58 protein-coding genes (2 of these 58 cut by a window edge) are annotated in these 55,846 nt (G+C 60.8%); 24 read left to right on the top strand and 34 right to left on the bottom strand.

Translation table 11 applies throughout. From position 1 onward, the window contains the following. On the top strand, positions 1-394 hold the 3' portion of the coding sequence (locus CAF90_RS19005) for a DUF4198 domain-containing protein (protein WP_085608082.1). It extends 326 nt beyond the left edge of the window; only the last 394 of its 720 coding nucleotides appear in the window; its start codon lies beyond the left edge, outside the window; it ends in the stop codon at positions 392-394. A gap of 48 nt (positions 395-442) precedes the next feature. Here CAF90_RS19005 and hisC read toward each other — a convergent pair whose 3' ends face one another. The 10 genes from hisC to CAF90_RS18955 form a co-directional block, all read right to left on the bottom strand. Beyond that, positions 443-1,495, bottom strand: a complete 1,053-nt coding sequence (gene hisC / locus CAF90_RS19000; RefSeq protein ID WP_085608081.1) for a histidinol-phosphate transaminase — start codon at positions 1,493-1,495, stop codon at positions 443-445. Between the two features lie 2 nt (positions 1,496-1,497). Continuing rightward, a complete protein-coding gene (gene hisD / locus CAF90_RS18995; protein ID WP_085608080.1) occupies positions 1,498-2,823 on the bottom strand; it encodes a histidinol dehydrogenase in 1,326 nt (441 codons plus the stop codon). A gap of 375 nt (positions 2,824-3,198) precedes the next feature. Continuing rightward, entirely contained in the window at positions 3,199-3,834 is a 636-nt protein-coding gene (gene hisG / locus CAF90_RS18990) for an ATP phosphoribosyltransferase (protein ID WP_007953554.1), read from the bottom strand. Positions 3,835-3,961: 127 nt separating this feature from the next. Further along, positions 3,962-5,227, bottom strand: coding sequence for a UDP-N-acetylglucosamine 1-carboxyvinyltransferase (gene murA, locus CAF90_RS18985; protein ID WP_007953555.1), 1,266 nt, complete (start codon positions 5,225-5,227; stop codon positions 3,962-3,964). A 22-nt stretch (positions 5,228-5,249) separates the two neighbouring features. Beyond that, complete coding sequence (locus tag CAF90_RS18980; protein WP_039769303.1) at positions 5,250-5,489, bottom strand: BolA family protein; 240 nt, start codon at positions 5,487-5,489, stop codon at positions 5,250-5,252. Between the two features lie 115 nt (positions 5,490-5,604). Continuing rightward, positions 5,605-5,910, bottom strand: a complete 306-nt coding sequence (locus CAF90_RS18975) for a lipid asymmetry maintenance protein MlaB (protein WP_007953557.1) — start codon at positions 5,908-5,910, stop codon at positions 5,605-5,607. Then, on the bottom strand, positions 5,907-6,557 hold the full coding sequence (locus CAF90_RS18970; protein ID WP_085608079.1) for a phospholipid-binding protein MlaC: 651 nt from the start codon (positions 6,555-6,557) through the stop codon (positions 5,907-5,909). The genes CAF90_RS18975 and CAF90_RS18970 overlap by 4 nt, the downstream gene beginning before the upstream one ends. Before the next feature lie 11 nt (positions 6,558-6,568). Further along, the gene (mlaD, locus tag CAF90_RS18965) at positions 6,569-7,036 is read right to left on the bottom strand and encodes an outer membrane lipid asymmetry maintenance protein MlaD (RefSeq protein WP_007953559.1); all 468 of its coding nucleotides are present in this window, start codon (positions 7,034-7,036) and stop codon (positions 6,569-6,571) included. Continuing rightward, positions 7,036-7,833, bottom strand: a complete 798-nt coding sequence (gene mlaE / locus CAF90_RS18960) for a lipid asymmetry maintenance ABC transporter permease subunit MlaE (protein WP_007953561.1) — start codon at positions 7,831-7,833, stop codon at positions 7,036-7,038. The genes mlaD and mlaE overlap by 1 nt, the downstream gene beginning before the upstream one ends. Next, the gene (locus tag CAF90_RS18955; protein WP_007953564.1) at positions 7,833-8,645 is read right to left on the bottom strand and encodes an ATP-binding cassette domain-containing protein; all 813 of its coding nucleotides are present in this window, start codon (positions 8,643-8,645) and stop codon (positions 7,833-7,835) included. The genes mlaE and CAF90_RS18955 overlap by 1 nt, the downstream gene beginning before the upstream one ends. A 276-nt stretch (positions 8,646-8,921) precedes the next feature. Here CAF90_RS18955 and CAF90_RS18950 point away from each other — a divergent pair, with 276 nt between their 5' ends. The 10 genes from CAF90_RS18950 to CAF90_RS18905 all read left to right on the top strand — a co-directional run bounded on the left by CAF90_RS18950 (position 8,922) and on the right by CAF90_RS18905 (position 15,948). Next, the gene (locus CAF90_RS18950; protein WP_007953565.1) at positions 8,922-9,896 is read left to right on the top strand and encodes a KpsF/GutQ family sugar-phosphate isomerase; all 975 of its coding nucleotides are present in this window, start codon (positions 8,922-8,924) and stop codon (positions 9,894-9,896) included. Beyond that, positions 9,897-10,421 carry an HAD family hydrolase gene (locus CAF90_RS18945; RefSeq protein WP_007953567.1) on the top strand — a complete coding sequence of 175 codons (525 nt, stop codon included), beginning with the start codon at positions 9,897-9,899 and terminating at the stop codon, positions 10,419-10,421. An 8-nt stretch (positions 10,422-10,429) separates the two neighbouring features. Further along, the gene (gene lptC, locus CAF90_RS18940) at positions 10,430-11,002 is read left to right on the top strand and encodes an LPS export ABC transporter periplasmic protein LptC (protein ID WP_007953568.1); all 573 of its coding nucleotides are present in this window, start codon (positions 10,430-10,432) and stop codon (positions 11,000-11,002) included. Further along, a complete protein-coding gene (gene lptA, locus CAF90_RS18935) occupies positions 10,989-11,534 on the top strand; it encodes a lipopolysaccharide transport periplasmic protein LptA (protein WP_007953570.1) in 546 nt (181 codons plus the stop codon). The genes lptC and lptA overlap by 14 nt, the downstream gene beginning before the upstream one ends. Next, on the top strand, positions 11,534-12,259 hold the full coding sequence (lptB, locus tag CAF90_RS18930) for an LPS export ABC transporter ATP-binding protein (protein ID WP_007953572.1): 726 nt from the start codon (positions 11,534-11,536) through the stop codon (positions 12,257-12,259). Before lptA ends, lptB begins: the two co-directional genes overlap by 1 nt. Before the next feature lie 186 nt (positions 12,260-12,445). Beyond that, a complete protein-coding gene (locus tag CAF90_RS18925; RefSeq protein ID WP_011332472.1) occupies positions 12,446-13,939 on the top strand; it encodes an RNA polymerase factor sigma-54 in 1,494 nt (497 codons plus the stop codon). A gap of 73 nt (positions 13,940-14,012) precedes the next feature. After that, positions 14,013-14,321: a ribosome hibernation-promoting factor, HPF/YfiA family gene (gene hpf / locus CAF90_RS18920; RefSeq protein WP_007953578.1), complete on the top strand. Its 309-nt coding sequence runs from the start codon at positions 14,013-14,015 to the stop codon at positions 14,319-14,321. Between the two features lie 11 nt (positions 14,322-14,332). After that, positions 14,333-14,797: a PTS IIA-like nitrogen regulatory protein PtsN gene (gene ptsN / locus CAF90_RS18915; RefSeq protein ID WP_007953580.1), complete on the top strand. Its 465-nt coding sequence runs from the start codon at positions 14,333-14,335 to the stop codon at positions 14,795-14,797. A gap of 2 nt (positions 14,798-14,799) precedes the next feature. Then, positions 14,800-15,657, top strand: coding sequence for an RNase adapter RapZ (gene rapZ, locus CAF90_RS18910; RefSeq protein ID WP_007953582.1), 858 nt, complete (start codon positions 14,800-14,802; stop codon positions 15,655-15,657). A 15-nt stretch (positions 15,658-15,672) separates the two neighbouring features. Further along, positions 15,673-15,948 (top strand): HPr family phosphocarrier protein, encoded by a 276-nt coding sequence (locus tag CAF90_RS18905; protein WP_007953585.1) that lies wholly within the window; start codon positions 15,673-15,675, stop codon positions 15,946-15,948. Positions 15,949-15,987: 39 nt separating this feature from the next. Here the strand turns inward: CAF90_RS18905 and CAF90_RS18900 are convergent, their stop codons facing one another. From CAF90_RS18900 to pmbA, 6 genes are all read right to left on the bottom strand, one after another. Next, positions 15,988-16,881, bottom strand: coding sequence for a ZIP family metal transporter (locus CAF90_RS18900; RefSeq protein ID WP_085608078.1), 894 nt, complete (start codon positions 16,879-16,881; stop codon positions 15,988-15,990). Between the two features lie 30 nt (positions 16,882-16,911). Further along, entirely contained in the window at positions 16,912-17,523 is a 612-nt protein-coding gene (locus tag CAF90_RS18895) for a superoxide dismutase (RefSeq protein WP_085608077.1), read from the bottom strand. Between the two features lies 1 nt (position 17,524). Further along, positions 17,525-17,965 (bottom strand): hypothetical protein, encoded by a 441-nt coding sequence (locus CAF90_RS18890; protein ID WP_007953590.1) that lies wholly within the window; start codon positions 17,963-17,965, stop codon positions 17,525-17,527. Between the two features lie 27 nt (positions 17,966-17,992). After that, the gene (locus CAF90_RS18885; RefSeq protein WP_007953592.1) at positions 17,993-19,369 is read right to left on the bottom strand and encodes a lyase family protein; all 1,377 of its coding nucleotides are present in this window, start codon (positions 19,367-19,369) and stop codon (positions 17,993-17,995) included. Further along, positions 19,350-19,757, bottom strand: coding sequence for a FagA protein (locus CAF90_RS18880; RefSeq protein WP_085608076.1), 408 nt, complete (start codon positions 19,755-19,757; stop codon positions 19,350-19,352). The genes CAF90_RS18885 and CAF90_RS18880 overlap by 20 nt, the downstream gene beginning before the upstream one ends. Positions 19,758-19,919: 162 nt before the next feature. Further along, positions 19,920-21,266, bottom strand: a complete 1,347-nt coding sequence (pmbA, locus tag CAF90_RS18875; protein WP_039769277.1) for a metalloprotease PmbA — start codon at positions 21,264-21,266, stop codon at positions 19,920-19,922. 108 nt (positions 21,267-21,374) lie between these two features. On the opposite strand from pmbA, the gene yjgA reads away from it, so the two are divergent. Beyond that, positions 21,375-21,899 carry a ribosome biogenesis factor YjgA gene (gene yjgA / locus CAF90_RS18870; RefSeq protein WP_007953598.1) on the top strand — a complete coding sequence of 175 codons (525 nt, stop codon included), beginning with the start codon at positions 21,375-21,377 and terminating at the stop codon, positions 21,897-21,899. Positions 21,900-21,950: 51 nt separating this feature from the next. On the opposite strand, the gene tldD is transcribed toward yjgA, so the two are convergent. The 8 genes from tldD to mreB form a co-directional block, all read right to left on the bottom strand. After that, positions 21,951-23,393, bottom strand: coding sequence for a metalloprotease TldD (gene tldD / locus CAF90_RS18865; RefSeq protein WP_007953601.1), 1,443 nt, complete (start codon positions 23,391-23,393; stop codon positions 21,951-21,953). Positions 23,394-23,398: 5 nt separating this feature from the next. Next, on the bottom strand, positions 23,399-24,259 hold the full coding sequence (locus CAF90_RS18860; protein WP_007953603.1) for a carbon-nitrogen hydrolase family protein: 861 nt from the start codon (positions 24,257-24,259) through the stop codon (positions 23,399-23,401). Positions 24,260-24,317: 58 nt separating this feature from the next. Beyond that, complete coding sequence (locus tag CAF90_RS18855) at positions 24,318-28,121, bottom strand: YhdP family protein (protein ID WP_085608075.1); 3,804 nt, start codon at positions 28,119-28,121, stop codon at positions 24,318-24,320. A 75-nt stretch (positions 28,122-28,196) separates the two neighbouring features. After that, positions 28,197-29,654 carry a ribonuclease G gene (gene rng / locus CAF90_RS18850; RefSeq protein ID WP_007953605.1) on the bottom strand — a complete coding sequence of 486 codons (1,458 nt, stop codon included), beginning with the start codon at positions 29,652-29,654 and terminating at the stop codon, positions 28,197-28,199. A gap of 57 nt (positions 29,655-29,711) precedes the next feature. Next, positions 29,712-30,308, bottom strand: a complete 597-nt coding sequence (locus CAF90_RS18845; RefSeq protein WP_085608074.1) for a nucleoside triphosphate pyrophosphatase — start codon at positions 30,306-30,308, stop codon at positions 29,712-29,714. Between the two features lie 202 nt (positions 30,309-30,510). Further along, positions 30,511-31,002: a rod shape-determining protein MreD gene (mreD, locus tag CAF90_RS18840; protein WP_007953608.1), complete on the bottom strand. Its 492-nt coding sequence runs from the start codon at positions 31,000-31,002 to the stop codon at positions 30,511-30,513. Then, the gene (gene mreC, locus CAF90_RS18835; RefSeq protein WP_085608073.1) at positions 31,002-32,126 is read right to left on the bottom strand and encodes a rod shape-determining protein MreC; all 1,125 of its coding nucleotides are present in this window, start codon (positions 32,124-32,126) and stop codon (positions 31,002-31,004) included. Before mreC ends, mreD begins: the two co-directional genes overlap by 1 nt. A 140-nt stretch (positions 32,127-32,266) precedes the next feature. Continuing rightward, positions 32,267-33,304 (bottom strand): rod shape-determining protein MreB, encoded by a 1,038-nt coding sequence (gene mreB, locus CAF90_RS18830; protein ID WP_002555108.1) that lies wholly within the window; start codon positions 33,302-33,304, stop codon positions 32,267-32,269. Between the two features lie 211 nt (positions 33,305-33,515). Here mreB and gatC point away from each other — a divergent pair, with 211 nt between their 5' ends. The 6 genes from gatC (at position 33,516) to CAF90_RS18800 (ending at position 38,736) form a co-directional block, all read left to right on the top strand. Next, positions 33,516-33,803, top strand: coding sequence for an Asp-tRNA(Asn)/Glu-tRNA(Gln) amidotransferase subunit GatC (gene gatC, locus CAF90_RS18825; protein ID WP_007953612.1), 288 nt, complete (start codon positions 33,516-33,518; stop codon positions 33,801-33,803). Between the two features lie 16 nt (positions 33,804-33,819). Then, complete coding sequence (gatA, locus tag CAF90_RS18820) at positions 33,820-35,271, top strand: Asp-tRNA(Asn)/Glu-tRNA(Gln) amidotransferase subunit GatA (protein WP_085608072.1); 1,452 nt, start codon at positions 33,820-33,822, stop codon at positions 35,269-35,271. A gap of 10 nt (positions 35,272-35,281) precedes the next feature. Next, positions 35,282-36,727 (top strand): Asp-tRNA(Asn)/Glu-tRNA(Gln) amidotransferase subunit GatB, encoded by a 1,446-nt coding sequence (gene gatB, locus CAF90_RS18815; RefSeq protein WP_085608071.1) that lies wholly within the window; start codon positions 35,282-35,284, stop codon positions 36,725-36,727. A gap of 149 nt (positions 36,728-36,876) precedes the next feature. Continuing rightward, positions 36,877-37,251 carry a septal ring lytic transglycosylase RlpA family protein gene (locus CAF90_RS18810; protein ID WP_039769262.1) on the top strand — a complete coding sequence of 125 codons (375 nt, stop codon included), beginning with the start codon at positions 36,877-36,879 and terminating at the stop codon, positions 37,249-37,251. A 46-nt stretch (positions 37,252-37,297) separates the two neighbouring features. Next, positions 37,298-38,359 (top strand): calcium/sodium antiporter, encoded by a 1,062-nt coding sequence (locus tag CAF90_RS18805; RefSeq protein ID WP_085608070.1) that lies wholly within the window; start codon positions 37,298-37,300, stop codon positions 38,357-38,359. After that, positions 38,356-38,736 (top strand): carboxymuconolactone decarboxylase family protein, encoded by a 381-nt coding sequence (locus tag CAF90_RS18800; protein ID WP_007953619.1) that lies wholly within the window; start codon positions 38,356-38,358, stop codon positions 38,734-38,736. The genes CAF90_RS18805 and CAF90_RS18800 overlap by 4 nt, the downstream gene beginning before the upstream one ends. A gap of 9 nt (positions 38,737-38,745) precedes the next feature. Here the strand turns inward: CAF90_RS18800 and CAF90_RS18795 are convergent, their stop codons facing one another. The 5 genes from CAF90_RS18795 to kdgD all read right to left on the bottom strand — a co-directional run bounded on the left by CAF90_RS18795 (position 38,746) and on the right by kdgD (position 45,308). Next, entirely contained in the window at positions 38,746-39,687 is a 942-nt protein-coding gene (locus tag CAF90_RS18795; protein ID WP_007953620.1) for an AEC family transporter, read from the bottom strand. A 179-nt stretch (positions 39,688-39,866) separates the two neighbouring features. Continuing rightward, complete coding sequence (garD, locus tag CAF90_RS18790) at positions 39,867-41,420, bottom strand: galactarate dehydratase (protein ID WP_085608069.1); 1,554 nt, start codon at positions 41,418-41,420, stop codon at positions 39,867-39,869. A gap of 11 nt (positions 41,421-41,431) precedes the next feature. Next, complete coding sequence (locus CAF90_RS18785) at positions 41,432-42,796, bottom strand: MFS transporter (RefSeq protein WP_085608178.1); 1,365 nt, start codon at positions 42,794-42,796, stop codon at positions 41,432-41,434. Positions 42,797-42,895: 99 nt separating this feature from the next. Next, a complete protein-coding gene (locus tag CAF90_RS18780; RefSeq protein WP_007953623.1) occupies positions 42,896-44,335 on the bottom strand; it encodes an aldehyde dehydrogenase family protein in 1,440 nt (479 codons plus the stop codon). Between the two features lie 61 nt (positions 44,336-44,396). After that, the gene (kdgD, locus tag CAF90_RS18775) at positions 44,397-45,308 is read right to left on the bottom strand and encodes a 5-dehydro-4-deoxyglucarate dehydratase (RefSeq protein WP_007953624.1); all 912 of its coding nucleotides are present in this window, start codon (positions 45,306-45,308) and stop codon (positions 44,397-44,399) included. Positions 45,309-45,544: 236 nt separating this feature from the next. On the opposite strand from kdgD, the gene CAF90_RS18770 reads away from it, so the two are divergent. The 4 genes from CAF90_RS18770 (at position 45,545) to CAF90_RS18755 (ending at position 48,031) form a co-directional block, all read left to right on the top strand. Beyond that, positions 45,545-46,843, top strand: a complete 1,299-nt coding sequence (locus CAF90_RS18770) for a phospholipase (protein ID WP_085608068.1) — start codon at positions 45,545-45,547, stop codon at positions 46,841-46,843. 11 nt (positions 46,844-46,854) lie between these two features. Next, positions 46,855-47,046: a hypothetical protein gene (locus CAF90_RS18765; RefSeq protein ID WP_085608067.1), complete on the top strand. Its 192-nt coding sequence runs from the start codon at positions 46,855-46,857 to the stop codon at positions 47,044-47,046. A gap of 102 nt (positions 47,047-47,148) precedes the next feature. Then, the gene (locus tag CAF90_RS18760) at positions 47,149-47,523 is read left to right on the top strand and encodes a hypothetical protein (protein WP_085608066.1); all 375 of its coding nucleotides are present in this window, start codon (positions 47,149-47,151) and stop codon (positions 47,521-47,523) included. Positions 47,524-47,659: 136 nt separating this feature from the next. Beyond that, on the top strand, positions 47,660-48,031 hold the full coding sequence (locus tag CAF90_RS18755) for a hypothetical protein (RefSeq protein ID WP_085608065.1): 372 nt from the start codon (positions 47,660-47,662) through the stop codon (positions 48,029-48,031). A gap of 22 nt (positions 48,032-48,053) precedes the next feature. On the opposite strand, the gene CAF90_RS18750 is transcribed toward CAF90_RS18755, so the two are convergent. From CAF90_RS18750 to CAF90_RS18735, 4 genes are all read right to left on the bottom strand, one after another. Beyond that, positions 48,054-48,800 (bottom strand): FadR/GntR family transcriptional regulator, encoded by a 747-nt coding sequence (locus tag CAF90_RS18750; protein ID WP_085608064.1) that lies wholly within the window; start codon positions 48,798-48,800, stop codon positions 48,054-48,056. Positions 48,801-48,905: 105 nt separating this feature from the next. Continuing rightward, complete coding sequence (locus CAF90_RS18745; RefSeq protein ID WP_007953641.1) at positions 48,906-50,633, bottom strand: ABC transporter ATP-binding protein/permease; 1,728 nt, start codon at positions 50,631-50,633, stop codon at positions 48,906-48,908. A gap of 96 nt (positions 50,634-50,729) precedes the next feature. Continuing rightward, positions 50,730-51,290, bottom strand: coding sequence for a response regulator transcription factor (locus tag CAF90_RS18740; protein ID WP_003221630.1), 561 nt, complete (start codon positions 51,288-51,290; stop codon positions 50,730-50,732). Then, entirely contained in the window at positions 51,283-52,545 is a 1,263-nt protein-coding gene (locus tag CAF90_RS18735; protein ID WP_085608063.1) for an ATP-binding protein, read from the bottom strand. Before CAF90_RS18735 ends, CAF90_RS18740 begins: the two co-directional genes overlap by 8 nt. A 226-nt stretch (positions 52,546-52,771) precedes the next feature. On the opposite strand from CAF90_RS18735, the gene CAF90_RS18730 reads away from it, so the two are divergent. Further along, on the top strand, positions 52,772-53,488 hold the full coding sequence (locus CAF90_RS18730) for an SIMPL domain-containing protein (protein WP_085608062.1): 717 nt from the start codon (positions 52,772-52,774) through the stop codon (positions 53,486-53,488). 187 nt (positions 53,489-53,675) lie between these two features. On the opposite strand, the gene CAF90_RS18725 is transcribed toward CAF90_RS18730, so the two are convergent. Next, entirely contained in the window at positions 53,676-54,035 is a 360-nt protein-coding gene (locus CAF90_RS18725; protein WP_085608061.1) for a DUF6124 family protein, read from the bottom strand. 869 nt (positions 54,036-54,904) lie between these two features. On the opposite strand from CAF90_RS18725, the gene CAF90_RS18720 reads away from it, so the two are divergent. Further along, a protein-coding gene (locus CAF90_RS18720; protein ID WP_085608060.1) for an ABC transporter substrate-binding protein crosses the window boundary here: on the top strand, positions 54,905-55,846 show its 5' portion. The gene runs 660 nt beyond the window's last position; only the first 942 of its 1,602 coding nucleotides appear in the window; the start codon lies at positions 54,905-54,907; the stop codon falls past the right edge of the window.

The following is a 55,846-nucleotide window of genomic DNA, read 5'->3' as shown; positions in this document are numbered from 1 at the left end:
AGTCCCGGGCGCCATCGAGTCGACCGAGACCCTCAAGTACAGCCTGGCGATTTATCAGCCGGGAGCGAAGCTGCCCAAACTGGATCAGATCAAATTGCTGATTCTGCCGGAGGTCGATCCGCTGACCGTCGGGCCGGGGAAATCATTGCCGGTGCGGGTGTTGCTGGATGGCAAACCGGCAGCGGGCGTGAAGTTGATCGGTGACTACCGCAGCGCGCCGAATACCTTGAGCACTGAAACCGACAAGGAAGGCCGCGCGCAGGTGCTGGTGCGTAATGAGGGATTGAATGTGATTGCGGCGCAGGTGGAAGTGCCGGTGAAGGACAGTTCAGAAGTGAGCAGCAGAGGGTTGTTCAGTTCGTTGACGTTCCTGGGCGAACCGCATCACGAATAAACCAACGCTGATCCCTGCGGGACGAAACCCACAGGGATCAGTGTCGTTTCAGAGTTCGCCCAGACCGTCGATCAACGCCTGATTCTGCTCCGGCGTGCCGATCGAGATCCGCAGGAACTGGGCAATCCGCTCCTGCTTGAAGTGGCGCACGATCACGCCCTGTTCACGCAGTTTGGCTGCCAGCCCTGCCGCATCGTGTTGCGGATGCCGGGCGAAAATGAAGTTCGCGGCCGACGGCAGCACTTCAAAGCACTTGGCCTGCAACTGCGCAACCACCCATTCGCGACTCTCGATCACCAGTGCGCAGGTCTTGTCGAAGTACTCGCGATCTTCGAACGCCGCCGCCGCGCCGACATTCGCCATGCGATCGATCGGGTAGGAGTTGAAGCTGTTCTTGATCCGCTCCAGCGCCTCGACCAGGTCCGGGTGGCCGACCGCCAGACCGACCCGCAGGCCCGCCAGCGAACGGGACTTGGACAGAGTCTGGGTGACCAGCAGGTTCGGATAACGGTCCACCAGGCTGATCGCGGTCTCGCCGCCGAAGTCGATGTAGGCCTCGTCGACCACCACCACCGAATCCGGGCTGGCCTTGAGGATCTGCTCGACCGCTTCCAGTGCCAGCAGGCAACCGGTCGGTGCGTTCGGGTTGGGGAAGATGATCCCGCCGTTCGGCTTGGCGTAGTCCGCCGGGTTGATCTGGAACTGCGCATCCAGCGGCACCGCATCGAAATCGATGCCGTAGAGGCCGCAGTAGACCGGATAAAAGCTGTAGCTGATGTCCGGGAACAGGATCGGCTGATCGTGTTGCAGCAGACCGTGGAAGATGTGCGCCAGCACTTCGTCCGAACCGTTGCCGAGGAACACCTGATTGCTTTGTACGCCGTAATACTTGGCGACGGCGCTTTTCAGCAGGTCGCTGTTCGGGTCCGGGTACAGACGCAGGTTGTCGTTGAGTTCGGTCTGCATCGCCGCCAAAGCTTTCGGCGACGGGCCGTACGGGTTTTCGTTGGTGTTGAGTTTGACCAGACGGGTCAGCTTCGGCTGCTCGCCCGGCACATACGGCACCAGATCCTTGACGAACGGGCTCCAGAATTTACTCATGTTCAGTTCCCCTTCACGTCGTCTTTGATACGGTATTCGGCGCTGCGCGCGTGGGCGCTCAGCGATTCGCCACGGGCCAGGATCGACGCGGTCTTGCCCAGCTCGGAAGCACCGGCCTCGGAGCAGAAGATGATCGACGAACGTTTCTGGAAGTCATACACGCCCAGCGGCGAAGAGAAACGCGCGGTGCCGGAGGTCGGCAACACGTGGTTCGGACCTGCGCAGTAGTCGCCCAGCGCTTCGGAGGTGTGGCGGCCCATGAAGATCGCGCCGGCGTGGCGGATCTGCGGCAGCCAGGCCTGCGGGTCGGCGACCGACAGCTCAAGGTGCTCCGGCGCGATGCGGTTGGCGACTTCGATGGCCTGGGCCATGTCGCGCACGTGGATCAGTGCACCACGGCCATTAATCGAGGTTTCGATGATGGTCGCGCGATCCATGGTCGGCAGCAGTTTGTCGATGCTGGCGGCGACCTTGTCGAGGAACTCGGCGTCCGGGCTGACCAGAATCGCCTGGGCGTCTTCGTCGTGTTCGGCCTGGGAGAACAGGTCCATGGCGATCCAGTCCGGATCGGTCTGGCCGTCGCACACCACGAGGATTTCCGACGGGCCGGCGATCATGTCGATGCCGACCTGACCGAATACGTGACGTTTGGCAGTGGCGACATAGATGTTGCCCGGGCCGACGACCTTGTCCACCTGCGGCACGCTTTCGGTGCCATAGGCCAATGCGGCAACGGCTTGCGCACCACCGATGGTGAAAACGCGGTCGACGCCGGCGATGCACGCCGCCGCCAGCACCAGCTCGTTGACTTCACCGCGCGGGGTCGGCACCACCATGACCACTTCGGTCACGCCGGCGACCTTGGCCGGAATCGCGTTCATCAACACCGACGACGGGTACGACGCCTTGCCGCCCGGCACGTACAGACCGGCGCGATCCAGTGGCGTGACTTTCTGGCCCAGCACCGTGCCGTCGGCTTCGGTGTAGTTCCAGGAGTCCTGCTTCTGTTTCTCGTGATAGCTGCGCACGCGGGCGGCGGCTTTTTCCAGCGCTTCGCGTTGCGGGACAGTGATGCGGGTCAGGGCCAGTTCCAGACGCTCGCGCGGCAGGATCAGGTCCGCCATCGAAGCGACTTCCAGGCCATCGAATTTCTGGGTGAACTCGACCAGCGCCGCGTCACCGTGCTCGCGCACAGCCTTGATGATGTCCAGCACCCGCTGATTGACCGAGTCGTCAGACACACTTTCCCAGCTCAGCAGATGATCCAGATGATGCGCGAAATCCGGGTCAGCAGCGTTGAGTCGGCGAATTGCAGTCGGTGCGGTCATAGCGAGAGCCTCATAGGAATGGCAAAAACTCAGGCGCCCGAAGGTGCGCTGACGTTTAATAATGATCGCGTTGGTGCTGTGGTCGTACCAGGCAAGGCGCGGGACGAAGGTAAGGGTTGTTTCCTTACCGAGTCCCGCAACGCAGCATGGTGCGGGCACAGTGCCAACCCGTAGGGCCTTGCTTCAAAAGGCTGGCCACTACGCGATTTATACTTCTGAGAAATTTTTCTGCTGCTGTTAGGTTGCCTTTTGGAGTAAGGCGCGGTCGTTATTAAACGTCAGCGCACCTTCCCCGACCAGTCGTTTCCGCTTGGGCACCTGAGATTCTGGCTATGAGGCGGATAGACGGGCGCGACTTAACGTCGCGCAGGTACATCAGCCGCGGTGTCGAGACTCCACTGCCTTGCGCAGGGTGTCGATCAACGCCTGGATTCGGGCGTGTTGCATTTTCATCGAAGCTTTATTGACCACCAGACGCGAGCTGATCGTGGCGATCAGTTCCTGAGGCTCCAGGCCGTTGGCGCGCAGGGTGTTGCCGGTGTCGACCACGTCGATGATCTTGTCGGCCAAGCCGATCAGTGGCGCCAGCTCCATCGAGCCATACAGCTTGATGATGTCGACCTGACGGCCCTGCTCGGCGTAGTAACGCTTGGCAACGTTGACGAATTTGGTGGCGACGCGCAGGCGGCCCTTGGGCTCGACCGCGCCGACCTTGCCGGCGGTCATCAGCTTGCACTGGGCAATCTGCAGATCCAGCGGCTCGTACAGGCCTTGCCCTGTGTATTCCATCAGCACGTCTTTACCGGCAACGCCGAGGTCGGCCGCGCCATGCTCGACATAGGTCGGCACGTCGGTGGCACGCACGATCAGCAGGCGAACGTCTTCCTGGGTCGTGGGGATGATCAGCTTGCGGCTCTTGTCCGGATTCTCGGTCGGCACGATGCCTGCTTCGGCGAGAAGCGGCAGGGTGTCGTCAAGGATGCGGCCCTTGGACAGTGCGATGGTCAACATGGGAAACGTCAGTCCTTATCAAGGTACTCATGTCCGGTCGCAATCGGCGCCGGACATACATCGAGGGCGTTGCCACCCCCGATCAAAACGAATTCAACGGACACTTCCCTGTGTCCAGATGCAGCGATCAGCCCGGAACGCGACGGATCTTGGCGCCCAGCATCTGCAGTTTTTCCTCGATGCACTCGTAACCACGGTCGATGTGGTAGATGCGGTCGATCAGGGTATCGCCCTGTGCCACCAGCGCCGAAATCACCAGACTCGCCGAAGCACGCAGGTCGGTCGCCATCACTGGCGCGCCCTTGAGTGTTTCGATGCCGGTCACGATGGCGGTGTTGCCTTCGACCTGGATGTGCGCGCCCATGCGGTGCAGTTCGTACACGTGCATGAAGCGGTTTTCGAAGATCGTCTCGATGACCGCGCCAGTGCCTTCGGCAATGGCGTTGAGCGAGATGAACTGCGCCTGCATGTCGGTCGGGAACGCCGGGTACGGCGCAGTGCGAACGTTGACCGCTTTCGGGCGCTTGCCGTGCATGTTCAGCTCGATCCAGTCCTCACCACAGGTGATTTCTGCGCCGGCTTCACGGAGTTTTTCCAGAACGGCTTCGAGGATGGTCGGATCGGTGTCCTTGACCTTCACGCGGCCACCGGTGACCGCAGCGGCCACCAGGTAGGTGCCGGTTTCGATGCGGTCAGGCATGACTTTGTAGAAAGCCGAACCCAGACGCTCGACGCCATCGATGGTAATGGTGTCGGTGCCGGCACCGGACACCTTGGCGCCCATGGCGTTGAGGAAGTTCGCCAGGTCGACCACTTCAGGTTCACGGGCGGCGTTCTGCAACACGCTGCGACCCTTGGCCAGAGCGGCAGCCATCATGATGTTCTCGGTACCGGTCACGCTGACGGTATCGAAGAAGAAGTGCGCGCCGCGCAGGCCGCCTTCAGGCGCCTTGGCCTTGATGTAGCCGCCTTCGACGTCGATGACCGCGCCCATCGCTTCCAGGCCACGGATGTGCAGGTCGACCGGACGCGAACCGATGGCGCAACCGCCAGGCAGTGCGACTTCGGCTTCACCGAAACGCGCAACCATCGGGCCCAGCACCAGGATCGAGGCACGCATGGTTTTCACCAGTTCGTACGGAGCGATCAGGGTCTTGATGGTGCGCGGGTCGATTTCGACGCTGAGCTTCTCGTCGATCACAGGCTCGATGCCCATGCGACCGAACAGCTCGATCATGGTGGTAATGTCGTGCAGGTGCGGCAGGTTGCCAACGGTAACCGGGCCATCGCACAGCAGGGTGGCGGCCAGGATCGGCAGGGCGGAGTTCTTCGCCCCGGAGATGCGGATCTCGCCATCAAGACGAGCGCCACCGGTAATAATCAATTTATCCATAAGAATCTCGACGCCCTAGGGCTCAGGTGCGCTCGGCCCAGGCCGCGCTGCTGAAAAATTTCATAGTGACCGCGTGGATGCTGCCATCGGCGATCCAAGGGTTCAAATGGGCATAGATGCTTTGCTGACGCTTGACCGGGCTCAACGCCGCCAGTTCATCACTAATCACGTTCAGCTGAAAGTTGCAGCCTTCGCCTTCAACTTCCACCAGCGTTCCTGGCAGCTTTCCTTCAAGGAAGCTCTTCACTTCTACGGCCTGCATGCTCAACCTCAATCGGCGCCCTGTGCGCACGGGTCGGACATCATACAAAAAAGCCCCGCGCCTGCGAACCCCGCTGCGCAGGACTCTGACGGGGGGCTTCTCTATAGATGCGGGTTCAGGGTTGCGCCAACAGCTCGGTCAGTTCGCTGACCTGAGCAATTTCGCGCATGTCTTCGGGCATCCCGCGGATGCTGACCGCCTTGCCGGCGGCCTTTGCATCGCGAATGAAGCACAGCAGCAACGACAGACCGACGCTGCTGGACTTCTCCACCGCCGAGCAATCGATCACCAATGCCGGGGCATTGCACGACTTGATCAGCGCCCGCCCCTGCTCGCGCAGATCAGGTCCGGTGCGGTAATCCAGCACGCCACTGAGCTGCAGCTCACTGGCTTCGTCCAGACGAATGGCCGACTCGGTCATTGGGCAGGCTTCTCGTTCTGCTCGGCCGACTGCTTGGCCTTGGCCACTTCACCGGCCCAGCCATTGATGGTCTTGTCCAGGTCGTTGCCATTGCGCTGCATGGCGTCGGCGAACTGGTCACGGAACAGCTTGCCGATGTTGATGCCGTTGATGATCACGTTACGCAGTTTCCACTCGCCGTTGATCTTCTCCAGGGTGTACGACACCGGATAGATCGCGCCGTTGTTGCCCTTGACGGTCATGCCGACGCTGGTGCGGTCGCCCGACTCATCCTTGGGAGCATCAACGGTGATGCCCTGGTTGTTGTACTCGAGCAGCGCGTTGCCGTAGAACTGGAACAGGCCGCGCTTGAAGTTTTCCTCGAAGGTCTTCATCTGCGCCGGGGTTGCCTTGCGCGAATACTTGACCGTCATGATGCTCTTGGAAATGCCCTCGGCATCCACGACCGGCCCGACGATGGTGTTCAACGCGGTGTAGAAGTCCTGCGGATCCTGCTTGTACTTCTCTTTATTGGCCGACAGATCGGCGAGCATCCGGTTTGTGGTGTCCTGAACCAGATCGTGCGCCGATTGTGCCGCCACGGCGTTAGCCACCAGCGGCAGTGCCGCAAGCAACACCAACAGGCCACGTCGCAAGGTAGAGATCATTCAAAAGCTCCTCATTTGGCGTCTTTGCTAACGGTATTGAGCAGGAATTTACCGATCAGGTCTTCCAGTACCAGAGACGACTGTGTGTCGTGGATGGTTCCACCATCCTTCAGGCGGGTGTCTTCCCCGCCCACGCTGATACCGATGTATTTCTCGCCCAGCAGACCCGCTGTCAGGATAGATGCTGTGGAGTCGGTCGGCAGGTTGTCGACGCTTTTATCCACTTGCAGGGTCACCCGACCGGTGAAGCTGTCGCGGTCCAGATCGATCGCGGTGACCTTGCCGATGGTCACACCCGCCATGGTCACTTTGGCTCTGACCGTCAAACCGGCGATATTGTCGAAATAGGCGTAAAGCTTGTAGGTATCGGTGGTCGAAGTCGGAGACAGGCCACTGACCCGCAGGGCGAGCAGCAACAAGGCCAGGATCCCTGCCAGCAGGAACAGGCCGACACCGATTTCCAGGGTGCGGTTTTGCATCAGAAATCTCCAAACATCAAAGCGGTCAGAATAAAGTCCAGGCCGAGTACTGCCAGCGAGGCGTAAACCACGGTCTTGGTGGTGGCACGGCTGATCCCCTCGGAAGTGGGTTCGCAGTCATAGCCTTGAAATACGGCGATCCAGGTGACGACAAAAGCGAATACTGCACTTTTGATGATGCCGTTGAGCACATCGTCACCGAAGCTCACGCTGTTCTGCATGTTCGACCAGTAGGAACCTTCGTAGACGCCCAGCCAGTCGACGGCGACCCACGAACCGCCCCAGATGCCGACCACGCTGAAGATCATCGCCAGCACTGGCAGGGAAATGAAGCCGGCCCACAGACGCGGGGCAATGATGTACTTGAGCGGGTCGACCCCGATCATTTCCAGGCTGGACAACTGTTCGGTGGATTTCATGTTGCCGATTTCCGCCGTCAGCGCCGAACCTGCACGCCCGGCGAACAGCAGCGCAGTCACCACCGGCCCCAGCTCACGCAACAGGGTCAGTGCCACCATCTGGCCGACAGCCTGCTCCGAGCCATAGCTCGAAAGGATGTTGAAGCCCTGCAGCGCCAGCACCATGCCGATGAAGATCCCGGACACCACGATGATCACCAGCGACATCACGCCGACGGAATGCAGCTGCTTGACCAGCAGGCCGAAACCGCCGCCGATGCCACCACGCCCGAGCAAGGCATGAAACAGGAACAGGGTCGAACGCCCGAACACTGCGACGCTGTCGATTCCGGCGAGACCGAAACGACGCACACGCTCCATTAATGTAATTCTGCGCATCAGCGGCGCTTCCCCAGAAGATCGGCGCGGTAATCCGGCGCTGGAAAGTGATACGGCACCGGGCCGTCGGGTTCACCGGTCATGAACTGGCGGATACGCGGATCGTCCGAGCTCATCAGTTCGTCCGGCGTGCCCTGCCCCAATACCTGGCCATCACCGACCACATAGATGTAGTCGGCGATGCTCGCGGTTTCGGCGAGGTCGTGGGAGACCACGATGCTGGTAATCCCCAGGGCATCGTTGAGCAGACGGATCAGGCGAACCAGAACGCCCATGGCGATCGGATCCTGGCCGACGAACGGTTCGTCGTACATGAGGATCTGCGGATCGAGGGCAATGGCCCGGGCCAGTGCGACACGGCGTTTCATGCCGCCGGACAGCTCGTCGGGCATCAGTTCGATCGCACCGCGCAGCCCCACCGCCTGCAATTTGAGCAGCACGATGTCGCGGATCATCTCGTCCGGCAGGTCGGTATGAACGCGCAGCGGAAAGGCGACGTTCTCGAACACATCGAGATCGGTGAACAGCGCACCGCTCTGAAACAGTACGCCCATGTGCTTGCGCGCATCGAACAGATCGCTGCGCGACAGCTTCGGCAGGTTCTGGCCGTTGACCCAGACCTCGCCCTTGGATGGCCGCAACTGGGCGCCCATCAGGCGCAACAGCGTGGTCTTGCCACACCCGGAAGGCCCCATGATGCCGGTGACCTTGCCGCGCGGGATGCGGATATCGACGTTATTGAAAATGCTCCGCGCACCGCGCTTGAAGGAGACTCCCTTCAGCTCGACCGCGTAGGCGTTATCGGCACTCATCTAAACTCCTTGCGATGCAGCCTCTCACTCGGACGCCTGGCTTCCTGGAAGAAAGCCCCTACATCCCGGGCAGGCCGAACTGGCGGCGAACTATATCACTGCAAAGGGCAAGCGCCCAAGGCCTGCACCGGCCCGCATTCGGCGAGTTGAAGGGCTTGAAGCCTTATTTACAGAGTTTTGGTAACGAGGAATGACAAAGCACGACGAACTTGCGTGAGGCTTTTCAACATAACCGCTATAATCGCCGCCTTTTCATCGGGCTATACGATTTCTGACATGAGCCAAACCAGCGACCTGATTCAATCGGCACAACGCACCATCCGCCTCGAAGTGGAAGCCGTACAAGGCTTGTTGCCCCATATCGACGCCGATTTCGTACGCGCTTGCGAGATGATTCTGGCCAGCAAGGGCCGTGTTGTCGTAGTCGGCATGGGCAAGTCCGGGCACATCGGCAACAAGATTGCCGCGACCCTGGCCAGCACCGGCACCCCGGCGTTTTTCGTGCATCCGGCCGAGGCCAGCCACGGCGACATGGGCATGATCACCCGTGACGACGTGATTCTGGCCCTGTCGAACTCCGGCTCCACCAACGAAATCGTCACCCTGCTGCCACTGATCAAACGCCTGGGCATCCAGCTGATCAGCGTCACCGGCAACCCGCAATCGCCGCTGGCCAAGGCCGCCGAGGTCAACCTGAACGTTCACGTCGAGCACGAAGCCTGCCCGCTGAACCTGGCACCGACCTCTTCGACCACCGCCGCGCTGGTCATGGGCGATGCCTTGGCCGTGGCGCTGCTGGAAGCGCGCGGTTTCACCGCCGAAGACTTCGCCTTTTCCCACCCGGGCGGCGCACTGGGCCGACGCCTGCTGCTGAAAGTGGAAAATGTCATGCACGCCGGCCAGGAACTGCCGCAAGTACAGCGCGGCACCCTGCTCAAGGACGCGTTGATGGAGATGACCCGCAAGGGTCTGGGCATGACCGTCATTCTTGAAGCGGACGGCAAACTGGCCGGAATCTTCACTGACGGCGACCTGCGCCGCACCCTGGATCGCAGCATCGATATCCACAGCGCCACCATCGACCAGGTGATGACCGTGCACGGCAAGACCGCCCGCGCCGAAATGCTCGCTGCCGAAGCCCTGAAAATCATGGAAGACCACCGAATCAACGCACTGGTTGTCGTGGATGAAGAAGATCGCCCGGTCGGCGCCTTCAACCTCTCCGACCTGCTGCGCGCAGGAGTGATGTAAATGAGCAACGATCTGCTGCAACGCGGCAAAGCCATCAAACTGGCGGTTTTCGACGTCGACGGCGTCCTCACCGACGGGCGCCTGTACTTCCTTGAAGACGGCAGCGAGTTCAAGACTTTCAATACACTCGACGGTCAGGGCATCAAGATGCTGATGAACGCCGGCGTCCAGACCGCCATCATCAGCGGTCGCAAGACCCCGGTGGTCGAGCGTCGGGCAAAAAACCTGGGCATCCCGCACCTGTTTCAGGGTCGCGAAGACAAACTCGTCGTTCTCGACGGTCTTCTGGAGCAACTGGGCCTAAGCTATGAACAAGTGGCCTATCTCGGCGACGACCTGCCGGATCTGCCGGTGATCCGTCGCGTGGGGCTGGGCATGGCCGTAGCCAACGCCGCCGCTTTTGTACGCGAGCACGCTCACGGCGTGACCCAGGCCCGTGGCGGCGAAGGTGCCGCCCGCGAATTCTGCGAACTGATCCTGCGCGCCCAAGGCAGCCTCGACGCCGCCAACAACGCGTACCTGTGAGTCCAACCATGTTTAGCAAAAAGTTTCGCAACATCCTGCTGTTCGGTTGCATCGCAGCGATTTTCGGTGCGGTCGGCTACTGGAACATCAGCCCGGAACGCTTCCTCGACAAGCCGCCGGTTTCGGCAGAGGAAAGCCCGATCGACTGGTATGCGACCAATACCCACACGATCCAGTACCTCGAAGACGGCAAAGTGCAATACGAAATGACGTCCGACAAGGCTGAGCACGTCAAGGCGACCGACATTACACTGGTCACCAAACCCGATCTGAACATGTTCCGTGGCACCGATTTCCCATGGCACGTGACCAGCGAGCGCGGTGAAGTGAACTCCGGTGGCACCGAGGTCGAGCTGATCGACTCGGTACGCGTCAAGCGCACCGACGAAAAGAACCGCGACACCCTGATCACCTCCACTCGCATGACGGTGTTCCCGCAGCAGCAATATGCGCAGACCCAGCAACCCGTTAGAATCGACGGCGCTGGCGGTGTATCGACTGGCGTAGGAATGAAAGCGTATTTGAAGGAAAGCAGGATACACCTGCTATCGAACGTAAGAGGACAGTATGAGGCTCGTTAAAACCCTCCCTATTTTGCTCAGTCTGGGCGCAGCACTGGGAAGCGTGAGCGCCTGGGCTCTGCCGAACGATCAAGAGCAGCCAATCCGCATTCAGGCCGACGATGCCCAGCTGGACGACAAGAACGGCGTTGCCACCTACAAAGGCGACGTGATCATCACCCAGGGTTCGATGATCGTCAAAGGCAACACCGTGACCATGACCCGTGCGCCTAACGGCGACATCGACGTCGTGACTTCGGTGGGCAACCTCGCCTACTTCGAACAGTTGCAGACTGCTGGCGACACCAAACCTGTTCAGGGCTGGGGCGTGACCATTCAGTATCACGCCGCGCAAAACCGCGTTGTATTGATCGACAAGGCAAAAGTCGTCGACAAGGACAACAACACCACTCAGGGCGAGAAAATCGTCTATGACACGGTGAAGAAACTGGCCAGCGCCGGTCGAGCCACTGGCAGCAAGGTCACCGAAGCGCGTCCGCGCATCGACATGGTGATCCAGCCGAAGAAGAAAACCGACGAGAAAACCCAGTAATGGCAACTCTGAAAGCTCAGCACCTGGCCAAGGCCTATAAAAGCCGCCAGGTCGTGCGCGACGTCAGCCTGTCGATCGACAGCGGTCAGATCGTTGGCCTGCTCGGCCCGAACGGCGCCGGCAAGACCACCTGCTTCTACATGATCGTTGGCCTGGTCCAGGCCGATCAGGGTCGCGTACTGATCGACGACCTGGACGTCAGCCACCAGCCGATGCACGGTCGCGCCAAGGCCGGTATCGGCTATCTGCCGCAAGAAGCGTCGATCTTCCGCAAACTGTCGGTGGCCGACAACATCATGGCCATCCTCGAGACTCGTCAGGAGCTCGACAAGGCCGGCCGTCGCAAGGAGCTGGAAAGCCTGCTGCAGGAATTCCACATCAGCCACATCCGCGACAACCTCGGCATGAGCCTGTCCGGTGGTGAGCGCCGCCGCGTGGAAATCGCCCGCGCACTGGCCACGGCACCGAAGTTCATCCTGCTCGACGAACCGTTCGCCGGTGTCGACCCGATCTCCGTGGGCGACATCAAGCAGATCATCCATCACCTCAAGGCCAAGGGCATCGGCGTTCTTATCACCGACCACAACGTCCGTGAGACGCTGGATATCTGCGAAACCGCCTACATCGTCAACGACGGCCAGTTGATCGCCGAAGGCGACTCCGCGACCATCCTCGCCAACGATCTGGTGAAGGAAGTCTATCTGGGTCACGAGTTCCGCCTGTAAGCACGACGGCATTCGGCCAGCCGTCCGGGTGCTGTAACGTTGAAGCGCCTTTTTATACGCTTTTATTGTTACAGCGCTCTAGGCAAACACGACAGTTTCAGGCATATAATTTGCTTAAGTTTGGCGCTCCGGCGCCCTGTAGTGGATGGCGCATAGCGCCGGCGAATAAGGTGTTAAGCCCCTGCCATGAAACCATCGCTAGTCTTGAGAATGGGCCAGCAGCTGACGATGACACCGCAGCTGCAACAGGCCATCCGCCTGCTCCAATTGTCGACCCTGGATCTGCAACAGGAAATCCAGGAGGCTCTGGAATCCAATCCGATGCTCGAACGCCAGGAAGACGGCGACGACTTCGACAACTCCGATCCCATGGCCGACAACGCCGAACAGAAGCCCAACACCGAGATCCAGGAACCCTCCTATCAGGAGACCGCGCCGACAGTCGATAACCTCGAAGACGGCGAATGGAACGAGCGAATCCCCAACGAACTGCCCGTCGACACCGCCTGGGAAGACGTCTATCAGACCAGCGCCAGCAGCCTGCCGAGCAGCGACGATGACGAGTGGGACTTCACCACCCGCACCTCCGCCGGCGAGAGCCTGCAAAGCCACCTGCTGTGGCAGTTGAACCTGGCACCGATGTCCGACACCGATCGCCTGATCGCCGTCACCCTGATCGATTGCATCAACAATCAGGGCTACCTCGACGAAACCCTCGAAGAAATCCTCGACGCCTTTGATCCGGAGCTCGACATCGAGCTGGACGAGATCGAAGCCGTCCTTCACCGCATTCAGCAATTCGAACCGGCCGGCATCGGCGCACGCAACCTGGGCGAATGCCTGCTGCTGCAATTGCGCCAGCTGTCGGCCAAGACCCCTTGGCTGGCGGAAGCCAAGCGTCTGGTCACCGATTACATTGACCTGCTCGGCAGCCGCGACTACAGCCAGCTGATGCGCCGCATGAAGCTCAAGGAAGACGAGCTGCGCCAGGTCATCGAACTGGTGCAGAGCCTCAACCCGCGCCCCGGCTCGCAGATCGAATCCACCGAAGCCGAGTACGTGGTGCCTGACGTCATCGTGCGCAAGGACAACGAGCGCTGGCTGGTCGAGCTGAATCAGGAGTCGGTGCCACGCCTGCGAGTCAACGCCCAGTACGCCGGTTTCGTGCGCCGCGCCGACACCAGTGCCGACAACACCTTCATGCGCAATCAGTTGCAGGAAGCCCGCTGGTTCATCAAGAGCCTGCAGAGCCGCAACGAAACCCTGATGAAAGTGGCCACCCAGATCGTCGAGCACCAGCGCGGCTTTCTGGAGTACGGCGACGAAGCCATGAAGCCGCTGGTGCTGCATGACATCGCTGAAGCCGTGGGCATGCACGAGTCGACGATTTCCCGCGTGACCACGCAAAAATTCATGCATACCCCACGGGGCATATATGAACTGAAATACTTTTTCTCCAGCCATGTGAGCACCTCCGAAGGCGGTGAATGCTCGTCCACGGCGATCCGCGCGATCATCAAGAAACTGGTTGCCGCGGAAAATCAGAAAAAGCCGTTGAGTGACAGCAAGATCGCTGGTTTACTGGAGGCACAAGGCATTCAGGTGGCTCGCCGCACCGTCGCCAAGTACCGCGAATCCCTCGGGATCGCGCCTTCGAGCGAACGCAAGCGGTTGATGTAAGCCACGTTACAGCGTTCCAGTGGCAGGCTCTTCGGCCTGCCGCTTTATGCACTGGCAACGAAGGAGAAGCTGTATGCAAGTCAACATCAGTGGACACCAACTGGAAGTTACCCAACCTCTCCGTGAGTACGTTGAGCAAAAGCTCAAGAGGCTTGAGGGACATTTCGACAAGATCACCAACGTGCAAGTCACGATGTGCGTCGAAAAGCTGAAGCAGAAAATCGAAGCCACGCTGCATATTCCCGGCAACGAGGTCGTCGCAAACGCGGAACATACCGATATGTACGCTGCGATCGACGCGCTGACCGACAAGCTTGATAAACAACTCAAAAAGCATAAGGAAAAGACCCAGAGCCTGCTTCAGGGCGCTACCGGTCGATAACCCCCACCCCCATGATCCGACTTGAAAGTATCCTGACCCCCGGCCGTTCCCTGGTGAACGTGCCGGGCGGCAGTAAAAAGAAAGCCCTCGAACAAATTGCCAACCTGATCGCCCGGGAAGTCCCGGATCTGGAGATGCAAGATGTCTTCGAGGCATTGATTGCCCGTGAAAAACTGGGTTCCACCGGTTTTGGCAACGGCATCGCCATTCCTCACTGCCGCCTCAAGGGCTGCGAAGCGCCGATCAGTGCGCTGATGCACCTTGATGCTCCTATCGATTTCGACGCTATCGACGGCGCGCCTGTGGACCTGCTGTTCGTCCTGCTGGTGCCGGAAGCCGCCACCGATGCGCACCTGGAACTGTTACGCCAGATCGCCAGCATGCTCGACCGCAAGGACGTGCGCGACAGACTGCGCAGCGCGCCAAGCAACGAAGCGTTGTACCAGGTTGTACTGGAAGAACAGAACAGGCCGTAACCATGCGCTTGATCATTGTCAGTGGCCGTTCCGGCTCGGGTAAAAGTACCGCCCTGGATGTCCTTGAGGACAACGGCTACTACTGCATTGACAACCTGCCGGCCGGCTTGCTGCCAGATCTCGCCGAGCGCGCGCTGGTCCACACCGAAATGCTCCAGCCGCTGGTTGCCGTCTCGATCGATGCGCGCAACCTGCCGAGCCACCTGTCGCGGTTTCCCGAGCTGCTTGAGGAAGTCCGCAGCCGGCATATCCAGTGCGATGTCCTGTACCTGGATGCCGATGACGAAACATTGCTCAAGCGTTTTTCGGAAACCCGTCGTCGTCACCCGCTCAGCAATGCCAACCGTTCTCTGGCCGAAGCCATCAACGATGAAACCGCTCTGCTGGGCCCGATCGCCGATCTGGCCGATCTGAAGGTCAACACCACCAACCTCAATCTCTATCAGCTGCGCGACACCATCAAACTGCGTCTATTGAACCAGCCGGAGCCGGGCACGGCGTTTCTGGTGGAGTCGTTCGGTTTCAAACGCGGCATGCCGGTGGATGCGGATCTGGTGTTCGATGTACGCTGCCTGCCGAACCCGTACTGGAAACCGGAGCTGCGCGCGCAATCCGGGCTCGATCAGCCGGTCGCCGAATATCTGGCGGCGCAGCCGGAGGTCGAGGAAATGTACCAGGACATTTACGCGTATCTGTACAAATGGTTGCCACGCTTTGCGGCGAGCAACCGCGCTTACGTCACCATTGCCATCGGCTGCACCGGCGGGCATCACCGTTCCGTTTACCTGACCGAACGTCTTGGCCAGGCGCTGCAGAAGACCCTGAAGAACGTCCAGGTTCGCCACCGCGACCTCAGCTAAAGGATTCACACCGCGATGCCTGCTCGTGAAATCGAAATCATCAACAAGCTGGGCCTGCATGCCCGCGCATCGGCAAAATTCGTCGGAGTGGCGGGCCAGTTTCCCGATTGCACGATCAGAGTGGGCCGCACCCCGGAAACCACGGTTGACGGTAAAAGCATCATGGCGATGATGATGCTCGCAGCCGGCAAGGGCACCAAGATCCACCTGAGTACCGATGGCCACCAGGAACAGGAAGCCATGGACGCGCTGGTGACCCTGATCAACAACTACTTCGACGAAGGTGGTTGAAAACGCTTGAAGCGAGGGAGCATGCTCCCTCCTCCCGGTTCATCCCAACGCGGTATCCATCACCATCATCAGACAGAAGCCGATCAGCAATCCCAGGCTTGCCAGCTTCTCGTGACCATTGCGTCGCGACTCCGGAATGACCTCGTGAGTCACCACCAGCAGCATAGCGCCTGCCGCCAACGCCAATCCCAAAGGCAGCAACAACTCGGCAAGACTGACCAGCCAAGCGCATAGCAGCGCGAACACCGGCTCGACCAGACCTGACGCGGCACCAATCAAAAACGCCTTGACCCGCGACATCCCGGCACCGGCCAGTACCAGTGCAATCACCAGCCCTTCCGGCACATCCTGCAAGGCAATGCCCATCGCCAGACTGTCTGCGTCCGGCATCCCACCACCCGCCGAGACGCCGACCGCCATGCCTTCCGGGATGTTATGGGCAATGATGGCGAACACGAACAACCAGATCCGTGGCGGAATCACCGGATGCTCGACAGTGCCGATGAGCATTTCCGGCGAGGCACCCGACACCCGGCGATCAACCAGATACAGGCCGAACGCCCCGAGCATGATGCCGAAACAGATCAGGCCACTGGCGCCCCATGGGCTCAGGCCCAGACTTTCGGCAGCGGCAATCCCGGGCACGATCAGCGAAAACGCGGTCGCGGCCAGCATCACTCCGGCACCAAAACCCAGCAGCGTATCGCCCAGTGCCTGAGGCATGTTGCGGATCACCAGCACCGGCACCGCTCCGAGCGCGGTGCCGAGGGCGCAGATCGCGCCGCCCTGCAATGCCCGCGACAATCTCGGCTCCAGATTCAGCCATTCCAGTCCGTGGGCGACCAGCAAGGTCATGCCCGCCAACAGCAGCAGCGATCCAATTGCGTAACGAAACATACGCCCACTTCCGATCGCCAGTGTTTCAGTGCCCATAGTCAGCCTTGGATTGTTTTTATAGGAGACTTAAACCAGCGCGGCCTGATAGCGCGCAGCGACTTCTGGCCAGTTGATCACGTTGTAGAACGCGCTGATGTATTCCGGCCGACGGTTCTGATAGCGCAGATAGTAGGCGTGCTCCCACACGTCGAGGCCGAGAATCGGCGTGTTGCCGTTCATCAGTGGGCTATCCTGGTTACCGCTGCTTTCCACCACCAGTTTCTTTTCCGGGGTGACGCTGAGCCAGGCCCAGCCACTGCCGAAGCGGGTCAGTGCGGCTTTGGTGAAGGCCTCTTTGAAGCTGTCGAGGCCACCCAGTTGCTCATCGATCGCCTTGGCCAGCGCGCCGTCCGGCTTACCGCCACCGCCGGGCACCATCACTTCCCAGAACAGCGAATGGTTGGCGTGACCGCCGCCCTGATTGATCACCGCCGCGCGGAGTTTTTCCGGCAGTTGCTGGACACTGGCAACCAGTTTCTCCACCGGCCATTCCGCGAACTCGGTGCCCTCGACCGCAGCGTTCAGGTTATTGATGTAGCTCTGATGATGCTTGGTGTAGTGGATCTCCATGGTTTGCGCATCAATGTGCGGCTCCAGTGCGTCATAGGCGTAAGGCAAGGCTGGCAGGGTAAAAGCCATTTCAATGGACTCCATGGTGATGTGGGGCAGGCGCGCGGCGCGCATTGCCGGTATCCGGGTGCAGCAAACGCTGGGTGCGCGGGTATTCGCCGTGTTCGCTGATGAAATTGAGCAGCTCGACGTAGGTTTTGCTGCTCTGGCGAAGAGCTGCTTCACGCAGCGCCGGGCGCAGGCGCTCGTCCTGCATGGTCTGCAACAGGCGCTGGTGGATCGCGCACAGATATTCGGCGCTCTCCTCCGGCTGATTCAGGCGCAGATGCAGGTCGGCCAGGTTGTGATGAGAAATGACGCAGGCCGCCACCGCTTCGTCGGCATCGGCCCAGCGCTCGAACAACACCTGCGCCAGGGCCAATGCTTGCAGGTAGGCCTCGCGGGCATCGATCAGCTCGCCCAGCATGAAGCAGCGATTGGCCCGTTCGATCGTGCGTTTCCAGTGCTCCATGGTGAACCTCCAAAGCGGTTGCGGTGCTTACACGCCGCCGGCGGTGAGCTTCTCGGGATTGAGCAACTCTTCCAGCTGGCTGCGCGACAGGTCGGTGTGTTCCAGCGCGACGTCGATCACCGGACGGCCCTGTTTGTAGGCCTGCTTGGCGATTTCGGCGGCTTTCTGGTAACCGATGATCGGGTTGAGCGCAGTGACCAGAATCGGGTTGCGCGACAGCGCTTCCTTGAGGCGCGACTCGTTGACCTTGAAGCTGGCAATCGCCTTGTCACCCAGAAGACGGCTGGAGTTGGCCAGCAACTCGATGCTGCTCAACAGGTTCTGGGCGATGATCGGCAGCATTACGTTCAGTTCGAAATTGCCCGACTGCCCGGCGATGGTGATCACCGAGTCATTGCCGATCACTTGCGCGGCGACCATGGCGGTGGCTTCCGGAATCACCGGATTGACCTTGCCCGGCATGATCGACGAGCCCGGTTGCAGGCCTTCCAGTTCGATTTCACCGAGACCGGCAAGCGGGCCGGAGTTCATCCAGCGCAGGTCGTTGGCGATTTTCATCAGCGAAACGGCAGTGGCCTTGAGCTGCCCCGACACGGCTACAGCAGTGTCTTGTGAGCCGATCAGGGCGAACAGATCCTTGCCCGGTGTGAACTGGACGTTGGTCAACTGGCTCAATTGGCGGCTGAAACGCGCAGCGAATTCCGGATGCGCATTGATCCCGGTGCCGACCGCCGTGCCGCCCTGGGCCAGGGATTGCAGGCTTGGCAGCAAATCCTGCAGGTGACCGATATTGGCCTTGAGCTGCTGCGCCCAACCGTTGAGCACCTGGCTCATGCGCACCGGCATGGCGTCCATCAAGTGGGTGCGGCCGGTCTTGACGTGGTGATGGACTTGCTCGGACTTGCGTTCGATCACTTGCACCAGATGCAGCAGCGCTGGCAGCAGTTGTTCATGCAAGGCCAGCGCGGCGCTGACGTGGATGGTGGTCGGAATGATGTCGTTGCTGCTCTGCCCGCAGTTGACATGGTCGTTGGCGTTCACCGGCTCTTCGAGCAGACGGCTGGCCAGGGTGGCGATCACTTCGTTGGCGTTCATGTTGGAGCTGGTGCCGGAGCCGGTCTGGAATATATCCACCGGAAAATGCTGCATGAAGTCGCCTTCCAGCAGACCTTGGGCGGCATCGCTGATGGCTTTGCCTTGCGCGGCGCTGAGCTGGTTGAGTTCGACGTTGGCGCGGGCGGCGGCCGCTTTCGCCAGAATCAGGGCGCGGATGAACTGGGTCGGCATCGGTTTGCCGCTGATCGGGAAGTTATCCACTGCGCGCTGGGTCTGCGCGCCGTAGAGAGCGTCCACCGGCACCTGCAGTTCGCCCATGCTGTCGCGCTCAATACGTGTCTTGGTCATCGGTAAATCCTTGGACTAATTCAATGAGAGGAATCGAGGGTTGCAACTCGCAGGTGGCGAGCTGCCAGGTGTAGCTTTGCCAGCGTTTGAGCCGGCATTTGCACAACGACAGGCGCTCCATTTCACGCAGCGGGCGCCAGGCCTGATCGAGGCAGAGGCTGCGCCAGTGCCACGGCAACGCGATGTCGGTGGCCGTGTCGAGCAGCAGACGGAAAGAGGTTTCGGCGACCGTCCAGGGCGAGGTCGCCGTGCAGCAGGCCAGGTATCGACCTTCGGCCAGGTAGTGTTCGATCAGGCGCGGTTCGTCGGGATCCATCGCGCAACGGATCTGGCGACTCATCCAGCGCCAGCTTTCGAGATACGGCTGCTCGTGCAAGGCAGAACTCATGATCCTGGGCTCATCCGATAATGAGATTTATTATTAGATGATAATGAGAACCAAAACAAGAGCGGCTTTTTTGCTGCCTTCACCAACCCGAAAAATTTGCGAACACAAAAAAAGGCGCGCCACCCAATCGGGTGGCGCGCCTTTTTTGTAACTGCCTGCGGCTTAGCTGCCCGCGACCGTCATCTTCTCGATCAACACCGAACCGGTGCGAATGTTGCTGCGAAGCTCCAGATCGTTACCCACCGCGACGATCTGCTTGAACATGTCACGCATGTTGCCGGCGATGGTCACTTCCTGCACCGCGAACTGGATTTCACCGTTCTCGACCCAAAAACCCGCCGCACCGCGCGAGTAATCACCGGTCACCATGTTCAGGCCATGGCCCATCAACTCGGTGACCAACAGGCCACGCCCCATACGCCGCAGCAAGGCAGCCTGGTCTTCATCGCCATGGGTGACGAACAGGTTATGCACGCCGCCCGCGTTAGCGGTGCTCGGCATGCCGAGTTTGCGACCGGAATAAGTGCCAAGGATGTAAGAGACCAACTCGCCTTTCTCGACGAACGGTTTGGCATAGGTCGCCAAGCCGTCACCATCGTAGGAAGCACTGCCCATGGCACGCATCAGGTGCGGACGCTCGTCGATGGTCAGCCATTCCGGGAACAGCTTCTGCCCCAGGGTGCCTTCGAGGAACGACGATTTGCGATAGAGACTGCCGCCGGAAATCGCCGACAGGAAACTACCGAACAACCCACCCGCCAGTTCCGCCGAAAACAAAACCGGCACTTCGCAGGTCGGCACCGGACGCGCACCCAGACGGCTCGCCGCCCGCTGTGCCGCACGCTGACCAATGCTCACCGGATCCGCCAGCAAGCTGCCCTGACGGTTCACGTCATACCAGTAATCGCGCTGCATCTGGCCATCGGCTTCTGCAATCATCACGCAGCTCAGGCTGTGTCGGGTCGAAGCGTAACCACCGATGAAACCGTGGCTGTTGCCGTACACGCGGCAGCCCTGATGGGTGCTCAACGTGGTGCCATCGGCATTCTTGATGCGCGCATCGGCGTCGAACGCGGCGGCTTCGCAGAGGAGTGCCTTCTCGATGGCCTGTTCCGGAGTGATGTCCCATTGGTGGAACAGGTCGAAATCCTGAATATCCCGGGCCATCAGCGCGGCATCGGCCAACCCCGAGGCTTCGTCTTCGGAGGTGTGCTTGGCAATCGCCAGCGCCGCAGCGACGGTTTCGCGAATCGCATCCGGCCCGGTGGCGGACGTACTGGCCGAACCCTTGCGCTGGCCGACGTACAACGTGATGCCAAAACCTTGATCGCGGTTGAACTCGACCGTTTCGACTTCACGTTGACGCACCGACGTCGACAGGCCCTGCTCCAGCGACACCGCTACTTCGCAGGCACTGGCACCCTGACGCTTGGCTTCGGCGATGATCTGCTCGACCTGTTCCTGCAGTGCCGGCAATGCCTGTGGGCCGACGCTTTCAACTGCACTCATGCTCATCTCCACTCAAATTCTGCTTTCGGCTGGGGCCTTCGAGCGACCGGGCCGGACAAGCGGCCCCCGACTGGTTATCATGGCGGCGTTTCTTTGCGGACTGCCACCATGGTTGATTCTTACGACGACTCCCTCGATACGGGAGAAAAAAGCAAATCCCAGGTCAAACGCGAGCTACATGCTCTGGTTGACCTTGGCGAGCGCCTTACAACGCTCAAGCCCGACTTGCAGGCAAAACTGCCATTGACCGACGCTTTGCGCCGGGCCCTGGCCGATGCGCCCAAGCACACCGCGAACATCGCGCGTAAACGGCATTTGCAGTTCATCGGCAAACTGATGCGCGATCAGGACACTGACGCGATTCTCACCTTGCTCGATCAACTCGATGCCTCTACCCGTCAGTACAACGAGCGTTTCCACAACCTCGAACGCTGGCGTGACCGCCTGATCGCCGGTGACGATGCCGTGCTGGAGAAATTCGTCGTCGATTACCCGGACGCCGACCGCCAGCAACTGCGTTCCCTGATCCGTCAGGCCCAGCACGAGGTTGCGCAAAACAAACCTCCTGCCTCAAGCCGCAAGATCTTCAAGTACATCCGTGAGCTGGACGAGACTCAACGCGGTCTGCGTTGATATTCGCCACCGGGTGGCCGCACCGCGCGCCACCCGAAGCTCCATCCCTTCTTACGCGCCCGTGCCACCCACGGTGATCGCATCGATTTTCAGGGTCGGCTGACCGACACCCACCGGCACCGACTGCCCGTCCTTGCCGCAAGTCCCCACACCGCTGTCCAGCGCCAGGTCGTTACCGACCATCGACACCCGGCTCATCGCTTCCGGACCGTTGCCGATCAACGTTGCGCCTTTGACCGGCGCAGTGATCTTGCCGTCTTCGATCAGATAAGCCTCGCTGGTGGAGAACACGAACTTGCCGCTGGTGATGTCGACCTGACCGCCGCCGAGGTTGGCGCAGTAGATGCCCTTTTTCACCGAGGCGATGATTTCCGCCGGATCGCTCTGGCCGCCGAGCATGTAAGTGTTGGTCATCCGAGGCATCGGCAAGTGTGCGTAGGATTCGCGACGACCGTTGCCTGTGCGGGCCACGCCCATCAGCCGCGCATTGAGCTTGTCCTGCATGTAACCCTTGAGCACGCCGTTTTCGATCAGCGTAGTGCACTCGGTCGGGGTGCCTTCGTCGTCGACGCTCAGGGAACCGCGACGACCGCTCAGGGTGCCGTCATCGACGATAGTGCAAAGCTTGGATGCAACCATTTCGCCCATGCGACCGCTGTAGGCGGAACTGCCCTTGCGATTGAAATCGCCTTCCAGACCGTGGCCGACCGCTTCGTGCAGCAGCACGCCGGACCAGCCCGAACCCAGAACAACCGGCAAGGTGCCGGCCGGTGCCGGAATCGCTTCCAGATTCACCAGCGCCTGACGCAGCGCTTCACGGGCATAACCCATGGCGCGGTCTTCAGCGAGGAAATAACGGTAGTCGGTACGCCCGCCGCCGCCATGGCCACCACGCTCGCGACGGCCGTTCTGCTCGACGATTACGCTGACGTTGAAGCGCACCAGCGGACGCACATCGGCAGCCAGGCCACCGTCGGTCGAAGCTACCAGAATCCGTTCCCAGACCCCGGCCATGCTTACGCTGACCTGTTGGATACGCGGATCGAGGGCGCGGGTCGCAACGTCGATGCGCTTGAGCAGTTCGACTTTTTCAGCGCGGCTCAGGACTTCCAGCGGGTTATCCGGCGCGTACAACTGGGCAACGTCCTGGGTACTGAACGCCTGCACCGTGCCGTTCTGCCCGGCGCGGGAAATCGAACGGGCCGCACGGGCCGCTGCGCCGAGGGCTTCGAGGGTGATCGCGTTGCTGTAGGCGAAACCGGTTTTCTCACCGGACTGCGCCCGCACGCCGACACCCTGGTCGAGGTTGAAACTGCCTTCCTTGACGATGCCGTCTTCCAGCGACCAGGACTCGGAAATCTGCCCCTGGAAATACAGGTCGGCCGCATCTATGCCTGGACCCGCCAGATCACCGAGCACGCCCTGCAGGCTCTCGATCGTCACGCCGCCGGGCGCCAACAGGTGATCACTGACTGAGGACAACAACTCGCTCATAGGTTTTACGCCTTAAATTCGTGTTCTGAAGCAGGTCGCTGTGCGCCCTGCGAAAAAAACCGCCGATGACCCGTCACCGGCATTCGCGCCCGGATGGACGCTTGTTCATTGCTGTCGCGTTCGGCCAGCAACACGGCTTCGCCTTGTTCCTGCTGCGCCAGCACGCGGCCCCACGGGTCGACAATCGCCCCGTGGCCAAAGGTTTCACGCGGCCCCGGATGCGTCCCGCCCTGGGCTGCCGCCAGCACGTAACACTGGGTTTCAATGGCCCGCGCGCGGATCAGTACATCCCAGTGCGCCGCCCCCGTCACTGCGGTGAAGGCCGACGGTGCGGTAATCAGTTCAGCCCCGGCTGCGCGCAATTCGCTGTACAGCTCCGGGAAGCGCAGGTCGTAACACACTGTCAGGCCCAATCGCCCCACAGGCGTGTCTGCGACCACCACGCCGCTGCCATAAGCATAGTCATCGGATTCGCGGTAACGGCCGCGATTGTCTGCTACGTCGACATCGAACAGGTGCAACTTGTCATAGCGTGCAACGATTTCGCCCTGATCGTTCACCAGCAACGAGCAGGCATGGGACTTCGCCTCGGGCTGCCCCACCGGCGGTAACGGCAAGGTGCCGGCCACAATCCATAACCTGAGGTCGCGGGCGGTCTGTTTCAACCACGGCAGGATCGGGCCTTCGCCGAGCGCTTCGGCGCGGCCGATATCGGCGATGTCGCGACGGCCCATGGCGGCGAAGTTTTCCGGCAGCACGGCCAGCTTCGCACCGGCGCTGGCTGCTTGTTCGAGCAAACGTCGGGCATCGCGCAGATTGGCCAGCACATCGCTCTGGCTGACCATTTGAATCACCGCTAAAGACATGGCGCACTCCGCAAGAGGTATGCGGCCATGCTACTCCATCGGTTCAGGGGCTGGCTGTTCAAAAAGGCTTGTCGAAGGTGATTTTCGGCTCTTTCCATGGGCCTTTGACGGTGTATTTGACGCTGGCGAACCGCGCCACGCGATCGCCGATCAGCTTGTCGATCAGGAACAATGCACCGCCGACTGCCGGCGCGCCGACAATCAGCGCGGCAATTGGCAGGTTGTTGGTCACCGGCAAAGTCACCAGCAATTTGGCATCCACCTTGTCGCCCACCAGATCCAGCGTGCCGTCCAGTTCCAGGTTGCTCGAAGGACCGGTCAACTTGATCGGTTCTTTCGTCACATAAACGCCGTTGGTCGCCTCCAGCAATCCCTTGACCCGGTCATAGCTGAGGCCCTTGCCGAACAGGTCGGAGAAGTCGAGGCGCAAACGCCGGCCAATCGAGTTGAAGTTGAGCAGACCAAACACGCGCAATGCCTGAGCGCCGCCCTCCACTTCAACAAATTGGCCTTTGTTGAGGGACGCATCGAGGGTGCCGGAGAAGCGCTTGGTCGCCAGCCACGCCGGCGAGCCCGGCCAGCGGCCGTCGACATCCATGTGGAATTCTTCGCTGGTGACGCTCGGTGCAAAACCCCAGCCCTTGAGCACATCGGCGAGGTTCTTGCCGCCGATCCGCCCCTTGTACCAACTGGTCGTGGCACCGGGTGTGCCTTCCCAGCCGCCGCTGCCCTGCAGGAGGATGCCCTTGAGGCCCAGATCGAGGTTGTTCAGGGCGATGCCCTTGGCGGTCGGCCGAACCTTGAGCGACCAGCCGCCGACCAGATCCTGGCCCTGGAACAATTGATTGATCGTGATATCCAGCGCCGGAATTTTGCTCGGATCCACCGAGGCCAGCGGATCCGGCGCGTTCTCGTCGGCCTGCACCGTCGGGTCCGGTGCCGGCAACCGCACGTATTGCAGGTTCACCGCAATCGGCGCGCCCTTGGCGTCGGGAATGCCGGCCGTGCCTTTGGCCTGCTGACTGTCGAGGGCCAGAGCCCAGGCGCCGGGCTTGCGATTGACCTGCACTGCCGCCTGATCCAGCGTGGTGCCGAAGGCCGTGAGCTTGCCGATCTTGAAGTCCGCGCTGCTGAGCAACTGCTTGGCGTTGCCGCCCGGGTCCTGACCAGCATACTTGTCCAGCAGATCCTGCCAGGGTTTGACGTCCAGCTCGGACAACACGCCGCGTATCCGCAGGCCTTTGTTACCCGGCAATACGGCTTCGCCAGCGCCGAGGAACAACTCGCCCCGGCCATCGGCAAAATTGCCCGGTGGCGCAGCGAAGGTGAAGTTGGCCAGTTGATCGTAATTGACCCAGTAACGCCGCTCCTGTCCCTGCAAGGTCATGCGGAACACCGTGTCACGCCCGACATCGGCCGCCATGCCGAACGGCGCCGGCAAATCCACCGCCACGCCCTTCAGACTGGAGCTGACCATCAATTGACTGTCGGCGCCGTCCAGATTCACCTGCAACTGGTAAGGGATGGTTCCGGACACCGGCAACGGCTGAGTCACGCCCAGCCAGTCGGTGAGCTTCTTGACTTCGACCTGCCCCGACGCTGCCACTCTTGTCTTGAGCTTGCCGGGGCCGCCGTCGGCGAAGATCTGCGCAGTGACCGGTTTGTCGAAGGCCCGGGCACTGATGTTCTGCCCGCTCAGGCCCTTGGCGCTGTCGAAGCGGAAATCACCCTTGAGCTGGCTCAGTTCGAGCTTCGGCTCCGCCAGTTTCAACCGCGCATTGGCGGTTTTGAAGTCGACGAGGATTTTCGGCTGATCGCCCTTGGCCAACGGCACATCGAGTTTGAGCTTGCCTTGCAGATCACCCTCGCCTTCCCAACCGGCAAAGGTGTCGGCGGTACCGATCGGCGCTTCCTGAAGAATCTTCAGGCCATCGCCCAACCCACCCGCGAAGGTGCCGTCGAGGAACATATGGCTGTGCTCGCCGCTCGGCACATGGGGAATATTGACGAAGACATCGCTGACCTGCGTGTCGAGCAACTGACCCTTGCTGGCGAGAATCCGCACGCCGCTGTCTTCGATGAACACGTCACCGCTGACCTTGCTCACGTGCGGCCAGCCCGGCTGGAACGCCAGTTCGGCGTCGTGCACCTTGAAGAACAGACTGATGCTGCGATCTGCTTCCCCGGCGTTCTTGTTCAGCGAGCCCTGATACTGGAAGAAGCCTTGATCCACCGCGCCCTTGAGAATCGCCGTGCGCAGCCATTCGTCGAGGGCCGGGCTCAGGACTTCCGGCAGGTACTTGGCGGTGTAACGACCGTCGCCGTCCACCAGGCCGACCCGCAGGTCCATGTAGTCTTCCTGGCTGTGATCGAAATGCAGGCGGATCAGGAAGTCGCCGGCAATCTTGCCTTCCTCGCCGAGCACCTTCAGGTACGGCGCGATCAGGGTGAAACCTTCTTTATCGAGCTTCCAGGTCAACCGCGCGTTGGCCTGAATGTATTGCCACGGCTTGGCGAAAATCGGATCGAGGTGCAGGACGAAATCCTTGCTGTCCATGCGCAGCTCGCCGCCGCCGAGATTGCCGGTAAGACTGCCACTGACATTCCGCGCTGCCGGGGCGCCGTGATAGGCATCGAACCCGACTTGATCAAGGTTGGCGGCGAAGCCGAATTTGCTGTCGTCGGTGGCGTTCGGCCGGAAATCCAGCAGCACGTTACGCAGCCCGCCGGTCACTTTCAGGCGCTCGACCACGGTCGCGAAGCCTTGGGGTAACGGGCCGAGGGCATTGAGCAAAGGGGTGATTGGCGTCAGGTCGAGCCGATCGGCCTGCAGATGCCAGAGTTCTTCGTTCTTGTCGGTGGCGGCAGTCTGTTTGATCTGCACATGCGATTCCCAACGGGTTTCGCCGAAATTCATCGCCAGCGAATCAAGCGTGACAGTGGCCCCCTCGGGACCGCGCTGGAAGTAGCCATTGAGCGCCAGATTGTTGATCTGGATCGGCTTGCGTTCGGCGTAGGCACCGGTCAGTTGCGGCGCGTTGAGACGAATCGCAGCACTCTGCAACGCCCCCTCGCGCCAGTTGACCCACAGCTCGCCGCCGGCCTTGATCTCGGAGAAATTCCATTGCTGGGTCAGGCGCTCGGGCAGCCATTTCGACCAGTCACTCTGCGGCAGGCTGACATAACCTTCCACTTCGCTGCTCTGCCACTGACTTGGACGAATCCGCGTGCGCAGGCTAAGCGCCACGGGCTGGCCGTCAGGCAAGGTCAATCGTGCATCGAGGCGCTGGCGGCTGGTGCCGGTCTTGAGATTGAGGCCGACATACGTGAGGGTTAGCGGTGCCTGTTCCCGCGGTTGCAAGGTCACCTGACTGTCGAGCACCGACAGTTGCTGAATCATTTGCATGCGGTTGAACAGTTGCTCGGGATCCATGGGCTGATCCTGCTGCACCGGCAAGCCTTCCAGCGCCCACTTTCCGTCTTCGCCTTCCTTGAGGCTGATCTTCAGACCGTTGAGTTCAAGGTGGGCGATGCGCACTTCGCGGGCCATCAGGCTGGCCCACAGATCCGGCACCGCACGCACCCGATCCAGGCGCAAGGCATTGGCGCCGCTGCCGACCATCACGTCATGGGCCAGCAGGATCGGCGCGAATCCACTCCAGTTGCCTTCCAGCTCGCCGATCTGCAGCGGCATGCCCAAGGCGGCACTGGCCTTGTCTTCGATATCGGTGCGGTATTCGGCCACCAGTGGCGTGAGTTCCCGGCCGAGACTGACGTACAACGCCATCAATACCAGAACCAACGCGCACAGGCCCAGACCCCAGCGGGTCAGTGCGGCCAAAATGCGTGTCAGACGTTCCATGTCAGTTGGCTCCCATGGCAAAAATACTGCAAAAAGCTGAGGCCAGCCGTTTCAGGAAAAGGGTGACGCAGGGGTTCAGAGCAGCACCACGTCATATTGTTCCTGGGAATACATGGTTTCTACCTGGAAGCGTATGGTGCGCCCGATGAAACCTTCAAGTTCGGCCACGTTACCGGACTCTTCATCGAGCAGGCGATCCACCACTTTCTGGTTCGCCAGCACCCGATAACCCTCGGCCTGATAGGCCCGGGCTTCACGCAGGATCTCGCGGAAAATCTCGTAGCAAATGGTTTCCGGGGTTTTCAGCTTGCCCCGGCCCTGACAACTGCTGCACGGTTCGCACAGCACCTGCTCGAGGCTTTCGCGGGTGCGCTTGCGCGTCATCTGCACCAGGCCCAACTCGGTAATGCCGATGATGTTGGTCTTGGCGTGATCGCGCTCCAGCTGTTTCTCCAGGGTACGCAGCACCTGACGCTGGTGCTCTTCGTCTTCCATGTCGATGAAGTCGATGATGATGATCCCGCCCAGATTGCGCAGGCGCATCTGCCGGGCAATTGCGGTCGCGGCTTCGAGGTTGGTCTTGAAGATGGTTTCTTCGAGGTTGCGATGACCGACGAACGCCCCGGTGTTCACATCGATGGTGGTCATGGCTTCCGCTGGATCGATCACCAGATAGCCGCCGGACTTCAGCGGCACCTTGCGCTCCAGGGCTTTCTGGATTTCGTCTTCGACGCCGTAAAGGTCGAAAATCGGTCGTTCACCCGGGTAGTGTTCCAGACGGTCGGCGATTTCCGGCATCAGTTCGGCGACGAACTGCGTGGTTTTCTGAAAGGTTTCCCGGGAGTCGATGCGGATCTTCTCGATCTTCGGGCTGACCAGATCGCGCAGGGTGCGCAGCGCCAGGCCGAGGTCTTCGTAGATCACGCTCGGTGCGCCGATGGTTTTGATCTGTTCGTTGATCTGATCCCACAGGCGGCGCAGGTAGCGGATGTCCATCAGGATCTCATCGGCCCCGGCACCTTCGGCGGCGGTACGCAAAATGAAGCCGCCAGCCTCCTTGATGCCTTCTTTGGCCACGCAATCGCTGACCACCTGCTTGAGGCGTTCGCGCTCGGCTTCGTCTTCGATCTTCAGGGAAATACCGACGTGGGCGGTGCGTGGCATGTACACCAGATAGCGCGACGGGATCGACAGTTGCGTGGTCAGCCGCGCACCTTTGGAACCGATCGGATCCTTGGTGACCTGCACCACCAGGCTCTGGCCTTCGTGCACCAGAGCGCTGATGCTTTCTACCGCCGGGCCTTCGCGCAGGGAGATTTCCGAAGCATGAATGAAGGCTGCGCGATCCAGACCGATGTCGACGAATGCCGCCTGCATACCCGGCAGGACTCGCACCACCTTGCCTTTATAGATGTTGCCGACGATCCCGCGCTTTTGCGTACGCTCGACGTGCACTTCTTGCAGCACACCGTTTTCGACCACCGCCACGCGCGATTCCATCGGCGTGATGTTGATCAGAATCTCTTCACTCATGGCAGGGTCTCGTTCAGGCATGTTCACGATAATGGCCGCATCTTGTCCGTTCGACGCTTATTGCGCGTTCAGGGTTTGCCAACAGGGTATGCCGAAATGGCCGAGCAGTTCTGCGCTTTCGCACACCGGCAAGCCGACGACCGCCGAGTAACTGCCATTGAGGCCTGCGACGAACACCGCGCCGAGCCCCTGAATGCCGTAGCCACCCGCCTTGTCCCGGGGTTCGCCGCTGGCCCAGTAGGCGGCGGCTTCTTCGCGACTGATCGACCGGAACCGCACCAGACTGCGCACCACCCGCGACTCGCAGCGCTCGCCGTCGAGCACGGCAATTGCTGTCAGCACTTCATGCTCCTTGCCGGACAACATCATCAGCATGGCGCATGCGTCGGCTTCGTCCACCGGTTTGCCAAGAATTTTGCCGTCCAGCACCACGGCGGTATCGGCGCCCAGTACGCAAAACGCTACGTCGCAAACGACGGTGCGCCGCCCGGCCTCGGCCTTGCCGCGCGCCAGGCGCTCGACGTAGGCCGATGGGGATTCATTGGCGAGAGGGGTTTCATCGATATCCGCGCTGATGGCGGTAAACGGGATGCCGATCTGCGTGAGCAACTCACGCCGACGCGGCGATCCTGAGGCGAGGTAAAGCTTTTCCATCAAGACATCTCCCTGTTTGGTGCCCTGCCTCACAAATGCTGTTCCCTTTGGTCGGCGTCTGGTGTTGCCATACTGCGTTGCCGTTCCTCGCCATAGCACGCTATGACTCGTCACGGCGCCTTGTCTGGCAACAACAGCCACTCGCCCAAAAAGAACTTCATTTGCGAGGCAAGGCACTGGTTTGGGCAAATGCCTGACCGAATCAGTTGATTTTGTAGCGCCGGCGCAATCCACGCAAAGCGAAGCTGACCCATGGCCAGAGCAAGGCACTGACCAGTGCCGGCAGGACCAGCGCGAGGGTCGGCTGACGGTTGCCGGTCAAGGCACTGAGCCAAAGCTGTACGAGCTGGGCGAGGCCGAAGATCACCAGGACGACCAGGCTCTGCTGCCACATCGGGAACATTCGCAGGCGTTGCTGCAACGACAGCACCAGGAACGTGATCAGTGTCAGGATCAAGGCATTCTGACCGAGCAGATCGCCCTGCAGCACGTCTTCGGCCAGCCCCAGGCAGAAGGCCGTGACCATGCCGACGGTGTGCGGCAGATACAACGCCCAGAAAGTCAGGAGCAAGGCCAGCCACAGCGGGCGCAGGATTTCCATGAAAATGGGCAATGGCGACACACTGAGCAGAATGCCGACGATAAACGTCAGCCATACAATCCAGCCGTTACGCGATGCGGTAGCGCCGACCATTATTCTTGCCTCCCGGTGGTCGCCGGCGCAGTGACTGGCGGTTTGGCCGCTGGTCGAGCCGCCGGCTGATTCGCCGGCGGTTTGCTGGCCGCTGGTGTGGCTGCAGGCGGTTTGCTTGCAGCGGGTTTGGCCGGCGTGGTGCTGGCGGCAGGCGCAGCCGGCGGCGTCGCCGTGGCTGGAGTTGCTGCTGCGGCAGGCGGGGTAACGATTTTCGGTACCGTGGACGGAATCACCGGACCACCACCAAAGGCATCAAGGTTTTCCTGAGCCTGCGCGGCATCATTGGCACGTTCTTCGGCGGTGCGGTTGTCACTGAATACCAGCAGCAGGTAACGGCTGCGGTTCAGTGCGGCGGTCGGCACGGCGCGAACAATGGCGAATGGCTGGCCGGAATCGTGGATCACTTCCTTGACCGTCGCCACCGGATAACCGGCCGGGAAACGCTGACCGAGACCGGAGCTGACCAGCAGATCACCTTCCTTGACGTCGGCGGTGTCCGCCACGTGGCGCAGTTCCAGACGCTCGGGGTTACCGGTGCCGCTGGCAATCGCCCGCAGACCGTTACGGTTCACCTGCACAGGAATGCTGTGGGTAGAGTCGGTCAGCAGCAACACACGGGAGGTGTACGGCATCAGTTCGACCACCTGCCCCATCAGGCCGCGAGCATCGAGCACCGGCTGACCGAGCACCACGCCATCACGCTCACCTTTATTGATGATGATGCGATGGGTGAAGGGGTTGGGGTCCATGCCGATCAGCTCGGCCACTTCGACCTTCTCGTTGACCAGCGCGGAAGAATTGAGCAACTCTCGCAGACGGACGTTCTGCTCGGTGAGGGCGGCAAGCTTCTGCATGCGACCCTGCAACAGCAGGTTCTCCGACTTGAGTTTTTCATTTTCGGCGACGAGCTCGGTGCGACTGCCGAACTGGCTGGCGACACCTTCCCACAACCGTCCGGGCAGGTCAGTGATCCAGTAGGCGTCCATCAGCACCAGCGAGGCCTGGCTGCGTACGGGTTTAAGCAGGCTGAAGCGCGCGTCAACGACCATCAGCGCGACCGACAGTACGGCCAGCACCAACAAGCGCACGCCCAGTGAGGGGCCCTTGGCGAAAAGCGGTTTAATAAGCCGCTCCTCCCAGGCAAATGTTCTGTTTATTCATACGGCATCAAACCGGCCTGGATGAAGACTGACAGAAGATAAACGCCAACAGGCAGCACTGCAAAGTGCTGCCTGTGCGCTCACCCACGTATTGCACCCGGCGATTATTCGCTGGAGAGCAGGTCCATGGTGTGCTTGTCCATCATTTCCAATGCACGGCCACCGCCGCGAGCGACGCAGGTCAGCGGATCTTCGGCAACGATCACCGGCAGACCGGTTTCCTGGGCCAGCAGCTTGTCGAGGTCACGCAGCAGCGCGCCACCACCGGTCAGCACCAGTCCACGCTCGGCGATGTCGGAAGCCAGTTCCGGCGGCGATTGCTCCAAGGCGCTTTTCACGGCCTGAACGATGGTTGCCAGGGACTCTTGCAGAGCTTCCAGCACTTCGTTGGAGTTCAGGGTGAATGCGCGTGGAACGCCTTCGGCCAGGTTGCGACCGCGAACGTCGACTTCGCGAACTTCGCCGCCCGGGTAGGCCGTACCGATTTCCTGCTTGATGCGCTCGGCGGTGGATTCGCCGATCAGGCTGCCGTAGTTGCGGCGCACGTAGGTGATGATCGCTTCGTCGAAGCGGTCGCCGCCAACGCGTACGGATTCGGCATAGACCACACCGTTCAGGGAGATCAGCGCGATTTCGGTGGTACCACCACCGATATCCACGACCATCGAACCGCGAGCTTCTTCAACCGGCAGGCCGGCACCGATCGCAGCAGCCATCGGCTCTTCGATCAGGAACACTTCACGGGCACCGGCACCAAGGGCCGATTCACGGATGGCACGACGCTCAACCTGGGTGGATTTGCATGGAACGCAGATCAGCACACGAGGGCTGGGCTGCAGAAAGCTGTTTTCGTGAACCTTGTTAATAAAGTATTGCAGCATCTTTTCGCAGACGCTGAAGTCGGCGATCACGCCGTCCTTCATCGGACGAATGGCAGCAATGTTGCCCGGCGTACGGCCGAGCATGCGCTTGGCCTCGGTGCCGACAGCGACGACACTTTTCTGGTTACCGTGTGTCCGAATGGCCACAACCGATGGCTCATTCAGGACGATACCGCGCTCGCGCACGTAAATAAGGGTGTTGGCAGTGCCCAGGTCAATGGAAAGATCGCTGGAAAACATGCCACGCAGTTTCTTGAACATGGGAAAGGGACCCTAGGCAACGCGTGGGTAAAAAAGTGCGGCAAACTCTAACAACGACAGGGATTTTGGGCAAGGCGCCAATATGTTAAATTGGCCGCTTTTCTGTGCACCAAGCCCCACAATCGCGGCCTTATGACCGTAGAAGTGCGGTAGTGTTCCGACAATCTAACACACGGACGCCGTCCGTCCTGTTTTCCACTGGAGAAACCCGATGGCGCTAGAACGCTCCGACGTGGAAAAAATCGCTCATCTGGCCAGCCTTGGCCTGAATGACGCCGATCTTCCACACATCACTTCGGCCCTCAACAGCATTCTCGGGCTGGTCGACGAAATGCAGGCGGTCAATACCGACGGTATCGAGCCGCTGGCCCACCCGCTGGAAGCCAGTCAGCGCCTGCGCGCCGACGTCGTGACCGAAAGCAATAACCGCGAGGCTTATCAGTCCATCGCACCAGCGGTCGAAAACGGCCTGTACCTGGTTCCGAAAGTCATCGACTAAAGGGAAAGAGCCTGCAATGCATCAATTGACTCTGGCCGAGATCGCCCGCGGTCTCGCCGATAAAAAGTTTTCCTCCGAAGAGCTGACCAAAGTCCTGCTGGCGCGCATTACCCAGCTCGATCCGCAGCTCAACAGTTTCATCAGCCTCACCGAAGAGCTGGCCCTCGATCAGGCGAAAGCCGCCGACGTGCGCCGGGCCAATGGTGAGAGCGGCGCCCTGCTCGGCGCGCCGATCGCCCACAAAGACCTGTTCTGCACCCAGGGCATTCGCACCAGCTGCGGCTCGAAGATGCTCGACAACTTCAAGGCTCCGTACGACGCCACCGTGGTGTCGAAGCTGGCCGCCGCCGGTACAGTGACCCTGGGCAAGACCAACATGGACGAATTCGCCATGGGTTCGGCCAACGAGTCGAGCTGGTACGGCGCGGTGAAAAACCCGTGGAACCTGGAACACGTACCGGGCGGTTCGTCCGGCGGTTCGGCGGCGGCGGTTGCCGCTCGTCTGTTACCAGCCGCAACGGCCACCGACACCGGTGGTTCGATCCGTCAGCCGGCCGCGTTCACCAACCTCACAGGCCTGAAACCGACCTACGGTCGCGTGTCGCGCTGGGGCATGATCGCTTACGCCTCCAGCCTCGATCAGGGCGGCCCACTGGCTCGCACTGCCGAAGACTGCGCGATTTTGTTGCAAGGCATGGCCGGCTTCGATCCGAACGACTCCACCAGCATCGATGAACCGGTGCCGGACTACGCCGCCGGTCTGAATGGCTCGCTGCAAGGCCTGCGCATCGGCGTGCCGAAGGAATACTTCGGCGCCGGTCTTGACCCGCGCATCGCCGACCTGATCCAGAACAGCATCAAAGAGCTGCAGAAGCTCGGTGCCGTGATCAAGGAAATCAGCCTGCCGAACATGCAGCACGCGATTCCTGCGTACTACGTGATCGCCCCGGCAGAAGCCTCCTCCAACCTCTCGCGTTTTGACGGCGTGCGCTTCGGCCACCGCTGCGAAGATCCGAAGAACCTGGAAGACCTGTACAAGCGCTCCCGTGGCGAAGGCTTTGGTGCCGAAGTGCAGCGCCGGATCATGGTCGGTGCCTACGCACTGTCCGCCGGTTACTACGACGCCTACTACCTGAAAGCGCAGAAGATCCGTCGCCTGGTGAAGAACGACTTCATGGCTGCCTTTAATGAAGTCGACATCATCCTCGGCCCGACCACGCCAAACCCGGCCTGGAAACTCGGCGCCAAGAACAGCGACCCGGTCGCTGCCTACCTGGAAGACGTCTACACCATCACCGCCAACCTCGCGGGCCTGCCGGGCCTGTCGATGCCAGCCGGTTTTGTCGATGGTCTGCCGGTTGGCGTGCAACTGCTCGCTCCGTATTTCCAGGAAGGTCGCCTGTTGAACGTTGCCCACCAGTATCAGTTACACACTGACTGGCACACCCGCACCCCAACCGGCTTCTGAGGAGACACACATGCAATGGGAAGTCGTGATCGGGCTGGAGATTCACACCCAGCTCACCACCCGGTCGAAAATCTTTTCCGGTAGTTCCACCACGTTCGGCTCCGAGCCGAACACCCAGGCCAGCCTGATCGACCTGGGCATGCCCGGCGTGTTGCCGGTGCTGAACCAGGAAGCGGTGCGCATGGCGGTGATGTTCGGTCTGGCGATTGACGCCGAGATCGGTCAGCACAACGTGTTCGCGCGTAAAAACTATTTCTACCCGGATCTGCCGAAGGGCTACCAGATCAGCCAGATGGAATTGCCGATCGTCGGCAAGGGCCACCTGGACATCGCGCTGGAAGACGGCACGGTCAAACGCGTCGGCATTACCCGCGCGCACCTGGAAGAAGACGCCGGCAAGAGCCTGCACGAGGAATTCAGCGGTGCCACCGGCATCGACCTGAACCGTGCCGGCACGCCGCTGCTGGAAATCGTTTCCGAGCCTGACATGCGCAGCGCCAAGGAAGCCGTGGCTTACGTCAAGGCGATCCACGCGCTGGTACGTTACCTGGGCATCTGCGACGGCAACATGGCCGAAGGCTCGCTGCGTTGCGACTGCAACGTGTCGATCCGTCCGAAAGGCCAGGTTGAATTCGGCACCCGCTGCGAGATCAAGAACGTCAACTCGTTCCGTTTCATCGAGAAGGCGATCAACTCCGAAATCCAGCGTCAGATCGACCTGATCGAAGACGGCGGCAAAGTGATCCAGCAGACCCGTCTGTACGATCCGAACAAGGACGAAACCCGTCCGATGCGCAGCAAAGAGGAAGCCAACGACTACCGTTACTTCCCCGATCCGGACCTGCTGCCGGTGGTCATCGAGGACTCGTTCCTTAATGACGTGCGCGCCACCCTGCCGGAACTACCACCGCAAAAACGCGAGCGCTTCCAGAGTGCTTTCGGTCTGTCGGCCTACGACGCCAACGTACTGGCCACCAGCCGTGAGCAGGCGGACTACTTCGAGAAGGTCGCGAGCATCGGCGGCGACGCCAAACTGGCGGCGAACTGGGTGATGGTCGAGTTGGGCAGCCTGCTCAACAAGCAGAACCTGGACATCGAGGATTCGCCGGTTTCGGCCGAGCAACTGGGCGGCATGCTGCAGCGCATCAAGGACAACACCATCTCCGGCAAGATCGCCAAGGTGGTGTTCGAAGCGATGGCCAACGGCGAAGGCAGCGCAGACGAGATCATCGAGAAGCGCGGCCTGAAGCAGGTTACCGACACTGGCGCGATCTCGGCAGTGTTGGACGAAATGCTCGCGGCCAACGCCGAGCAGGTCGAGCAATACCGCGCGGCAGACGAAGCCAAGCGCGGCAAGATGTTCGGCTTCTTCGTCGGTCAGGCCATGAAAGCCTCCAAAGGCAAGGCCAACCCGCAGCAAGTGAACGAACTGCTGAAAAGCAAGCTCGAAGGCTGACCACAATGGAGCCAGATCCAAAGCCTGGCTCCATTCCCTGTGGGAGCGGGCTTGCTCGCGAAAGCGGCGTAACAGTCAGCAGATATGTTGAATGTGAGTCCCCCTTCGCGAGCAAGCCCGCTCCCACATTGTTATTTGGGAGCTTTTGAATGAAACGTCTGCTCGGCGCCTGCGCCCTGCTCTCTTTGCTGGCCGGTTGCGCCAGCACCGACACCATCGACCCGCACGGTTACGACCAGACCGGCGTCGCCTCCTATTACGGTGCCAAGCACCACGGTAAACGCACCGCCAGCGGCGAAGCGTTCAACCAGAATTCCCTGACCGCCGCCCACCGCCAGTTGCCGTTCGGCACGCGGGTGAAGGTCACCAACCTGAAAAACGATGAATCCGTCGTGGTCCGCATCAACGACCGTGGCCCACACACCCGTGGCCGTCTGATCGATGTTTCACGTGCGGCGGCCGAACAGCTCGGTATGCTGCGCAGTGGAACCGCCCGGGTTCGGGTGCAGGCCCTCGACGACTGATGGAGCGTCCACCATTTTCGGACTGACCGACTTACCCCTGATCAGCGTGATCGAATTGCTCAGCGGGCTGTTCCTGCTGATCGCCGGCGCCGAGCTGATGGTGCGCGCCGCCGTGCGCCTGGCCGCGCGCCTGCATGTACGACCGCTGATCATCGGCCTGACCATCGTCGCCCTCGGCAGCAGCGCCCCGCAAATGGCCGTCAGCCTGCAAGCCGTGCAGGCGCACACGCCGGACATCGCCGTCAGCAGCGTGATCGGCAGCAGCATTTTCAACATTCTCGTCACCCTCGGCCTGTCGGCGCTGATCATTCCGCTGCGGGTGTCGCGGCAACTGGTGCGTCTCGACATCCCGTTGATGATCGGCGCCAGCCTGCTGGTGTTCGTGCTGGCGTGGAATGAAGAGCTCGGGCGCTTCGACGGCATTCTGTTGCTCGGTGCCCTGACGCTTTACCTCGGATTGTTGCTGCGCCAGTCGCGGCACTCGGCCCGCCCGCATTCCGATCAACCGCATGATCCGCAGGCGCCGTGGTTCACCAGCCTGCTGATGATTGTCGGCGGTCTGGGCATGCTGGTGTTCGCCGGGCACTTGCTGCTGGGTGCAGCCGTGGTCGTCGCCACTGACCTGGGATTCTCCGAACGGGTGATCGGCCTGACCGTGGTCGCGGTCGGCACCTCGCTGCCGGAGCTCGCCACCTCACTGATCGCAGCGCTGCGCGGTCAGCGGGACATTGCAGTCGGCAACGTGATCGGCGCCAACCTGTTCAACCTGCTCGGGGTGCTGGGCCTCACCGCACTGATCGCGCCGACGCCGTTGTCGGTCTCGCCGAACGCGCTGGATTTCGACCTGCCGGTGATGCTCGGCGTCGCTGCGCTGTGCCTGCCGGTGTTCTATTCCGGTTATCGCGTGACACGGGCCGAAGGTTTGCTGCTGTTGGGTTTGTATCTGGCGTACGGGCTGCATGTGGTGTCGTTCACCACCGGCATGCCACTGGCCGGCAAACTCGAGCGATTGATGCTGTTTTATGTACTGCCGACGCTGCTGACGTTTCTGTTTTTCACGTCCGTGCGCGCCTGGCGCCGCCAACACCACAAGAAGGATGTGCCATGACCGAATCGAAGAAATCCGGGGTTGAAGTCCGCCGTCAGGTAATGGGCGACGCGTTTGTCGACCGCGCGCTGGGCAACGCTACCGAGTTCACCCAACCGTTGCAGGATTTCGTCAACGAACACGCCTGGGGCGGCGTGTGGAATCGCGAAGGTCTGCCACTGAAGACCCGCAGCCTGATCACCCTCGCCGCATTGACAGCACTGAAGTGCCCGCAGGAATTGAAAGGTCACGTGCGCGGTGCGTTGAACAATGGCTGCACGATCGATGAGATCCGCGAAGCGCTGCTGCATTGCGCGGTGTATGCCGGCGTGCCGGCGGCGATCGATGCGTTCCGCGCGGCGCAGGAAGTGATCGACAGTTACCAGAAGCCCGAGTAACCGCCGGCCCTAGATCCACCCGCCCCATTGCAAGAAAAAGATCCCGATGTTGGTGGTGATCGCCGCCATCAACGTGGTCAGCACGATGATCGCCGCCGCCAGTTCATGATTGCCCTGGGCCGCACGGGCCATGACAAAACTGGCGGCGGCGGTCGGGCTGCCGAAGTACAGAAACAGAATCCCCAGCTCCGCCCCGCGAAAGCCCCACAGCCATGCGCCCAGCGTGGCGATCACCGGCAGGCCGACCATCTTCACCAGACTCGAACTGAGCGCCATGTTGCCGCTCTTGCGCAGTGCCGCCAGCGACAGCGTGCCGCCAATGCAAATCAGGGCCAGCGGCAACGTGGTCTGCGCCAGGTACTGACCGGAGGTTTCCAGCCAGCCCGGCAGACCGATCTTGAAATAAGCGAACGGCGCTGCCGCGATCACGCTGATGATCAATGGATTGCTGACCACGCTTTTGCAGATGCTCCACGGGTCGGACTTGATCACCGGGCTGTAGACCGCCAACACGATGGTCGACAGGGTGTTGTAGAAGAGGATCACCAGCGCCGCGAGAATCGCCCCGAGGGAAATCCCGTAGTCGCCATACATGCTCGCCGCCAGCGCCAGGCCGATCACCCCGTTGTTGCCGCGAAACGCGCCCTGGGTGTAGATACCGCGATCTTCACGCGGACAACGGAAAATCGCCCAGCCCCAGGCCACGGCAAAACTGACCAGCGTGGCCAGTGCGAAATAGATCAGCAGCGCCGGTTGCAGCGCGGCGTGCAGGTCAGCGTGCAGAATGCCGAGAAACAGCAGCGCCGGCATGGTGACGTTGAACACCAGCGACGATGCCGTGTGGATGAAGTTGTCGTTGATCCAGTCGATGCGCTTGAGCAGCACACCGAGAAACAGCATGGCAAACACCGGCGCGGTGATGTTCAGGGTTTCGAGGAAAATTGCCAGCATGCCGGGGAGCCTTGGAGGTGAGCGTCGTTAGGGGGCTAATGATAAGCCACTTTCACCCTGATCGTTCCCACGCTCTGCGTGGTAACGTCTCCTGTGACGCTCCGCGTCACGCTGTTGGGACGCGGAGCGTCCCCGGCTGCATTCCCACGCGGAGCGTGGGAACGATCAACGGGGTGGTCTCAGGTGATAGGCGCCGGATTGAACAACGTAATGTCGTTATGCAGCTTGTGCTTCTCCGCCCACGTCTGCTGCTTGCCGCTCGCCACATCCAGGTAGTAGTGGAACAACTCCCAGCCCAGTTCCTCGATGGACGCACGCCCGGTAGCAATCCGCCCGGCATCGATGTCGATCAGATCCGGCCAGCGCTGCGCCAGCTCCGTACGGGTCGAAACCTTCACCACCGGCGCCATGGCCAAGCCGTAAGGCGTGCCACGACCGGTAGTGAACACATGCAGGTTCATCCCCGCCGCCAGTTGCAACGTACCGCAGACAAAATCACTCGCCGGCGTTGCACAGAAAATCAAACCCTTCTGCTTGAACCGCTCACCCGGGCCGAGCACACCGCTGATCGCGCTGCTACCGGACTTCACGATCGAGCCCAACGACTTCTCGACAATGTTCGACAACCCGCCCTTCTTGTTGCCCGGCGTGGTGTTGGCGCTGCGATCCGCTTCACCCTTGGCCAGATAACGGTCGTACCAGTCCATCTCGCGCACCAGTTCCTCGGCAACGGTTTTGGTCTGGGCCCGTGAGGTCAGCAGGTAGATCGCGTCGCGCACTTCGGTGACTTCGGAGAACATCACCGTCGCCCCCGCCCGCAGCAGCAAGTCCGAGGCGTAACCGAGCGCCGGGTTGGCGGTGATCCCGGAAAACGCATCGCTGCCGCCGCACTGCATGCCGAGGATCAGCTCGGACGCTGGCACGGTTTCCCGGCGGCGCTGGTCGAGTTTCTTCAGGCGGACTTCGGCCAGTTCCATGATCTGCTCGATCATCTCGGTGAAACCGTGACTGGAATCCTGCAAGCGATACAGCCACGGCTCGCTCAGATCTACAGAAGCATCGTCCTCGTGCATCACCTGCCCGGCCTGCAATTTCTCGCAGCCCAGACTGATCACCAACGCCTCGCCACCGAGGTTCGGATTGCGCGCCAGATTGCGCACGGTGCGGATCGGGATGTAGGCGTCGGTGGCCGTGATGGCCACGCCGCAACCATAACTGTGGGTCAGCGCCACCACGTCATCGACGTGCGGGTACTTCGGCAACAGCTCATCCTTGATCCGCTTCACCGCGTGATCCAGCACCCCGGTGACGCATTGCACGGTGGTGGTGATCCCGAGGATGTTGCGCGTGCCGACGGTGCCGTCGGCATTGCGATAACCCTCGAACGTGAAGCCTTCCAGCGGTGTCTGGGCGGCCGGCACATCGGTGGACAGCGGCAGGCTGTCCAGCGGTGGCGCGGTCGGCATGCGCAGTTGATCTTCCTTGACCCAACTGCCACGGGGAATCGGCTGCAGCGCGTAGCCAATGATCTGGCCGTAGCGAATCACCGTGCCGCCCTCGGGGATGTCCACGAGGCTGACCTTGTGACTCTGCGGTACGAAATCCACCGTCAACAGGCCATCGGCAAATGCGGTGCCGGCCGGCACGCCCTGGTCATTGACCACAACCACTACGTTGTCCCGCTCGTGCAGGCGGATGTAGCGCGGCGAGTCGGAATGTTCAATCAACTGCATGACGCCGCTCCTCAGGAATGCGCTTGAGACAATTTACCAGCTGCTTCGGAACCACCGTTGGTTGGCGGCTCTTTGAGGACCACACGCTTGATCGGGCCGACGATCACCAGATAGCTGAACACCGCCACCAGCGCGTTGGCGCCGACGAACACCAGTGCCCATTTGAACGAACCGGTGGAGCTGATGATGTAGCCGATGACGATCGGCGTGGTGATCGAGGCGATGTTGCCGAAGGTGTTGAACAGGCCGCCACTCAGACCGGCGATCTGTTTTGGCGAAGTGTCGGAGACCACCGCCCAGCCCAGCGCGCCCACGCCTTTGCCGAAGAATGCCAGAGCCATGAAGCCCACCACCATCCATTCAACGTCCACATAGTTGCACGCCACGATGCTGCTCGAAACCAGCAGACCGGCAATGATCGGCGCCTTGCGGGCGAAGGTCAGCGAATGGCCCTTGCGCAGCAGGTAATCGGAAATCACCCCGCCGAGGACACCGCCGATAAAGCCGCAGATCGCCGGCAACGAGGCAATGAAACCGGCCTTGAGGATGGTCATGCCGCGCTCCTGCACCAGGTAAACCGGGAACCAGGTCAGGAAGAAATAGGTGATGCCGTTGATGCAGTACTGGCCCAGATAAACGCCGAGCATCATGCGGTTGGTCAGCAGCTGGCGGATGTAATCCCATTTCGGGCCGTCAGCCTTTTTGCCTTGCTTCTGGTCCATGTCGACCATGCCGCCGTTGTCGGCGATGAACTTCACTTCTGCTTCGTTGGCCATCGGGTGTTGGCGCGGGCTGTGGATAACCTTCAGCCAGACCAGCGAGAACACGATGCCGAGCAGGCCCATGACGATGAACACGTGCTCCCAGCCAAAGGAGAACACGATCCAGCCCATCAGCGGTGCGAACAGCACGGTCGCGAAGTATTGCGCGGAGTTGAAGATCGCCGAAGCGGTACCGCGTTCAGCGGTCGGGAACCATGCCGCGACGATACGGGCGTTGCCGGGGAACGATGGCGCCTCGGCCAGACCGACCAGGAAGCGCAACATGAACAGCGCGACGATGGCCGTGGACATGCCGAACTCACCGACGAAGCCTTGCAGCACGGTGAACAGCGACCAGGTGAAAATGCTCAGGGCATAGACTTTTTTCGAGCCGAAGCGATCGAGCAGCCAGCCGCCGGGAATTTGCCCGGCCACGTAGGCCCAACCGAAAGCAGAGAAGATGTAGCCGAGGGTGACCGCGTCGATGCCGAGGTCTTTTTGCAAACTGGAACCGGCGATCGCGATGGTGGCGCGGTCGGCGTAGTTGATCGTGGTCACCAAAAACAGCATGAGCAGGATCAAATAGCGGACGTGAGTCGGCTTGGACGATTGCATGTAGATGTACTCCCACTGATTATTTTTATGCGGGTAAAACATTCTTTGGTCTTGTGCCGCGCAGGGCCTCAGGCGAAGACCCGGCGCGGGTGCAGCGATTTACGAACCGATGTAGCTGGTCTTCACGACCGTGTAGAACTCTTGCGCATAGCGGCCTTGCTCACGTGAGCCATAGGATGAACCCTTACGGCCACCGAACGGAACGTGGTAATCGACACCGGCGGTCGGCAGGTTGACCATCACCATCCCGGCCTGGGAATGACGCTTGAAGTGGTTGGCGTACTTCAGCGATGTGGTGGCGATGCCCGCCGACAGACCGAATTCGGTGTCGTTGGCCATGGCCAGTGCGGCCTCGTAATCGGCCACGCGGACGATGTTGGCCACCGGGCCGAAGATCTCTTCGCGGCTGATGCGCATCGACGCTTCGCTGTCGGCAAACAGGGTCGGCGCGAGGAAGTAACCCTCGGTGTCGCAGGTCACCAGACCACCGCCGCTAACCACACGGGCACCTTCGGACTGACCGATGTCGATGTATTTCAGGTCCTGTTCAAGCTGCGCTTGCGAGACCACCGGACCGATGTCGGTACCGGCCTTCAGCGCGTGGCCGACCTTGATCGACTTCATGCGCTCGGCCATGGCTTCGACGAACTTGTCGTGAATCCCGGCGGTAACGATCAAGCGGCTCGAAGCCGTGCAACGCTGGCCGGTGGAGTAGAACGCGCTCTGCACCGACAGCTCGACCGCCTGCTTGAGGTCGGCGTCGTCAAGAATGATCTGCGGGTTCTTGCCGCCCATTTCCAGCTGAACCTTGGCCTGGCGCGACACGCAGTTGACGGCGATCTGACGGCCCACACCGACGGAGCCAGTGAAGCTGATGCCATCGACTTTCGGGCTGTTGACCAGCGCTTCACCGACCACGCGACCGCTGCCCATGACCAGGTTGAACACGCCGGCAGGGAAACCTGCGCGGGAGATGATTTCAGCCAGGGCCCAGGCGCAACCCGGTACCAGATCTGCTGGCTTCAATACCACGCAGTTGCCGTAGGCCAGGGCCGGGGCGATTTTCCACGACGGGATGGCAATCGGGAAGTTCCACGGGGTGATCAAGCCGACCACACCGAGCGCTTCGCGAGTGACTTCAACGTTGACGCCCGGGCGCACCGACGGCACGTAGTCGCCGGACAGACGCAGGCATTCACCGGCGAAGAACTTGAAGATGTTGCCGGCGCGGGTCACTTCGCCGATGGCTTCGGGCAGGGTCTTGCCCTCTTCCCGGGCCAGCAGGGTGCCGAGTTCTTCGCGGCGGGCGAGGATTTCAGTACCGACTTTGTCCAGCGAGTCGTGACGGGCCTGAATGCCCGAAGTCGACCACGCCGGGAACGCGGCGCGCGCGGCGTCGATGGCGGCGTTGACCTGAGCCAGGTCAGCCTTGGCGTAATCGCCGATGGTGTCGCTCAGCTCGGACGGGTTGATGTTGACCGAGTAATCGTTGCCGGCGACCCATTCACCGTTGATGTAGTTGTCATAGCGCTTGGTCACGAATCATTCTCCTGACGCAAAAGGCCGCTGATCGCTCAGCGGCCTTGTTTATAGAGTTGTGTTACTGCGCACCTTGCTTGTCGATCAGCGCGGCGAGCATTTCGTACTCTTCGCGGGTCAGGTCGGTCAGCGGCGCCCGCACCGGGCCTGCGTCATAGCCGGCGATCTTGGCGCCTGCCTTGACGATGCTCACGGCGTAACCGGCCTTGCGGTTGCGGATGTCCAGGTACGGCAGGAAGAAGTCGTCGATGATCTTGCCGACAGTGGCGTGATCTTCGCGGGCAATCGCGTGGTAGAAGTCCATCGCGGTTTTCGGGATGAAGTTGAACACCGCCGACGAGTAGACCGGCACGCCCAGGGCCTTGTAGGCCGCGGCGTAGACTTCGGCGGTCGGCAGACCACCGAGGTAGCTGAAGCGATCGCCGAGACGACGACGGATCGACACCATCAGTTCGATGTCGCCCAGACCGTCCTTGTAACCGATCAGGTTCGGGCAGCGCTCGGCCAAACGTTCCAGCAGCGGCGCGGTCAGGCGGCAGACGTTGCGGTTGTAGACCACCACGCCGATGTTGACCGATTTGCACACCGCTTCAACGTGGGCGGCAACGCCGTCCTGGCTGGCTTCGGTCAGGTAGTGCGGCAGCAGCAACAGACCTTTGGCGCCCAGACGCTCGGCTTCCTGAGCGTATTCGATGGCCTGGCGGGTCGAACCGCCGACACCGGCGAGGATCGGCACGCTGCTGGCGCAGGTGTCGACGGCAGTCTTGATGATTTCCGAGTATTCGCTGGCAGCCAGGGAGAAGAATTCACCGGTGCCACCGGCGGCGAACAGGGCTGAAGCACCGTACGGGGCCAGCCATTCCAGGCGTTTGATGTAGCCAGCGCGGTTGAAATCGCCCTGAGCATTGAAATCGGTCACCGGGAACGACAGCAGGCCGGCGGAGAGGATGGACTTCAGTTCTTGTGGATTCATTATTCGAACACCCTGGTAGCAACGTTTTTTTGTGAGTGGACCGTTCAGCCTTCGCCGAAGTTGTAGGTCATCGTACAACTTAAAAGATAACCGTCAACTGCATTTCATCGCTGGAGGGCATTTTTTGTCGGACAAGATTTCTTTTTGACGTAGGAGATTTCTCGACTAGGCTCGATTTAACTGTATATGCATACAGCTAAATAAGAATCCACCGACGACATATCAAGGAGAAAGAAATGTCCGGTCTACAAACAAAATGCCTTGAAAAACCCTCACCGGTCATCGCCCGATTCGATGATCTTTTTACTCCCGGCGGCATCACCTTCAGCGCCGAAAATCCACACCTGTTGCTGCACATCGCCGACTCGCACAGCGATGTCGAACCCGTGACCACTCCGCCCGCTCAAGCCTTGAAAGGCAAACCGCAGTTACGCTTCGAGGGCGCGGAACACACGGCTATCGGCGATAACACCCGGCTGCGCTTTGTTGAAAATGCCGAGCCGGTGCTTGCGCAAAACGTAGCGCTGCATCTGCCGAACGGGTTGGCGCTGACCTACGGTCAGGTGCTGGCGCTGGGCGGTGATTTCTACGGAGTCGTCGACCGTCCGATCAACGAAGGTGCGACTCCGACTGATCGCCTTCAGCGCTTCACGGCGGCCTTCGACAGCCTCGCCGTACTGCCCGCTTCAAAGGCCGAAGCACCACAGATTCTCGCGATCATGCAGAAGGAGATCGACGCGGTTAAACAGGCGATCAAGGACGGCAAGAAACCCCATGAGGCTTATGACGCTTTGGGAGATACGTTGTCGGAAGAGTGGAACAAGATTACCGGCGGCGGCAGTTTTGTCTCGGCGCTGTTCCCGCTCGGTCGCTATCTGAAACTGGCGGCGAACAACGCCGACCACTTCGGCGAATGGGCCCGACAGGCCTACATCGCCGGGCACACCGCCGCCCTGCAAACCGCCGCTGCCGCCCACGCCAGTCAGGACGAACTGCAACTGGAACGGGCCTACGCGATGAACGCGTTCGCCGACCACTACCTCACCGATCTGTTCTCCTCCGGGCATCTGCGGGTGCCGCGCAAGGCCATGGCCGCAGCGGTGACACCGAGCGACCTGGGCTCGCTGATCACTCGCTTCATGCATGACGAAGACAGCAAGTTCGGCCTTAAGGTGCGTAACGGACATGGCGAGCAATGGCGGGCGTTCGGTGACAAGCGCTACTCCGACGCCACGGACGCCGACAACCGAAATCAGGTGAATCTGGCGGTGCAGGACTCGGCGGACGAGGTGTATGCCGCCTATTCAAGCGGCAACGTGCCGGCCACCTTCAACGCACTGCAACGGCTGCCGGACCTGACTTTCGTGATGAGTCTGGCCAACAACTTCTCGCCACTGTTCCGCGTTCAAGGCAACAAAGTCCTGCGGCGCAAGGACGTCAACAACCTCAACGACACCGCCACCGTCGACGACTGGTGGGGCTGGAGCACTTACCTGCTGCTCAAGGACTATCACCCAACCGGCAACACGAATTAAGGAGCGATTCGATGACGATTAAATTGAAACTGGAACTGGCCTCGGGCCAATCGTTGAAAGGTGCGCCGCTGCAACTGCTGCGTGACGGCGTGGCCATCGCCCGGGCGTCGGTGGATGCTCAGGGCCAGGCAACGTTCGACGTCAGGCCCGGCCCGGGCAAACTGGCGATCAGGGTGGATCGATCGATTCTGCCCCGCAGCTGAAATGCCCGGACAAGATTGCCCCGGCGCGCCTCACCGATTCGCCGGGTAAAGTGCGACGACTGCCGCGAAGGATCGCGGCAGATCTTTCAAGGAGAACGAAGCATGACGTTTGCCGCTGCACACCTTCCGCAATTCCCCGACCACGCCAGCGACTCGATCATCCTGCGGTTATCGACTCTGGATGACGACCTGACCGTTCAGGTACCCGATGGCCAGAACACACCGCCGAACTGGGATGTGTACCCGATCCTCGGCGATGATCCGGAAGAGCCTGAATGGCAGGGTTTGTCGGAGCCGACCGGCGCCTGGGATGACGCACTGGATGACATGGTCGGCATGACGGGAATTGAACTGAGCATCCCCAGATTCGAACTGGAAAAGTACCTGAACAGTACCGTTGAGCTGCGCTACAAGTTCGCCGATGAGTCCAGTCTGGAGCCGTGTTCCGAACCGTTGAAACTGTACATCGAAGCTTGATCGTCACGCATGACGGGATCAATGACGACCGTTTGTCGCCACTGTCATTTCTGACAGTGGCGCACCGGCACACAAAGAAGCTCAACTGGCGGGGTGCAATAAGATTGCACTCACCCCGACTCAAGGAGAGTTTGTCATGCAGACACTGCAAGTATCACCTTTAAATCTACTTGCCCCAGCGGAAGCACCTCAGGCGCCAAATGGAGTGCTGGACACCCAAAAACTGAATGGCGTTTTTCTGCTCGATTTCTTTTATGAGGGGAAAGCAGCAAACCAACAGATCGACATAACAATTGAAGTCAAGCCCGACCGCTTTAGCCCCCCTATTCCATGGGGCACCAGATTTACGACCTCGACAGCCGGAAAGGAACAGGTCTCTCTGAATTCAAGAAGCCTTTTCGGCTATCAATTCAAAAGTGGGTCCGTAGTAATCAGCTACCTCGCAACGATAGACGGCCCCCCGCAACCATCAGAGGCATTACCGTTATCTATCGTCGACACCGCATGACGTTTTCCCGCCCTTCCAGAGTTCAACCCTGCGCCTGCGCCTCTTCATGCGCCTGACGCAGCCGTTCGCGGCTGTTGGTCAGGTGCAGGCGCATGGCCGCGCGGGCGGCATCGGAATCCTGGCGGGCGATGGCCTCGTAGATTTCCTCGTGCTCGCGGCTCAGGCGATTCATGTAGTGCTGCTGATCGTCATGGGCCAGACGCGCCGAGTTCAGGCGCGTGCGCGGAATGATGCTGGTGCCCAGGTGGGTCATGATGTCGGTGAAGTAGCGGTTGCCGGTGGACAGCGCGATTTGCAGGTGGAACTGGAAGTCCGACGCCACCGCATCACTGGCGTGGGCCACGCTTTCGTTCAGCGCATCGAGGGCAGCACGCATGGCGGCCAGTTGTTCGGCACTGCGACGCTGCGCGGCGAGGCCGGCGGATTCGGTTTCGAGGCTGATGCGGAGTTCGAGAATCGCCAGCACGTCACGCAGGGTGACCACGGTGGCGGGGTCGATCCGGAAGCCACTCGGGCTCGGTGTATCGAGCACGAAAGTGCCGATGCCGTGGCGGGTTTCAACCTGACCTGCGGCCTGTAGCCGGGAGATTGCCTCGCGCACCACGGTGCGGCTGACGCCATGGGCTTCCATGATTGCCGACTCGGTGGGCAATTTGTCGCCACGCTTGAGCAGACCATCGCGGATCTGCTCGGTCAGCACCGTCACCAGTTCCTGAGCCAGGCTGCGGCGCTTGCGAGGGAGGCGCGGGGTGTCGATCGGGTTTTCCATGGTCTGCGTTTGTCTCGAAATATCGGCTTGAGGGGCATCATAGCGCAAGCGGGTTGTACGATCACCGTCCTCTGTGGGAGCAAACTCCCACAGAGTCAGAGCCTGTCACGCGGTCACGGTCTGTTCCACCAAGTGCCCGCCATCGATCCGCACATGCCGAGGATGGAAGCGCTTGAGGCTGCTGCGATGGCCGACGCTGACGATGCTCAGGCCCGGCAACTGGTCGATCAGCGCCTGATAAAGCGTGGCTTCGTCTTCTTCATCCATCGCCGATGTCGCTTCGTCCATGTACAGCCATTGCGGTGCATAGAGCAGCGCGCGGGCGAAGGCCAGACGTTGCTGTTCTCCCGGCGAGAGCATGCGCTGCCAGTGGTTGGCCTCGTCCAGTCGAGCCACCAGATGCGGCAGACGGCAGGTTTCCAGCACTTGTGCATAACGCTCAGGCGCGTAGGTGTCGCCCGGTTGTGGATAACTCAAGGCGTCGCGCAGGGTGCCGATCGGCAGATACGGTTTTTGTGGCAGGAACAGATAACGCGAGGCCGGCAAGCGAATACTGCCGTGCCCGGCTGGCCACAAATGGCCCATCGCCCGCAGCAGCGTGGATTTACCGCTGCCGGAGCGGCCACTGAGCATCACGCGGTCGCCCTGCTCCACGGTCATGTCGGCGCTGGTCAGCAGATGACGACCGTCGGCTAGATCTAGGCCCAGGTTATGAACCTTCAACTCATCGCCCTGATTCTGCACGTCGATGGCCGGTGCACGTTCTTCGTTGTCGGTCATGGCCTGGCGGAAACTCAGCAGACGATCACACGTGGCGCGCCACGCGGCGAGATCCGAATAGGCGTTGATGAACCAGCTGAAGTTCTCCTGCACGTTGCCGAATGCCGAGTTGATCTGCATCAGCTCACCCAGTTCGATCTTGCCGGTCAGATAACGCGGGGCCGCGACGATGAACGGGAAGATGATTGCGATCTGGCCGTAACCCGAGGTGAAGAACGTCAGGCGCTTGGACACCCGCATGATGTCCCAGAAGTTGTGCCAGACCAGACCGAAGCGATTGCTCAGGCGACGGTTTTCGTTCGGTTCGCCGTTGTACAACGCAATGCTCTCGGCGTTCTCACGTACTCGCACCATGGAGAAACGCAGGTCCGCTTCGAAACGTTGTTGTTGGTTGTTCAGGCCGATCAGGCGTCGACCGATCAGGTGCGTCAGCCAGCTGCCGACCGCCGCGTACAGCAGCGCACACCAGAACATGTAGCCGGGAATCTCGATGCCGAACACCTCGATGCTGCCGGACACGCCCCACAGAATGATCGAGAACGACACCAGGCTGACCACCGTGCGAATCAGGCCCAACGCAAGACTCAAGGTGTTGCTGGTGAAGGTATTGAGGTCTTCGGAAATCCGCTGGTCAGGGTTGTCGGTGTAGCCGCCCTGCTCCAGCTGGTAATAGTTTTTGTGCCCGAGCCAGCGCTTGAAATGGTTCTCGGTGAGCCATGCCCGCCAACGGATGGTCAGCATCTGCGTCAGGTACAGGCGATACACGGCGCCGAGGATTGCCACCGCCGCAATGCCGCAGAAATACAGGATCAACTGCCAGAACGCCGCCTCGTCCTTCTTTTGCAGGGCGTTATAGAAATCCTTGTACCAACTGTTGATCCACACCGAGATCGCCACACTGAACAACGTCAGCGCGATCACGGCAATCAGCAACGTCCAGGCCTTGCCCTTCTCTTCGCTGCGCCAGTAAGGCGTGGTCATGGCCCACACCTTGCGAAAAAACTGCCCGCGCACAGTATCGTTGACCGCGGAATATTCAGCGTTCTGATTCATGGAAAAGGCTCGATAAAGAAAAGAACAGACACGCACCGATCATAGATGATCGGTGCGCTTTATCGCGAGGGCTGGCGATGGTCGTTCAGCGCAGGTTCAGCGACGAACCGGGCGCTTCTGCAGTTTGCGCTGCAGGGTGCGACGGTGCATGCCCAGGGCGCGGGCAGTGGCGGAGATGTTGCCTTCGTGCTCGGTCAGCACACGCTGGATGTGCTCCCACTGCAGGCGATCCACCGACATCGGGTTTTCCGGCACCAGGCTGTCGAGGTCGGCGTGTTCGGACAGCAGCGCTGCCAGCACATCGTCGGCGTCGGCCGGTTTGCACAGGTAATTGCAGGCGCCGCGCTTGATCGCTTCGACTGCGGTAGCAATGCTCGAGTAACCGGTGAGGATCACCACGCGCATTTCCGGGTCCAGCTCCAGCAGCTTCGGCAGCAGGACCAGACCGGAATCGCCGTCCATTTTCAGGTCCAGCGCGGCGTAGTCCGGTAGATCGGCCTGGGCAATGGTCAGACCTTCTTCGGCGGAACCGGCGGTGCTGACGCGGAAACCACGGCGAGCCATGGCGCGGGCCATCACCCGGGTGAAGGTCGCGTCGTCATCGACCAGCAGCAAATGCGGCAGTTCTTCGCCTTCGACTTGGATTTCGTCACTCATGTTGCTCTCCTCGGGCGCCGTGGGGGAGGCGCAGCTCGGTGAGCGTGCCGCCTTCCTCATGACTATAGAGTTTCACTGAGCCGCCGGCGCGTGTCACGCTGGCCTTGCTCAAAAACAGGCCCAGGCCGAAACCTTTGCCCTTGGTGGTAAAAAACGGTTTGCCGATCTGCTCGGCGATGGCCAGCGGCACACCGGCGCCATGATCGCGAATGCTGATTGTCAGGTCTTCGGCGGTCCAGTCCAGGGTCACCTGAAGATTTTCCGGGCAGGCGTCGGCGGCGTTGTTCAACAGATTCAACAAGGCCTGGGTCAGATCCGGCGGCGGCGCCACACGTGGCAGCGGGCCCTGGCCCAGACGCAGGAAGCGATAACTGGCCTCCGGGCGCATCAGGTGCCAGCGGTTGAGCGCCTCGTCGAGCCACTCGGTGACGTCCTGCATCTCCACCGCCATCCGGCGATTGGCTTCGGCGGCGCGCACCAGTTGTTGCAGGGTCTCCTTGCAGAGCTTCACCTGATCCTTCAGCACCTTCAGGTCTTCCTGAAGCATCGGGTCGTGATGATCCTGCTGCATTTCGTTGAGCAACACGCTCATGGTCGCCAGCGGCGTACCCAATTCATGTGCGGCGCCCGCAGCCTGAGTCGCGACGGCCAGCAATTGCTGATCGCGCAGTCCTTCTTCACGACGGATCGCGCGCAACTCTTCCTGCCGGCGCAGCTCTTCAGCCATGCGCGCGGCGAAGAAGGTGATCACCGCTGCCGCGAGGGCAAAACTCAGCCACATGCCGTAGATCTGCAGGTTCTCCCGGGCGACCGGCAGGGTTTCCAGCGGATAGAAATGCGTCAGCATCAGCGTGTACAAGGCCAGCGCAATGCCCGACAGCACCACCGAATAACGCCATGGCAGCGTCACCGCAGCGATGGTCAGCGGCACCAGATAATACGAAACGAACGGGTTGGTCGAACCACCGGAGAAATACAGCAAGGCACTGTGGATAACCAGATCGCAGGCCAGTTGCAGCGCGTATTCGAGCTCGGTGACCGGCCACGAAGTGCGCAGGCGCACGGCGGTGAACACACACAGCAGAATCGAACAGCCGAGGGTCATCACCAGTTGCACCCACGGCAACGGCAACAGATCCAGCCAGTAGGCCAGGCCCACGGAACCGGCCTGCGCGGCGAGCACCAGGGTGCGAATGAAAGTCAGCCGCCAGAGGTTCTGGCGAGTGGCGGAAGTCAGTTGTACGGGGGCGAGCATGAGCTCTCCTGATGAGCGCTCCAGGCGGATCGCACGGAGTATAACCAAGGCGCGGGCTTGAGAGGCGAAAGTGCGGCAAACGACCACATGGCAAAAAGCTTCGCGGCGGCTATAAGACCCATCTGTATAGAAGTTGTAACTGGGCGAACCGGATCATAAAAGCTAGAGTCTGATGGTTTCACGCAGGCCCCCGAACCATCACCTGCGCCCTCATCAAGGAGCTTTCATGCACACATTTCGCCGCAGCGCCGCCCTTCTCGCCCTGACCGTCGGCAGCATCGCCAGCCTTCCGGCCCTGGCCGCCGACGAGCTGCACTACAACCAGATTTCCCTGCGCGCCGAAGTCAGCCAGGAAGTGGCCCGCGACCTGATGATCGTGACCCTCTACACCGAAGAACAAAACACTGACCCGGCCAAACTCGCTGCCGACGTCAGCACCACCATGAACAAGGCACTGGCCCAGGCCAAGCAAGTCAAAGACATCACCCTGCGTCAGGGCAGCCGCAACAGCTACCCGATCTACGACACCAAAGGCCAGAAAATCACCGGCTGGCGCGAACGCGCCGAACTGCGCCTGGAAAGCGCCGACTTCGCCGCCCTGTCCAAACTCACCGGCGAACTGCTGACCGACCTGAAAATGGGCGGCATGGACTTCGCCATCGCCGACCCGACCCGCAAGGCCAGCGAAGACAAACTGCTGAAAGAAGCCGTCACCGCCTTCAAGGCCCGCGCACAACTGGCCACCGATGCCCTGGGCGGCAAGGGTTACAAAATCGTCAACCTGAACCTCAACAGCAACGGCTTCCCACAACCGTACATGCGCGCCCCGATGATGATGAAAGCCGCCGGCATGGACGCAGCACCGGTCACGCCTGAAGTCGAAGCCGGCACCAGCCAGGTCAGCCTGACCGCTGATGGCTCGATTGAAGTGTTGATGCAGTGATTGAATGACGGCTGAATGAAAAACCGGCGATCAGAAAATGATCGCCGGTTTTTTTATGCCCGGAATTTGTGGTGAATCATCCACCGCCATCGCTGGCAAGCCAGCTCCCACAGGAACTCCAAATTTACTGAAAGGGCGCAGGAGCCTGTGGGAGCGGGCTTGCCCGCGATGAACGATAACGCGGTCGTCAGGTTTGCGGGTCAACTCGATCCAGCGCGCGGTTCACTGCGAGCTCGGCCAGCATGATGATCTGCTGTATGCCGAGCGCCGTACTGCGCTGCGGGCCGCTGAGTTCGTTGGCGAAATTGCTGGCGATGGTACTGGCCGACGCCAGGGACTCGCAGGCATTGGCCAGCAGGCTTTCGGTGTCGACGTTGGGCGTGACCATATACATCGTGCTCGGGCGCGGTTTGGAAGGGTTGGGGCAAAGATAGAAATCGAGGGTGCGTTTGATGGCTTCGCGGTTGCGAGCGAGGTCTTCGGCGCGCATGGCTTCTTCGAGGGGCGTGGGTGATTCGAGGGGTGGGTCGGGGACAACCTTGTTCATTGATTAACTCCTTGCTGACTTGAAGCCACCAAATGCCGTTCTCACGCGGCGAAGAGGTGGCAGCTATGTGCGGGGTGAGAAACCGGGCAAGGAGATTCCGGCCAGACCGAGGTCTGCCCGCACACGGCCGCCATAAATCAATTACAGGCAGCAAAAGCTGGCGGCAATTATGGTCGGACTGACGTTTTAATAACACTCACTTGCCAGGGTTCTCACACCCAATCACAGAGTTTTCTGCGACAACCAAAGACTAGGGATCGTGCTTCCGACGGACAACCTGAAAACCTTGTGGGAAGGTTCGGTGAATCCCACACATCTTTAAACATTCGAAAATGGAACGCGGAGCGTCCCGGGCTGCATTCCCACGCGGAGCGTGGGAACGATCAAACAGTCCGTAGTTGCCTTCAGCTTTCTGCTTTCCGCTTCTCGCTTCCCACCACTCAACACGATGAGCGTTAGCTCGAGTACCGCTATTGACGTGCCGGCCCCATCGGAAGGCTGAGTGGAGGGATTTATCCGGGGGTGGGAGCGCAGCGACCGTGCGGCGCAGCCGCATGCATCGAGAGGAGGTGCAGCGAAGCAAACCGTAGGCGATGCCCCCGGATGAATACCGGAACGAAGGAACCCCGAGCCCCAGCGAGGGGCCGAACGCCGGGGCCCAAGACCTTTGGTTACTTTGGGGCGTTTGCCAAAGTGACCCGCCGTAAGGGCGGAACCCTAAGAAGCCGTTACCGCAGCAACGGATATGCCCCCAACCACCCCAGATATACCGAGACAGACACCTCACCTAGAAAAACGATATTTCCGCGTCCCCCAGCACCCCAGCTACCCTCCCCCACCACAACCACCTCAAAACCCACGGGCCAGACATGCAAAGACTCACCCTGAAACCACTCCTGATCACCCTCGCCCTGGCAACTACCGCACCCTTCGCAAACGCAGCAACAACCCTGGTGTACTGCTCCGAAGCCAGCCCCGCAGGCTTCGACCCCAGCCAATACACCAGCGGCACCGACTTCGACGCCTCCGCCGAAACCGTCTTCAACCGCCTAACCCAATTCAAACGCGGCGGCACCGAAATCGAACCCGGCTTGGCGACCAATTGGGACGTAAGCCCCGACGGTCTCCAGTACACCTTCCACCTACGCCAAAACGTAAAATTCCACACCACCGACTACTTCACCCCGACCCGAACCTTCAACGCCGACGACGTCCTGTTCACCTTCCAGCGCCTGCTCGACCCGGAGAACGCCTTCCGCAAGGCCTACCCCGCCGAATCCCCGTACTTCACCGACATGGGCCTCAACACCACGATCAAATCCGTCGAAAAGCTCGACGAAAACACCGTGCGTTTCAACCTGAACAACGTCGACGCCGCGTTCGTGCAAAACCTCGCCATGAGCTTCGCCTCGGTGCAATCGGCCGAATACGCCGCCCAACTGTTGAAGGAAGGCCACGTCGCCGACCTCAACCAGAAACCGGTCGGCACCGGCCCGTTCGTGTTCAAGCGCTACCAGAAAGACGCGCAGATCCGCTACGCGGCGAACAGGGACTACTGGAAACCCGAGGACGTGAAGCTCGACAACCTGGTGTTCTCGATCACCCCGGACGCCGCCGTACGCCTGCAAAAGCTCAAGACCGGCGAATGCCAGGTCAGCGGCTACCCGCGCCCGGCCGACATCGAAGTGATGGAAAAAGACCCGAACCTGCGGGTGTTGAAGCAGGCCGGTTTCAACCTCGGCTTCCTCGCCTACAACACCACCCACCCGCCGCTGGACCAGCTCAAAGTGCGCCAGGCACTCGACATGGCC

It is taken from the genome of Pseudomonas sp. B37(2017) (assembly GCF_002112885.1).
Classification (GTDB): domain Bacteria; phylum Pseudomonadota; class Gammaproteobacteria; order Pseudomonadales; family Pseudomonadaceae; genus Aquipseudomonas; species Aquipseudomonas paraglycinae.
This window is presented reverse-complemented; position numbering and strand designations above follow the sequence as displayed.

Bases quoted from the DNA above. Each gene is read 5' to 3' on its own strand.
- CAF90_RS18755 (WP_085608065.1), top strand. From the start codon at position 47,660: ATGCAGACACTGCAAGTATCACCTTTAAATCTACTTGCCCCAGCGGAA.
- CAF90_RS18795 (WP_007953620.1), bottom strand. From the start codon at position 39,687: ATGCTGGCAATTTTCCTCGAAACCCTGAACATCACCGCGCCGGTGTTT.
- CAF90_RS18765 (WP_085608067.1), top strand. From the start codon at position 46,855: ATGACGATTAAATTGAAACTGGAACTGGCCTCGGGCCAATCGTTGAAA.
- gatA (WP_085608072.1), top strand. From the start codon at position 33,820: ATGCATCAATTGACTCTGGCCGAGATCGCCCGCGGTCTCGCCGATAAA.
- mlaD (WP_007953559.1), bottom strand. From the start codon at position 7,036: ATGCAAAACCGCACCCTGGAAATCGGTGTCGGCCTGTTCCTGCTGGCA.
- CAF90_RS18880 (WP_085608076.1), bottom strand. From the start codon at position 19,757: ATGAGTTCTGCCTTGCACGAGCAGCCGTATCTCGAAAGCTGGCGCTGG.
- lptC (WP_007953568.1), top strand. From the start codon at position 10,430: ATGTTTAGCAAAAAGTTTCGCAACATCCTGCTGTTCGGTTGCATCGCA.
- CAF90_RS18900 (WP_085608078.1), bottom strand. From the start codon at position 16,881: ATGGGCACTGAAACACTGGCGATCGGAAGTGGGCGTATGTTTCGTTAC.
- CAF90_RS18730 (WP_085608062.1), top strand. From the start codon at position 52,772: ATGCACACATTTCGCCGCAGCGCCGCCCTTCTCGCCCTGACCGTCGGC.
- hisC (WP_085608081.1), bottom strand. From the start codon at position 1,495: ATGAGTAAATTCTGGAGCCCGTTCGTCAAGGATCTGGTGCCGTATGTG.
- gatC (WP_007953612.1), top strand. From the start codon at position 33,516: ATGGCGCTAGAACGCTCCGACGTGGAAAAAATCGCTCATCTGGCCAGC.
- CAF90_RS18855 (WP_085608075.1), bottom strand. From the start codon at position 28,121: ATGGAACGTCTGACACGCATTTTGGCCGCACTGACCCGCTGGGGTCTG.
- CAF90_RS18925 (WP_011332472.1), top strand. From the start codon at position 12,446: ATGAAACCATCGCTAGTCTTGAGAATGGGCCAGCAGCTGACGATGACA.
- CAF90_RS18760 (WP_085608066.1), top strand. From the start codon at position 47,149: ATGACGTTTGCCGCTGCACACCTTCCGCAATTCCCCGACCACGCCAGC.
- CAF90_RS18890 (WP_007953590.1), bottom strand. From the start codon at position 17,965: ATGGAGCACTGGAAACGCACGATCGAACGGGCCAATCGCTGCTTCATG.
- murA (WP_007953555.1), bottom strand. From the start codon at position 5,227: ATGGATAAATTGATTATTACCGGTGGCGCTCGTCTTGATGGCGAGATC.
- CAF90_RS18745 (WP_007953641.1), bottom strand. From the start codon at position 50,633: ATGAATCAGAACGCTGAATATTCCGCGGTCAACGATACTGTGCGCGGG.
- CAF90_RS18895 (WP_085608077.1), bottom strand. From the start codon at position 17,523: ATGGCTTTTACCCTGCCAGCCTTGCCTTACGCCTATGACGCACTGGAG.
- CAF90_RS18750 (WP_085608064.1), bottom strand. From the start codon at position 48,800: ATGGAAAACCCGATCGACACCCCGCGCCTCCCTCGCAAGCGCCGCAGC.
- CAF90_RS18885 (WP_007953592.1), bottom strand. From the start codon at position 19,369: ATGACCAAGACACGTATTGAGCGCGACAGCATGGGCGAACTGCAGGTG.
- tldD (WP_007953601.1), bottom strand. From the start codon at position 23,393: ATGAGCGAGTTGTTGTCCTCAGTCAGTGATCACCTGTTGGCGCCCGGC.
- hisG (WP_007953554.1), bottom strand. From the start codon at position 3,834: ATGTTGACCATCGCACTGTCCAAGGGCCGCATCCTTGACGACACCCTG.
- CAF90_RS18735 (WP_085608063.1), bottom strand. From the start codon at position 52,545: ATGCTCGCCCCCGTACAACTGACTTCCGCCACTCGCCAGAACCTCTGG.
- rng (WP_007953605.1), bottom strand. From the start codon at position 29,654: ATGAGTGAAGAGATTCTGATCAACATCACGCCGATGGAATCGCGCGTG.
- kdgD (WP_007953624.1), bottom strand. From the start codon at position 45,308: ATGAATCCACAAGAACTGAAGTCCATCCTCTCCGCCGGCCTGCTGTCG.
- CAF90_RS18800 (WP_007953619.1), top strand. From the start codon at position 38,356: ATGACCGAATCGAAGAAATCCGGGGTTGAAGTCCGCCGTCAGGTAATG.
- CAF90_RS18975 (WP_007953557.1), bottom strand. From the start codon at position 5,910: ATGACCGAGTCGGCCATTCGTCTGGACGAAGCCAGTGAGCTGCAGCTC.
- ptsN (WP_007953580.1), top strand. From the start codon at position 14,333: ATGATCCGACTTGAAAGTATCCTGACCCCCGGCCGTTCCCTGGTGAAC.
- garD (WP_085608069.1), bottom strand. From the start codon at position 41,420: ATGCAGTTGATTGAACATTCCGACTCGCCGCGCTACATCCGCCTGCAC.
- mreD (WP_007953608.1), bottom strand. From the start codon at position 31,002: ATGGTCGGCGCTACCGCATCGCGTAACGGCTGGATTGTATGGCTGACG.
- CAF90_RS18945 (WP_007953567.1), top strand. From the start codon at position 9,897: ATGAGCAACGATCTGCTGCAACGCGGCAAAGCCATCAAACTGGCGGTT.
- mlaE (WP_007953561.1), bottom strand. From the start codon at position 7,833: ATGCGCAGAATTACATTAATGGAGCGTGTGCGTCGTTTCGGTCTCGCC.
- CAF90_RS18785 (WP_085608178.1), bottom strand. From the start codon at position 42,796: ATGCAATCGTCCAAGCCGACTCACGTCCGCTATTTGATCCTGCTCATG.
- CAF90_RS18810 (WP_039769262.1), top strand. From the start codon at position 36,877: ATGAAACGTCTGCTCGGCGCCTGCGCCCTGCTCTCTTTGCTGGCCGGT.
- mreB (WP_002555108.1), bottom strand. From the start codon at position 33,304: ATGTTCAAGAAACTGCGTGGCATGTTTTCCAGCGATCTTTCCATTGAC.
- hpf (WP_007953578.1), top strand. From the start codon at position 14,013: ATGCAAGTCAACATCAGTGGACACCAACTGGAAGTTACCCAACCTCTC.
- gatB (WP_085608071.1), top strand. From the start codon at position 35,282: ATGCAATGGGAAGTCGTGATCGGGCTGGAGATTCACACCCAGCTCACC.
- CAF90_RS18970 (WP_085608079.1), bottom strand. From the start codon at position 6,557: ATGATCTCTACCTTGCGACGTGGCCTGTTGGTGTTGCTTGCGGCACTG.
- CAF90_RS18950 (WP_007953565.1), top strand. From the start codon at position 8,922: ATGAGCCAAACCAGCGACCTGATTCAATCGGCACAACGCACCATCCGC.
- lptA (WP_007953570.1), top strand. From the start codon at position 10,989: ATGAGGCTCGTTAAAACCCTCCCTATTTTGCTCAGTCTGGGCGCAGCA.
- yjgA (WP_007953598.1), top strand. From the start codon at position 21,375: ATGGTTGATTCTTACGACGACTCCCTCGATACGGGAGAAAAAAGCAAA.
- CAF90_RS18955 (WP_007953564.1), bottom strand. From the start codon at position 8,645: ATGAGTGCCGATAACGCCTACGCGGTCGAGCTGAAGGGAGTCTCCTTC.
- CAF90_RS18980 (WP_039769303.1), bottom strand. From the start codon at position 5,489: ATGCAGGCCGTAGAAGTGAAGAGCTTCCTTGAAGGAAAGCTGCCAGGA.
- CAF90_RS18725 (WP_085608061.1), bottom strand. From the start codon at position 54,035: ATGAACAAGGTTGTCCCCGACCCACCCCTCGAATCACCCACGCCCCTC.
- hisD (WP_085608080.1), bottom strand. From the start codon at position 2,823: ATGACCGCACCGACTGCAATTCGCCGACTCAACGCTGCTGACCCGGAT.
- CAF90_RS18740 (WP_003221630.1), bottom strand. From the start codon at position 51,290: ATGAGTGACGAAATCCAAGTCGAAGGCGAAGAACTGCCGCATTTGCTG.
- CAF90_RS18905 (WP_007953585.1), top strand. From the start codon at position 15,673: ATGCCTGCTCGTGAAATCGAAATCATCAACAAGCTGGGCCTGCATGCC.
- pmbA (WP_039769277.1), bottom strand. From the start codon at position 21,266: ATGAGTGCAGTTGAAAGCGTCGGCCCACAGGCATTGCCGGCACTGCAG.
- CAF90_RS18770 (WP_085608068.1), top strand. From the start codon at position 45,545: ATGTCCGGTCTACAAACAAAATGCCTTGAAAAACCCTCACCGGTCATC.
- CAF90_RS18845 (WP_085608074.1), bottom strand. From the start codon at position 30,308: ATGGAAAAGCTTTACCTCGCCTCAGGATCGCCGCGTCGGCGTGAGTTG.
- rapZ (WP_007953582.1), top strand. From the start codon at position 14,800: ATGCGCTTGATCATTGTCAGTGGCCGTTCCGGCTCGGGTAAAAGTACC.
- CAF90_RS18860 (WP_007953603.1), bottom strand. From the start codon at position 24,259: ATGTCTTTAGCGGTGATTCAAATGGTCAGCCAGAGCGATGTGCTGGCC.
- lptB (WP_007953572.1), top strand. From the start codon at position 11,534: ATGGCAACTCTGAAAGCTCAGCACCTGGCCAAGGCCTATAAAAGCCGC.